At 72.6% G+C, this 57,671-nt stretch carries 42 protein-coding genes (1 of these 42 running past the window's edge); 9 read left to right on the forward strand and 33 right to left on the reverse strand.

The features are described from left to right. Positions 1-87 precede the first annotated feature (87 nt). The 6 genes from ACWEMJ_RS16540 to ACWEMJ_RS16565 all read right to left on the reverse strand — a co-directional run bounded on the left by ACWEMJ_RS16540 (position 88) and on the right by ACWEMJ_RS16565 (position 6,993). Positions 88-1,695 (reverse strand): solute symporter family protein, encoded by a 1,608-nt coding sequence (locus ACWEMJ_RS16540; RefSeq protein ID WP_452137749.1) that lies wholly within the window; start codon positions 1,693-1,695, stop codon positions 88-90. Further along, positions 1,692-2,117 carry a DUF485 domain-containing protein gene (locus tag ACWEMJ_RS16545; protein ID WP_452137750.1) on the reverse strand — a complete coding sequence of 142 codons (426 nt, stop codon included), beginning with the start codon at positions 2,115-2,117 and terminating at the stop codon, positions 1,692-1,694. The genes ACWEMJ_RS16540 and ACWEMJ_RS16545 overlap by 4 nt, the downstream gene beginning before the upstream one ends. A gap of 113 nt (positions 2,118-2,230) precedes the next feature. Next, complete coding sequence (locus ACWEMJ_RS16550; protein ID WP_452137791.1) at positions 2,231-2,911, reverse strand: response regulator; 681 nt, start codon at positions 2,909-2,911, stop codon at positions 2,231-2,233. A 77-nt stretch (positions 2,912-2,988) separates the two neighbouring features. Beyond that, complete coding sequence (locus tag ACWEMJ_RS16555) at positions 2,989-4,149, reverse strand: sensor histidine kinase (protein WP_452137751.1); 1,161 nt, start codon at positions 4,147-4,149, stop codon at positions 2,989-2,991. A 67-nt stretch (positions 4,150-4,216) separates the two neighbouring features. Further along, a complete protein-coding gene (locus tag ACWEMJ_RS16560) occupies positions 4,217-4,702 on the reverse strand; it encodes a DUF1453 domain-containing protein (protein ID WP_452137752.1) in 486 nt (161 codons plus the stop codon). A 140-nt stretch (positions 4,703-4,842) separates the two neighbouring features. Further along, positions 4,843-6,993, reverse strand: a complete 2,151-nt coding sequence (locus ACWEMJ_RS16565; RefSeq protein ID WP_452137792.1) for a DNA gyrase/topoisomerase IV subunit B — start codon at positions 6,991-6,993, stop codon at positions 4,843-4,845. A gap of 430 nt (positions 6,994-7,423) precedes the next feature. Between ACWEMJ_RS16565 and ACWEMJ_RS16570 the strand changes: the two genes are divergently transcribed. Then, on the forward strand, positions 7,424-7,654 hold the full coding sequence (locus ACWEMJ_RS16570) for a DUF7455 domain-containing protein (RefSeq protein WP_452137753.1): 231 nt from the start codon (positions 7,424-7,426) through the stop codon (positions 7,652-7,654). Positions 7,655-7,758: 104 nt separating this feature from the next. On the opposite strand, the gene ACWEMJ_RS16575 is transcribed toward ACWEMJ_RS16570, so the two are convergent. The 7 genes from ACWEMJ_RS16575 to ACWEMJ_RS16605 form a co-directional block, all read right to left on the reverse strand. Then, positions 7,759-8,610 (reverse strand): S1 family peptidase, encoded by an 852-nt coding sequence (locus tag ACWEMJ_RS16575; RefSeq protein ID WP_452137754.1) that lies wholly within the window; start codon positions 8,608-8,610, stop codon positions 7,759-7,761. A 196-nt stretch (positions 8,611-8,806) separates the two neighbouring features. Beyond that, a complete protein-coding gene (locus tag ACWEMJ_RS16580; protein WP_452137755.1) occupies positions 8,807-10,432 on the reverse strand; it encodes an RNA polymerase sigma factor in 1,626 nt (541 codons plus the stop codon). A gap of 466 nt (positions 10,433-10,898) precedes the next feature. Beyond that, positions 10,899-11,771 (reverse strand): FadR/GntR family transcriptional regulator, encoded by an 873-nt coding sequence (locus ACWEMJ_RS16585; protein ID WP_452137756.1) that lies wholly within the window; start codon positions 11,769-11,771, stop codon positions 10,899-10,901. A gap of 286 nt (positions 11,772-12,057) precedes the next feature. Continuing rightward, complete coding sequence (locus tag ACWEMJ_RS16590; protein WP_452137757.1) at positions 12,058-12,897, reverse strand: hypothetical protein; 840 nt, start codon at positions 12,895-12,897, stop codon at positions 12,058-12,060. Positions 12,898-12,910: 13 nt separating this feature from the next. Next, positions 12,911-14,659, reverse strand: coding sequence for an ATP-binding cassette domain-containing protein (locus ACWEMJ_RS16595; RefSeq protein WP_452137758.1), 1,749 nt, complete (start codon positions 14,657-14,659; stop codon positions 12,911-12,913). Positions 14,660-14,933: 274 nt separating this feature from the next. After that, on the reverse strand, positions 14,934-15,692 hold the full coding sequence (locus tag ACWEMJ_RS16600) for an NUDIX hydrolase (RefSeq protein WP_402506210.1): 759 nt from the start codon (positions 15,690-15,692) through the stop codon (positions 14,934-14,936). Between the two features lie 158 nt (positions 15,693-15,850). Then, positions 15,851-18,079 (reverse strand): glycogen debranching N-terminal domain-containing protein, encoded by a 2,229-nt coding sequence (locus ACWEMJ_RS16605; protein WP_452137759.1) that lies wholly within the window; start codon positions 18,077-18,079, stop codon positions 15,851-15,853. Between the two features lie 1,233 nt (positions 18,080-19,312). Between ACWEMJ_RS16605 and ACWEMJ_RS16610 the strand changes: the two genes are divergently transcribed. Further along, positions 19,313-20,623, forward strand: coding sequence for an alpha/beta fold hydrolase (locus ACWEMJ_RS16610; protein ID WP_452137760.1), 1,311 nt, complete (start codon positions 19,313-19,315; stop codon positions 20,621-20,623). Between the two features lie 37 nt (positions 20,624-20,660). Here ACWEMJ_RS16610 and ACWEMJ_RS16615 read toward each other — a convergent pair whose 3' ends face one another. Next, positions 20,661-22,160: a DUF4192 domain-containing protein gene (locus ACWEMJ_RS16615; protein WP_452137761.1), complete on the reverse strand. Its 1,500-nt coding sequence runs from the start codon at positions 22,158-22,160 to the stop codon at positions 20,661-20,663. Positions 22,161-22,367: 207 nt separating this feature from the next. Here ACWEMJ_RS16615 and ACWEMJ_RS16620 point away from each other — a divergent pair, with 207 nt between their 5' ends. Together ACWEMJ_RS16620 and ACWEMJ_RS16625 are read left to right on the forward strand one after the other, a co-directional pair. Further along, positions 22,368-24,563 (forward strand): RecQ family ATP-dependent DNA helicase, encoded by a 2,196-nt coding sequence (locus tag ACWEMJ_RS16620; RefSeq protein ID WP_452137762.1) that lies wholly within the window; start codon positions 22,368-22,370, stop codon positions 24,561-24,563. Between the two features lie 301 nt (positions 24,564-24,864). Beyond that, positions 24,865-25,566: a hypothetical protein gene (locus ACWEMJ_RS16625; protein ID WP_452137793.1), complete on the forward strand. Its 702-nt coding sequence runs from the start codon at positions 24,865-24,867 to the stop codon at positions 25,564-25,566. Positions 25,567-25,698: 132 nt separating this feature from the next. Here ACWEMJ_RS16625 and ACWEMJ_RS16630 read toward each other — a convergent pair whose 3' ends face one another. From ACWEMJ_RS16630 to ACWEMJ_RS16640, 3 genes are all read right to left on the reverse strand, one after another. Beyond that, the gene (locus tag ACWEMJ_RS16630) at positions 25,699-25,950 is read right to left on the reverse strand and encodes a hypothetical protein (protein ID WP_452137763.1); all 252 of its coding nucleotides are present in this window, start codon (positions 25,948-25,950) and stop codon (positions 25,699-25,701) included. A 617-nt stretch (positions 25,951-26,567) separates the two neighbouring features. Then, entirely contained in the window at positions 26,568-27,251 is a 684-nt protein-coding gene (locus ACWEMJ_RS16635) for a ribonuclease HII (protein ID WP_452137764.1), read from the reverse strand. 208 nt (positions 27,252-27,459) lie between these two features. Continuing rightward, on the reverse strand, positions 27,460-28,083 hold the full coding sequence (locus tag ACWEMJ_RS16640; RefSeq protein ID WP_452137765.1) for a TetR/AcrR family transcriptional regulator: 624 nt from the start codon (positions 28,081-28,083) through the stop codon (positions 27,460-27,462). Positions 28,084-28,226: 143 nt separating this feature from the next. Between ACWEMJ_RS16640 and ACWEMJ_RS16645 the strand changes: the two genes are divergently transcribed. Further along, positions 28,227-29,780, forward strand: coding sequence for an MFS transporter (locus ACWEMJ_RS16645; protein WP_452137766.1), 1,554 nt, complete (start codon positions 28,227-28,229; stop codon positions 29,778-29,780). 113 nt (positions 29,781-29,893) lie between these two features. On the opposite strand, the gene ACWEMJ_RS16650 is transcribed toward ACWEMJ_RS16645, so the two are convergent. The 9 genes from ACWEMJ_RS16650 to ACWEMJ_RS16690 all read right to left on the reverse strand — a co-directional run bounded on the left by ACWEMJ_RS16650 (position 29,894) and on the right by ACWEMJ_RS16690 (position 41,431). Next, entirely contained in the window at positions 29,894-31,555 is a 1,662-nt protein-coding gene (locus ACWEMJ_RS16650; protein WP_452137767.1) for a DUF4153 domain-containing protein, read from the reverse strand. A gap of 520 nt (positions 31,556-32,075) precedes the next feature. Beyond that, the gene (locus ACWEMJ_RS16655; RefSeq protein ID WP_452137768.1) at positions 32,076-35,186 is read right to left on the reverse strand and encodes an Ig-like domain-containing protein; all 3,111 of its coding nucleotides are present in this window, start codon (positions 35,184-35,186) and stop codon (positions 32,076-32,078) included. 201 nt (positions 35,187-35,387) lie between these two features. Continuing rightward, complete coding sequence (locus ACWEMJ_RS16660; RefSeq protein ID WP_452137769.1) at positions 35,388-36,344, reverse strand: carbohydrate ABC transporter permease; 957 nt, start codon at positions 36,342-36,344, stop codon at positions 35,388-35,390. Continuing rightward, positions 36,341-37,366: a carbohydrate ABC transporter permease gene (locus tag ACWEMJ_RS16665; RefSeq protein ID WP_452137770.1), complete on the reverse strand. Its 1,026-nt coding sequence runs from the start codon at positions 37,364-37,366 to the stop codon at positions 36,341-36,343. The genes ACWEMJ_RS16660 and ACWEMJ_RS16665 overlap by 4 nt, the downstream gene beginning before the upstream one ends. Before the next feature lie 94 nt (positions 37,367-37,460). After that, complete coding sequence (locus ACWEMJ_RS16670) at positions 37,461-38,828, reverse strand: ABC transporter substrate-binding protein (protein ID WP_452137771.1); 1,368 nt, start codon at positions 38,826-38,828, stop codon at positions 37,461-37,463. 184 nt (positions 38,829-39,012) lie between these two features. Further along, positions 39,013-39,564: a Clp protease N-terminal domain-containing protein gene (locus ACWEMJ_RS16675; protein ID WP_452137772.1), complete on the reverse strand. Its 552-nt coding sequence runs from the start codon at positions 39,562-39,564 to the stop codon at positions 39,013-39,015. A 1-nt stretch (position 39,565) separates the two neighbouring features. Continuing rightward, positions 39,566-39,796 (reverse strand): RNA polymerase subunit sigma-70, encoded by a 231-nt coding sequence (locus ACWEMJ_RS16680; RefSeq protein ID WP_452137773.1) that lies wholly within the window; start codon positions 39,794-39,796, stop codon positions 39,566-39,568. A 55-nt stretch (positions 39,797-39,851) separates the two neighbouring features. Then, on the reverse strand, positions 39,852-40,604 hold the full coding sequence (locus ACWEMJ_RS16685; protein ID WP_452137794.1) for an SDR family oxidoreductase: 753 nt from the start codon (positions 40,602-40,604) through the stop codon (positions 39,852-39,854). Between the two features lie 92 nt (positions 40,605-40,696). Next, positions 40,697-41,431 (reverse strand): hypothetical protein, encoded by a 735-nt coding sequence (locus ACWEMJ_RS16690; protein ID WP_452137774.1) that lies wholly within the window; start codon positions 41,429-41,431, stop codon positions 40,697-40,699. Between the two features lie 120 nt (positions 41,432-41,551). On the opposite strand from ACWEMJ_RS16690, the gene ACWEMJ_RS16695 reads away from it, so the two are divergent. Continuing rightward, positions 41,552-42,568, forward strand: coding sequence for a hypothetical protein (locus ACWEMJ_RS16695; protein ID WP_452137775.1), 1,017 nt, complete (start codon positions 41,552-41,554; stop codon positions 42,566-42,568). Between the two features lie 94 nt (positions 42,569-42,662). Here ACWEMJ_RS16695 and ACWEMJ_RS16700 read toward each other — a convergent pair whose 3' ends face one another. Both ACWEMJ_RS16700 and nrdR read right to left on the reverse strand, forming a co-directional pair. Further along, complete coding sequence (locus ACWEMJ_RS16700) at positions 42,663-45,542, reverse strand: vitamin B12-dependent ribonucleotide reductase (RefSeq protein WP_452137776.1); 2,880 nt, start codon at positions 45,540-45,542, stop codon at positions 42,663-42,665. A gap of 155 nt (positions 45,543-45,697) precedes the next feature. Then, the gene (gene nrdR, locus ACWEMJ_RS16705; RefSeq protein WP_452137777.1) at positions 45,698-46,174 is read right to left on the reverse strand and encodes a transcriptional regulator NrdR; all 477 of its coding nucleotides are present in this window, start codon (positions 46,172-46,174) and stop codon (positions 45,698-45,700) included. A 447-nt stretch (positions 46,175-46,621) separates the two neighbouring features. On the opposite strand from nrdR, the gene lexA reads away from it, so the two are divergent. Further along, positions 46,622-47,347, forward strand: a complete 726-nt coding sequence (gene lexA / locus ACWEMJ_RS16710) for a transcriptional repressor LexA (protein WP_452137795.1) — start codon at positions 46,622-46,624, stop codon at positions 47,345-47,347. A gap of 126 nt (positions 47,348-47,473) precedes the next feature. Here the strand turns inward: lexA and ACWEMJ_RS16715 are convergent, their stop codons facing one another. Genes ACWEMJ_RS16715 through ACWEMJ_RS16730 form a run of 4 tightly spaced genes read right to left on the reverse strand, consistent with a single transcriptional unit; the run spans position 47,474 to position 54,991 of the window. Then, the gene (locus ACWEMJ_RS16715) at positions 47,474-49,555 is read right to left on the reverse strand and encodes an ATP-dependent DNA helicase (protein ID WP_452137778.1); all 2,082 of its coding nucleotides are present in this window, start codon (positions 49,553-49,555) and stop codon (positions 47,474-47,476) included. 12 nt (positions 49,556-49,567) lie between these two features. Next, on the reverse strand, positions 49,568-51,343 hold the full coding sequence (locus tag ACWEMJ_RS16720) for an IucA/IucC family protein (RefSeq protein WP_452137779.1): 1,776 nt from the start codon (positions 51,341-51,343) through the stop codon (positions 49,568-49,570). Continuing rightward, on the reverse strand, positions 51,324-53,237 hold the full coding sequence (locus ACWEMJ_RS16725; protein ID WP_452137780.1) for a GNAT family N-acetyltransferase: 1,914 nt from the start codon (positions 53,235-53,237) through the stop codon (positions 51,324-51,326). The genes ACWEMJ_RS16720 and ACWEMJ_RS16725 overlap by 20 nt, the downstream gene beginning before the upstream one ends. Continuing rightward, positions 53,234-54,991, reverse strand: a complete 1,758-nt coding sequence (locus ACWEMJ_RS16730; RefSeq protein WP_452137781.1) for an IucA/IucC family protein — start codon at positions 54,989-54,991, stop codon at positions 53,234-53,236. The genes ACWEMJ_RS16725 and ACWEMJ_RS16730 overlap by 4 nt, the downstream gene beginning before the upstream one ends. Positions 54,992-55,246: 255 nt before the next feature. On the opposite strand from ACWEMJ_RS16730, the gene ACWEMJ_RS16735 reads away from it, so the two are divergent. Both ACWEMJ_RS16735 and ACWEMJ_RS16740 read left to right on the forward strand, forming a co-directional pair. Continuing rightward, positions 55,247-56,347 (forward strand): trypsin-like serine peptidase, encoded by a 1,101-nt coding sequence (locus ACWEMJ_RS16735; RefSeq protein WP_452137782.1) that lies wholly within the window; start codon positions 55,247-55,249, stop codon positions 56,345-56,347. A 58-nt stretch (positions 56,348-56,405) separates the two neighbouring features. Next, positions 56,406-57,557, forward strand: a complete 1,152-nt coding sequence (locus ACWEMJ_RS16740; RefSeq protein WP_452137783.1) for a trypsin-like serine peptidase — start codon at positions 56,406-56,408, stop codon at positions 57,555-57,557. A gap of 62 nt (positions 57,558-57,619) precedes the next feature. Here the strand turns inward: ACWEMJ_RS16740 and hflX are convergent, their stop codons facing one another. Next, positions 57,620-57,671, reverse strand: partial view of a GTPase HflX gene (hflX, locus tag ACWEMJ_RS16745; RefSeq protein ID WP_452137784.1) — the 3' portion only. 1,448 nt of this gene lie beyond the right edge of the window; the window shows 52 of its 1,500 coding nt (coding positions 1,449-1,500); the start codon falls outside the window, past its right edge — the gene reads right to left on this strand; its stop codon occupies positions 57,620-57,622.

The following is a 57,671-nucleotide window of genomic DNA, read 5'->3' on the forward strand; positions in this document are numbered from 1 at the left end:
ACTCCCCCCCGTACCTGGAGCGCGTGCTGCGCGACGTGTGGGGCGCCGACCTGACCGTGGTCCGCCGCGAGCTCCCCCTGGCCGCCGTCAGGCGGCGCCGGCGCCGGTCAGGGCGCGGACCTCCAGCTCGGCGTAGCCGTCCTCGTCGGCCGGCTCGCGGTCCAGCAGGGTGCCCAGCCAGCCGGCCAGGAAGCCCAGCGGAATGGAGACCAGCCCCGGGTTCTCCAGCGGGAACCAGTGGAAGTCCATGGTGGGCAGCACCGAGGTCTTCGTCCCGGAGACGACCGGCGAGAACAGCACCAGCACCACCGCCGGCACCAGGCCGCCGTACACCGACCAGACCGCGCCCCTGGTGGAGAAGCGCTTCCAGAACAGCGAGTACAGCAGCGTCGGCAGGTTCGCCGAGGCGGCCACCGCGAACGCCAGGCCGACCAGGAAGGCCACGTTCAGGCGCTGCGCGAACAGGCTGAGCACGATCGCCAGTCCGCCGATCACCACGGCGGAGACCCGGGCCGCGACCACCTCCTCGCGCTCGGACACCGGCCGGCTGCCCTCCCGCCGCCACGCCCGGGCGTACAGGTCGTGGGCGAAGGCCGCGGAGGAGGCCAGCGTCAGCCCGGCGACCACCGCCAGGATGGTGGCGAACGCGATCGCCGAGATCACCGCGAACAGCAGCAGGCCCCAGGTCGAGCCGTCACCGCCGCCGAGGTCCAGCGCGAGCAGCGGAACGGCCGTGTTGCCGGCCGCGTTGGACGCCCGCAGGTCGTGCCCGCCGACCACCGCGCCGGCCCCGAGGCCCAGCACGATCGCCATCAGGTAGAAGGAGCCGATCAGTCCGATCGCCCACATCGTGGAGCGCCGGGCGGCCCGCGCGGTGGGCACCGTGTAGAACCGGCTGAGGATGTGCGGCAGGCCGCCGGTGCCCAGCACCAGCGCCAGGCCGAGGCTGACGAAGTCCAGCCGGTTGATGGTGCCGGAGCCGTAGTTGAGCCCGGGCCGCAGGTACTTCTCGCCCGCGCCGCTGCGCCGCGCGGCGGTCTCCATCAGCGCGCCCAGGTCGCCGTGGAACCGGGCCACCACCAGCACCGTGAGCAGCACCGAGCCGCCCACCAGCAGGAACGCCTTGACGATCTGGATCCAGGTGGTGGCGCGCATCCCGCCGACCGTCACGTAGACGATCATCAGTGCGCCGACCCCGATGATGGTCCACGCCTTGGCGGCCCCGCTGTCGGTGCCCAGCAGCAGCGCGACCAGGCTGCCCGCACCGACCATCTGCGCGATCAGGTACATCAGCGTGACGACCATGGACGACAGGCCGGCCGCGGCCCGCACCGGCCGCTGCCGCATCCGCAGCGCCAGCACGTCGGCCAGCGTGTACCGGCCGGCGTTGCGGACCAGCTCGGAGACCAGCATCAGCACGACCAGCCAGGCGACCAGGAAGCCGATGCTGTACAGCACGCCGTCGTACCCGTACAGCGCGATCAGCCCGGTCACGCCCAGGAAGGAGGCGGCCGACAGGTAGTCGCCGGACAGCGCGAAGCCGTTCTGCAGCGGGGAGAAGTCCCGGCCGCCGGCGAAGAAGTCCTCGGCGGCGTGGCCGCGGCGGCCGACCCAGACCGTGATGGTCAGCGTCACCGCGACGACGACGGCGAACAGGGCCACGGCCATGCCGTGGTTGGGGTGGTGAGCGGTCATCGCAGCTGGTCCTGGGTGTCCCAGCGCAGTTCGAGGGCGGCTCGATCGCGCTTGGTGCGGGCATTACGGGCGTAGAGCCAGGTGAGCAGGAAGGTCGAGGCGAACTGGCCGAGGCCGAGCGCCCAGGCCACGTTCAGCGGCCCGGCGATCCGGCGGCCCAGCAGGTCGGGCATGATCGCCTCGGCCGTCACGAACAGCAGGTACCAGGCCAGGAACCCGGCGCAGGCCGGGAACACGAAGGCGCGGTAGCCCCGCCGGATCTCCTGGAAGGCCTCGCTGTCCTGAACACTCCGGTAGACCGCTCCCCCCACCCGGTCCTCCGGTGGTTCCTCGTCCGCCTCCACGCTGCGCCGCGGCGCCACCACCCGTGGTTGGGGGGCGGCGGCCCCGGCCCACCAGTCGACTCTCTCCTGCTGCGCCACTGCCGACACCTCATCATTCCGGCCACTACGACCGAACCATGATGGAGCGTCACAAACCACACAAGGAAACCCGTGAAGATACGTTCAACCAAGCCCAGGAAAGGGCGGTACGTTCACCAACCGTCCGAAATTCCATGCTTGAAGGCGTATGCGACGGCTTGCGCGCGGTCCCGGACCGCCGTCTTCGCGAAAAGGTTGTTGATATGGGTTTTCACCGTTGCGGGGCTGACGAACAACCTCTCGGCGATCTCCGCGTTGGACAGTCCGGACGCGATCAACGACAGCACCTCGGCCTCCCGCTGGGTCAACCCGTCGGGCAGCGCCGCACGGCCGGGCCGGCCCGCCTCGGGCTTCGGGGCCGCCTCGGGCTTCGGGGCCGCCGCGGGCCGCGGTGCCGCTCCGGGCTGCGCCGGCCCGGTGCCGCCCGGTGCGCCCGACAGCCGCTCCAGCAGCCGCAGTTGGACCTGCGGGGAGAGCCCGGCCGCGCCCGAGCGGACGTCCGCCACCGCGCGGGCGATCTCCTCCGCGCCGGCGTCCTTGGTCAGGAAGCCGCGCGCCCCGGCCTGCAGCGCCGAGAACAGCGAGTCGTCGTCGGCGTACGTGGTGAGCACCACCACCTCGGTGCCGGGGTGCTCGGCGCGGACCCGCCGGGTGGCCTCCACCCCGTCGCAGCGCGGCATCCGCAGGTCCATCAGCACCACGTCGGGGGCGTGTTCGGCGACCAGCCGCAGCGCCTCCTCGCCGTCCGCCGCCGACCCGACCACCGTGATGCCCGGCAGCAGGCCGAGCAGCATCACGATGCCCTCGCGGACCACGGTCTGGTCGTCGGCGACCACCACCCGGATCGGCCCGCCCGTCGTCTCCGCACCCGTCACGCCGGCACCCGCAGCAGCACGCGCCACCCTCCGTCCTCGGGGCCCGCCAGCAGTTCGCCGCCGAGCAACTCAGCGCGTTCGCGCATCCCGAGCAGACCGTACCCGCTCCCGCTGTCGCCCAGCAGCGGGTCCGCACCGCGCGGCGCACCGGAGTTGCGCACCGTCAGCTCCACCGCGCCGTCCAGGTAGCCGAGCCGGACGTCCACCCGGCCGCCCGGCGCGTGCTTGCGGGCGTTGGTCAGCGCCTCCTGCGCGGTGCGGCGCACCGCCAGCCCGGCCTCCGCGGGCACCGGCCTGGGCACCCCGTCCACCGTCAGCTCCGCCCCGGACTGGGCGGCCAGCTCGGCCACGAACTCGGCGACCGGCGCGAACTCGCCGCGCAGCGCGGACAGCGCCTGCCGGGTCTCGGCCAGCCCGTCCTGCGCCATCCGCCGGGCGGCGACCACCCGTTCGCGCACCTCGGCCCGCTCGGCGCCGGCGTCCAGCATCAGCCGGGCCGCCTCCAGGTGCACCAGCTGCGCGGACAGGCTGTGCGCCAGCACGTCGTGGATCTCCCGGGCGATCCTGGCCCGTTCGGCCAGCGCCGCCGACTCCGCCCGCGCCACCTGCGCGGCCCGCTCCTGGGCCAGCAGCGCACGCTGCGCCGAGCGGGCCTGGCCGTCCAGCCGCAGCAGGTAGCCGAGCAGCCCGAGACCACCCGCGACGGCCAGCATCACCAGCACCGAGTCGCCCGAGCCCAGGCTGTAACCGCCCAGCGCCGCAGCGGCGGTGAACAGCCCGAAGGCCAGCGGCAGCCGGATCACCGCGAGCACCGCGAGGCCGCACCAGATCACCGACGCCAGGGTCTTCGCCCCGCCCTCCTGGGCCAGCGCGCCGACCGTCACCAGGCCGGCGGCGCAGGCCAGCGCGGGCCACAGCCGCTGCGCCCGGCAGGCGAAGTACCAGCCGGTGAACAGCGCGGCGGCGGCGACGATCCAGCCGACCGGGGGCAGCACCCGCCAGCCCGTGTAGTGCTGCTCGGTGAAGGTGCCGAACACCACGGCGGTCAGACCCGCGAACCGGCCGAAGAACGACAGCACCGTCCTGGCCCGTGAGTGGCGCTCCCGGATCGGGACGTCTCCGGCCGGCCAGCGGGTCCAGCGTTCCAGGGTGCTCACCGGATGATCCTCTCTCAATGCCGGTGCCGCCGACACCCGTTGGGGGGTCGGCGGCACGGGGGGTTTGTCAGGCGGCCAGGGTGTGCTTGTGCTGGTCGTCCAGGTGGCGGGCCCGCCAGGCGACGGTCACCGAGCGGACCAGCAGCAGCAGGCCGAGCGACAGCATCAGCACGCTGGTGGACTGGTGGACGTGCAGCGCGGCGCCGACGCCGTACCAGCCGATCCGGATCAGGATCGCGCCGACCCAGGCGAACACGGTGGCGGTGGAGCCCTTGGTCCACAGCCCGCCCTCCTGGTCGCGCCAGATCCGCATGGTCCAGCCCCAGGCACAGCCCATGCCCAGCGTGGTGACCAGCGAGCCGCCCACGATCAGCGCGGCGGCGAGCTTGTGGTCCGGGTCGATCAGCACCGGGTCGCGCAGCGCCACGGCGGCGAGGATCAGCGGCAGCAGCCAGAACCGGCGCTCGGTGTCCAGCCGGCGGGCCTGCAGTTGCCGGCCCACCACCAGGACGATCACGGCGACGGCGATCAGGACGTTGGACAGGGCGGTCATTTCCGGTGCCTCCTGGGCGGGTTCTTCTCGACACCGCAAACGCTACGGAGAACGGCCCGCCGGATCCTCGGAGCCGGGGTGGAACCGCAGACGGAAAGGGCTCTCCACCCGTGGGTGGAGAGCCCTTGCGCGCGGCTTGCTCAGGCGTCGATGCGCGAGCGGTCCAGGGTGGCCGCCGAGTCCACGATGAACTCCCGCCGCGGCGCGACGTCGTTGCCCATCAGCAGGTCGAAGGTCTTCTCCGCGGACTCCAGGTCGCCCAGGTTGATCCGGCGCAGGATCCGGTGCCGCGGGTCCATGGTGGTCTCCGCCAGCTGGTCGGCGTCCATCTCGCCGAGGCCCTTGTAGCGCTGGATCGGGTCCTTCCAGCGCAGCCCCTTGCCCTGGAACTGCAGCAGGGTGCGCCGCAGTTCGGCGTCCGAGTAGGTGTAGTGGTACTTCTCCTGGCCGCGCTTGGGGTTGGTCAGCTCGATCCGGTGCAGCGGCGGCACCGCGGCGAACACCCGGCCCTGCTCGACCATCGGCCGCATGTAGCGGTGGAACAGCGTGAGCAGCAGGGTGCGGATGTGCGAGCCGTCGACGTCGGCGTCGGCCATGAAGATGACCTTGCCGTAGCGGGCCTGGTCGATGTCGAAGGTGCGGCCGGAGCCTGCTCCTATGACCTGGATGATCGCCGCGCACTCGGCGTTCTTGAGCATGTCGCTCACCGAGGCCTTCTGGACGTTCAGGATCTTGCCGCGGATCGGCAGCAGCGCCTGGAACTCGGAGTTGCGGGCCAGCTTGGCGGTGCCCAGCGCCGAGTCGCCCTCGACGATGAACAGTTCGCTGCGGTCCACGTCGTCGCTGCGGCAGTCGGCCAGCTTGGCGGGCAGCGAGGAGGTCTCCAGCGCGGTCTTCCGGCGCTGGGTCTCCTTGTGCTGCCGGGCCGCGACCCGGGTGCGGGCGGCGGCCGCGACCTTCTCCAGCACGGCCCGCGCCTGGAGCTTCTCGTCCTTCTTGGCGGAGGTGAGGAAGGCCTTCAACTCCTTGGCCACCACGGCCGCCACGATCCGGTTGGCCGCCGAGGTGCCCAGCACCTCCTTGGTCTGCCCCTCGAACTGCGGCTCGGCGAGCCGGACGGTGACCACCGCGGTCAGGCCCTCCAGCGCGTCGTCCTTGGTGATGTCGTCCTCGGCGACCCGCAGCAACTTGGCGGCCCGCAGCGCCTCGTTGACGGTCTTGGCGAGCTGCCGCTCGAAGCCGTTGACGTGGGTGCCGCCCTTGGGGGTGGAGATGATGTTGACGAAGGAGCGCAGCGTGGTGTCGTAACCGGCGCCCCAGCGCAGCGCGATGTCCACCCCGAGCTCGCGGGTGACCTCGGTGGGGGTCATGTGCCCGAGCTCGTCGAGCACCGGGACGGTCTCCTTGAAGGTGCCCTCGCCGCGCAGCCGCAGCACGTCGGAGACCGGGCGGTCGGGGGCGAGGAACTCGCAGAACTCGCTGATGCCGCCGTCGAATCGGAAGGTCTCCTCCTGGACCTGCTCGCTCTCCGTCAGCCGCTCGTCACGCACCACGATGGTCAGGCCGGGCACCAGGAAGGCGGTCTGCCGGGCCCGGGCGTGCAGCAGCTCCAGCGAGAGCTTGGCGTCCTTGAGGAAGATCTGCCGGTCCGCCCAGAAGCGCGTCCGGGTGCCGGTGCGGGTCTTGGCGAACCTGCCCTTCTTGGCCATGCCGCTGCCGGGCGTGAACGCCGCGTCCGGGCCGTCCCCGTCGAAGCTGCCGGGGGTGCCGCGCCGGAAGCTGATCGAGTGGGTGGCGCCGTCGCGGTCCACCTCCATGTCGAGCCGGGCGGACAGCGCGTTCACCACCGAGGCGCCGACGCCGTGCAGACCGCCGGAGGCCGCGTACGAGCCGCCGCCGAACTTGCCGCCCGCGTGCAGCTTGGTCATCACCACCTCGACGCCGGACAGGCCGGTCTTGGGCTCCACGTCCACCGGAATGCCGCGGCCGTTGTCCCGCACCTCGACCGAGCCGTCCTGGCGCAGCAGCACGTCGATCCGGTCGCAGAACCCGCCGAGGGCCTCGTCCACCGAGTTGTCGATGATCTCCCACAGGCAGTGCATCAGGCCGCGACTGTCCGTCGACCCGATGTACATGCCCGGCCGCTTCCGGACCGCCTCAAGACCTTCGAGGACGAGCAGATGCCGCGCGGTGTAGTCGGACCCGCCCTCACCGGTCACCAGAGAGGACGGGACGGTCTTTTCTCCACTCACGCTCTGCACTCCTCCATGATGTTGACGGACACCCCGCATGCTCTCAGCAACTGAGACTTCGGCCGCCGAGGCCCGCACGCCTTGTACGCGCTGCGCGAACACGACTCCCACCGCGGACGCGGCCCTCACCCTGCCATCTCCTGCCGACACCACAGGTCCTGGCGGACCGGGGCGGCCGGAGAGGGCGGCGGAGCTGCTGTGATGCGGTCAAACGGGGTCCGGGACGGGGCTTATGCTCCAACCCAGCGGAGGATTATGCTACGCGGACCTCGCACCCCGGCCCGATCGGGCGTTCGAGGTGATTGGCGGACCATCGGAATCGGTACGCATGAACCACCGGTGCCCGGGGCACGCCCTTCATCAACGAGACAGCAGAATCCTCAAAGAGAAAAGCCACGAGCGGGAACGAATTCGACCTGGTTGGATGTTGATCCTGGTACACAGCTCGTCGAGCTAGAGAAGAGGCGACGTGACTACTGTTCTGACCCCTGCGAGCCCGCTCACCGCGGCAGACCGCTGCGACCGTTGCGGCGCTCAGGCCTACCTGCGCGTCGTCCTTTCCAGCGGCGGAGAGCTGCTGTTCTGCGCCCACCACGGGCGTAAGTTCGAGCCCGAGCTCAAGAAGATCGCCGTGGAGATACACGACGAGAGCGAGCGCCTCTCCGGCACCTCGGCGACGGCGTCCGAGGGCGAGCGCTGACGCTCCCGCTCTCCCGAGCTGCCTGAACGGCCGGGCGGCCTCCCTCCGGGGCAGGCCGCCCGGCCGTGGCGTTCGCCCGGCCGCCACAGCTCGTGCCGGGCATGTCACAGCGCGTTCTGGACGGACTCCGCGACCGCCGAGATCCGGGTGTACACCCCCGGGTGCTCGGCCTCCGCGCAGCCGGCCCCCCAGGACACCAGGCCGGCCAGCCGCCCGCCCACCACCAGCGGCCCGCCGCTGTCGCCCTGGCAGGCGTCCTTGCCGCCGCGCTGCTCCCCCGCGCACACCATGCTGCGCGCGTCGTAGGCGCTGTCCCGCCCGCCCGGGTAGGCGTCGGCGCAGACCGCGTCCGGGACGATCGGCACCGTCACCTGCCGCAGCGTGTTCGAGTAGCTGCCGTTGCCCCGGGTGTCCCCCCAGCCGAACACCGTCGCCGGGGTGCCCGCCGCGTACGGCCGGCTCTCACCCGGGCCCACCAGCTCCAGCAGCTGCCGGTCGTTCTGCGGCTCGGCCAGCGTGAGCACCGCCACGTCCCGCGAGTTCGCGGCGAAGTTGTAGGCGGGCTCGATCCACACCCGGTCGACCGCCACCTCCCGCCCCGCGGTGCCCCGCAGGTCGTCCCGCCCGACGATCACCCGCAGCCCCGGCCGCTGGGTCGGCCGGCCGGTGGTCTCGTCGTAGAAGCAGTGCGCGGCCGTCACCACCTTGGTCGGCGTCACCAGCGCGCCGCCGCAGAACTGCCCGGAGCGGGCCGAGCCGAACTGCGAACGGCTGGCCAGCGCCACCATCCACGGATGGTCGCCGGTGCTGGCGCTCGTCCCCCCGACGATCCGCCGCTGCGCGGAGGCCGGGGCGGCCGCAGTCAGCGCGACCAGCGGAACGGGCAGGGCCGCCGCGGCGACGAGCGCGACCGCCCGGCGGCGGCGCCGGGGCGCGGGCGGTTCCAGGACGGGCACCGGTCCTCCAGGGGTTCGGCATGCAGACGGGATGCACGGGGCGAAGAGCGACAACCTGCCCAGCGTAGTCACGCACTCACCCAGCGTTCGATGTCCGCACGCCCAAACCACCCCATCGGGGGACCCCCGGACATGCGAACGGGCCCCTCCGCCGGTGGCGGAGGGGCCCGTCCAGATGGCTCTGACCGACGGAGGATCAGTCCAGGTAGTCGCGCAGCACCTGGGAACGCGACGGGTGGCGCAGCTTCGACATGGTCTTCGACTCGATCTGGCGGATGCGCTCACGCGTCACGCCGTAGACCTTGCCGATCTCGTCCAGCGTCTTCGGCTGACCGTCGGTCAGACCGAAGCGCATCGAGACCACGCCCGCCTCGCGCTCGGAGAGGGTGTCCAGCACCGAGTGCAGCTGCTCCTGGAGCAGGGTGAAGGAGACCGCGTCGGCCGGGACGACCGCCTCGGAGTCCTCGATCAGGTCACCGAACTCGCTGTCGCCGTCCTCGCCGAGCGGGGTGTGCAGCGAGATCGGCTCGCGGCCGTACTTCTGGACCTCGATGACCTTCTCCGGGGTCATGTCGAGTTCCTTGGCCAGCTCCTCCGGGGTGGGCTCGCGGCCCAGGTCCTGGAGCATCTGGCGCTGCACGCGGGCGAGCTTGTTGATGACCTCGACCATGTGCACCGGAATGCGGATGGTGCGGGCCTGGTCGGCCATGGCGCGGGTGATCGCCTGCCGGATCCACCAGGTCGCGTAGGTGGAGAACTTGTAGCCCTTGGTGTAGTCGAACTTCTCGACCGCGCGGATCAGACCGAGGTTGCCCTCCTGGATCAGGTCCAGGAACAGCATGCCGCGGCCGGTGTAGCGCTTGGCCAGCGAGACCACCAGGCGGAGGTTGGCCTCCAGCAGGTGGTTCTTGGCGCGGCGGCCGTCCTCGGCGATGATCTCCAGCTCGCGCTTGAGCTTCGGGGCGAGCTTGTCGGCCTGGCTCAGCTTGTCCTCGGCGAACAGGCCGGCCTCGATCCGCTTGGCGAGCTCGACCTCCTGCTCGGCGTTGAGCAGCGGGACCTTGCCGATCTGCTTCAGGTAGTCCTTGACCGGGTCGGCGGTGGCGCCGGCCACGGCGACCTGCTGGGCCGGAGCGTCGTCCTCGTCGTCGTCGGAGAGCACGAAGCCCTGGTCCGACTCCTCCTCGGGACCCTCCTCCTTGCCGTCGCCGGGCAGGGCCACGTCCTCGAGGAGCTCCTCCTCGCCGATCATGTCCTCGTCGCCCTTGGCGCCGGCCTTGCCGGCCGCGGCGGTCTTCTTGGCGGCGGTCTTCTTCGCGGGAGCGGCGGCCTTCTTGGCCACCGCCTTCTTCGCCGGGGCAGCCTTCTTGGCGACCGAGCGGGCCTCGGCGAGACCGATGGTCTCGACGACGGTGACCTCACTGGTCGTCACGGCGGCGGCCACGGCCACCGACGGGGACACGGTCGCGTTGGGGGCGATCCGCACCGGGGGCTTGGTCTGGGCGACCGGCGTGCGGGTGGTGACCGCCTTGGTCGCGGTGCGCTTGGTGGCGCTCTTGGCCGCAACGCTCTTGCGCTTGGCGCCGGCCGGCTCGGCCGCGCTGACCATGAGCTCCACCCCCTCCTCAATCAGCACCTGGTTGAGGCTGCGCATGACGTTCTTCCACTTGGTGACCGGGATCTGGTCCGCCTCGAACGCGTGGCGCACGTCGTCACCGGCGATCTGCCCCTGGGCCTTGCCCCGCTCGATGAGCGCCAGCAGTGCCGCGGACTCGGCGATCTCGGGGGGAAGCGAACGGGATGTGCTGGCCGACACGAACAACCTCTCGGACGATGAGTGGACGATCCCGCCACCGACCGCCCGAGTTGCTCGGGTGGGTGGACGGTGACCGGGGTCTGCAGGACGGCAGCAGCGCCGCGCACCAACACAGCCATCTGGCTTGTGGTGGTATTCCGGAGCTGCTTCCGCTCCGTACACATCGCTGCCGCCACTCAAGTGTTACGCATGCCCGTCGTGGCGCCCGTCACACCACCCGGCGGCCGGTACGGGCTGCCCCGGGCGGCCTATCGGCGAGCGCCCCGCCGAGGCCCTCCCTCCCCGCCCCGGCCCGTTCGCGCCACGGCCTGCGGCTCTGCGGCGGCGATGCGGTGGGGTGCGGTGCGGTGTGGCGCGGACAACGGTGTGGGACGCGACACGCCGATGGCCCCCCGGCTGCGGGTGGAGCAGCAGAAGGGCCATCCGTTCCGGGACGGGCGGGGCCGGAATCGACCGGACTCGACCGGACCGCTCAGTGCTCGCGCGGGGCCGGCACGGCGTGCTCGACGTCCGGGTGGACGGTCAGCAGCGCGCGGACGGCGGCCTCGGCGGCGGTGCCGTCGCCGGCACCGAGCGCGTCGACCAGCCGGGTGTGCAGGCCGACCGCCGACTCCGACGGGCGCTCGCAGGTGGTGCCGGCGCCGCCGGACACCTGGAGCGCGCCGGCCACGATCCCGGACAGGTGCTCCAGCATCCGGTTCCCCGCCATCTGCAGCACCAGGCCGTGCAGCTCGGCGTCGGCCCGGGCGTAGCTGACCAGGTCGCCCTGGCCGCCGGCCTGGTTCATGATCTCGGTCAGCTCGACCAGCCGGTGCTGGACGTCCTCCCGGCCGTGGCCGGCGGCGAGACGGGCGGCCAGCGGCTCGATCGCCCAGCGCAGCTCGAACAGCTCCCGGCGCTGCTCGTCGCGCTGCGGCCCGAACGCGCGCCACTCGATGATGTCGGGGTCCAGCAGGTTCCAGTCGCTGACCGGGCGGACCCGGGTGCCGACGTTCGGCCGGGCGGAGACCAGGCCCTTGGCCTCCAGCACCCGGAGCGACTCCCGCACCACGGTGCGGGAGACCTCGAAGCGCTGGCCGATCTCCTCCGGCACCAGCGGGCGGTCGGCGCCCAGGTCGCCGGAGACGATCATCTGGCCGAGCTGCTGGACCAGCTGGCCGTGCAGTCCGCGGCCGCGGCTGCTGGTGGTCTTCCGACCGGCCCGGGCGAGTTCGTGCTCGGCCCCCTCCCAGCGGGGAGCGGGCGGCATCGGGCGGTCGGCGTACGGGAAACGGTCCAGCTCGGAGGCGGAGATCGACTCGGCCTGGCGAGCGGCGGTCACGGTGGGGTGCGCAAGGGTACTCACGCCATCCTTTGTCGGCGATCGGCGGGACCGTCTTGAGCATTCTCCTGAAAAGCACACGAAAGGGTGATCGACCGTGTCTGGATAATTGACTTCTTATCAGGAGGAAATGCCCATATCGGTCATCCGGGCTCGAATTCGGCTGACGCTCCGTCCTGCGTTTCCGCCCTCCGTTTCGGAGGGCGTTCCGGAACCGCGTCTCGCCGTACCGTCCGCGGGCCCGCTCTCCCGACCGGCCGTCAGTTCCGCTCTGGCGGGCGGGCCCCGGACGGTACAGCGGAGGGCGTCATTACAGGGTCCGGCGGCGGAGCTGGACCAGCAGCACGGCCAGCACCAGCACGGCGGCCGGGGCGAGCAGGGCCGCGACCACCACTCCGTCCAGCGCCGCCGCCGCCCGGTCGGCCGTGTCGCGCACCAGGTTCAGGGCGTACTGGAAGGGCAGCAACTCCCTTACCCAGAGCGGCCAGTCACGGCCGAAGCGGTGCAGCAGCAGACCGGCGGTGGGCTCCAGCAGGGCGGGGGTCGCACAGGTCAGCAGCACGCCCACGACGGCGCTGCGCACCAGCGCCGCCAGCAGCAGACCGGCCCAGCCGCCGGCCGCCGTCAGCGCCAGGTACGCGGGAAGCACCCGGCCGATCCCGCCCGCCGCGAACGGCCCCGCCGCCGGGGCGGGCGCCAGGCCCGGAAGCGCCGTCAGCTCCGCCGCGCGCGGAGCGGCGAACACCGTCGAGGCGTCCACCGAGGCGGGCAGTGCGAACCGGAGCACCGCGGCGTTCACCGCGAGCGTCAGCACCGCCAGCAGGACCGCCACCGCGCCGACCGCCACCGACTTCGCGGTCAACGCGCCGTACCGGCGGACCAGGTTGACCCGGGACGCGGCCAGGCCCGGCCAGCGCATCTCGTTGCTGTACACCAGCGCGCCGAGCACCGCCGCCGCCAGCGCGGTCAGCGGGAGCGGCAGCCACGGGACCACCCCCGTCATCGCACGCACCGCGCCCGGCACCGCCAACTCCCCTGCCGGGAACCGCCGGGCCGACACCGCCGCCAGCGCCGCGTTCACCAGCAGCGCCGCCGCGACCACCACCCACGTGGAGCGCACCCCGCGCAGCCGACGCACCTCACAAGCCACCAACCGCACGGTCTCACTCACTCCCGTTCTCGTCGCCGACAGCGCGCCTGCGCACCGCACTCGCCCCGCTCTCCCGCGCCTGCGCCCGCTCCGCCGAACGCAACTCCGTTGCGTGGACGGGCCGGAGACGCACCTGCGCGTGGCCCTGCTCCCGGGCGTGCTCCGGGTCTTGCCCCGGGGCCTGCGCCGGTCCGGGGGGCGGGGCGGGCGAGTGGCCGACTCCCGTGATCCGGGCGGGAGTCAGCAGCTCCGCGTCGGTCGGATTGGCCGCCAGCTGCTCGGCGTCGAGCGCCATCGGACCGGCGGCGACGGGGGTTGGCGCGGGCGCGGTGAGTTCGAGCGCGGTGGGCTCCGCCGCGGCGGACGCGGGTACGGGCTCGCCGTGGTGAACCGGGTGGCCGGCGGCGAAGTCCCGCTCGACGTACGACCGGCGGAGCGCGGAGGAACCGCGGGCCGTCCGCCGGGTGAGGTCGACGGCGGGTGCCTCGACCGCGGACGCCGGGACCGCCGGAACGGGGAGGGTCGGCGGAGCGGGCGGGGCCGCCGGAACGGGGTGGGGCGACGGGTCGGGCCGGGCCGACGGGTCGGGTGCGAGGGCGGCGGCGGCCCAGCGGCCGGCCTGGAGGCCACGGTGGTCGAGGGCGCGGCGCTCCGGGGCCCGCTGCTCGGGGGCGCGGTGCTCGGGGGCCTGCTCGACTGTCTGCCCGGCGGTGTGCTCGTCGTCGGGGCCGGTGGCCGGGCGGCCGACGAGGGCGGGCCTCGGGGCAGCGGGGGCGACCGCGGGGGTGGCCTGGGGCTGCGCGCCGACGGCCCGGCTGCCGGTCTTCTGGCGGGCTGTCCGGATCACCACCTGGCCGGAGTGGCCCGATCCGCCGGGCAGTGCGGCCGGGAACGAGATCGGGCGCTGCACCACCCGGTCGGCCAGCTCGTGCAGCAGGACGCCGTGGCGGTAGGCGAGTTCACCGATCTCGGTGCGGCCGATGCCGCTCACCGCGAGACCGACGCCGCTCTCCCGTCGGACCTGCGCGCCCTGGGCGACCAACAGGTCGGCCAGGCGGGCCATCTGCGGGCCCCGGACCAGGACTTCGGGGTGCAGCCGGGTGCGGTGGAACTCCACCACCGGCTGGTCGGCGGCCAGCCGGCCCGCGTCCAGGGTGACCACCCGGTCGGCGAGCCCGGCGGCCTCCTCCGGGCTGCGGGTGGACATCAGCACGGTGCCGCCCGTCAGCGCGAACGACCGCAGGAAGCCGTGCAGCCACTCCTCGCTGCGTGGGGACAGGCCCTCGGCCGGGGCGTCCAGCAGCAGCGTCGCCGGGTCGCCGAGCAGCGCGGCGGCCAGTGCGAGTCGGCGGTGCATCCCCGGCGAGAAGGTGCCGATCCGGTGCCCGGCGACGGGGGCGAGGCGGACCTGCTCCAGCAGGTCGTCGGCCCGCCGCGCCGGGACGCCGACCGCCCGCGCCAGCATCCGCAGGTGCGACCGGGCCCGCTGACCGGGGTGCCCGGCCTCCGGCCTGCCGACGGGGAGCAGCACGCCGATCTCGCGCTCCGGACGCCGGATCCGCCGGTAGGTCCGACCGTCGAACAGGGCGATCCCGTGGCCGCGTTCGAGCCCCACCATCAACCGGAACGCGGTGGACTTGCCCGCCCCCTCGTCCCCCAGCAGCGCGGTGATCATCCCTGGACGGGCATCGAAGGTCAGGTCCAGCACCGCCGGGGGCCGGCCCCTCCGATACGTCTTGGTCAGTCCGGTGATCTGGATCATCGCCGCCCGCTCCCTCGCCCGCCGACAGACCGGCGTTCGTCCGCCAGGCCTGAGCCTGCACAGTAGGACGCGGAAGCGTTGAAACCAGGCATTCCGGATCGATCGTGGACGGTGTTAGGGCCGAGCTCACCCGAACAGGGGACAGCGCTCGCACGTCACTGACGCGTTCCTCACGAACCGTCACCCTCCTGATGCCACAAGGGAACCGGCCCGTCGCACCCGCCCGACGCCAGCGCCTCGCCGGCCGCGGGCACCGCCCGCCCGGGTTGCGGACTCAGGCCTCGGGGCGCAGCATCGGCGGGTTGAGCACCGTCGCACCGCCGGCGGTGAACAGCTGGGCGGGACGGCCGCCCTGGCGGGTCGTCGTGCCGCCGGAGGGCAGCAGGAAGCCGGGGGTGCCGGTGACCTTGCGGTGAAAGTTCCGCGGGTCCAGCACCACGCCCCACACTGCCTCGTACACCCGGCGCAGCTCGCCGACGGTGAACTCCGGCGGGCAGAAGGCGGTCGCCAGCGAGGAGTACTCGATCTTCGACCTGGCCCGCTCCACGCCGTCCGCGAGGATCTGCCCGTGGTCGAAGGCCAGCAGCTCGCCGTCGTTCCGGTCCGCACCGAACAGTTCGCTGACCGGCGCCCACCGGGCGCTGCTCGCGTCACCACCGGCACGCGGCGAGGGCAGGTCGGGGGCGAGCACCAGGTACGCGACGCTCACCACGCGCATCCGCGGGTCGCGCTGCGGGTGCCCGTAGGTGGCCAGCTGCTCCAGGTGTGCCCCGAACGGGTTCTGCCCCGCCAGCACCTGCCCCGGCGCGGACTGTGCCCGCAGCCCGGTCTCCTCCGCCAACTCCCGCGACGCCGCCTCGGCCAGCCCTTCGTCCGGCCGCACGAACCCGCCGGGCAGCGCCCAGTAGCCCTGGAACGGCGCCTCGCCGCGCTTCACCAGCAGGGCGCACAGCTCATGGTCGCGCACCGTCAGCACCACCAGGTCAACCGTGACTGCGAACGGGGGGAAGGCCGACGGGTCATAGCGCGACATGCCGCCGATCTTAGTCGTCTCTCTGACGATAATCACAGACCACGTCTCTGTTCCCGCCTCCTTCTCTCCCCTCGGGGAGCCCGCTTTCTGCCATCCGGACTGCCTGCTTCCCGTCTCGCTGACCGCCCGCCGACGGTCAGCCTGCGGTCAGCCGGCGGTCAGCTGGCGGCCAGTTGCAGGAACGACGGCGCCTCCTCCACCACCGCGACACCGATCCGGCTGACCCGGACGGAGAACGGTTCCCCTGCCACCCGCAGGCCGGTCAGCTCCAGTGCTCCCAGGGGCGCGGTGCTCGCGGGCCGGGTGGCCACTCGCCCTGACGGGACGTCGGGCCGGACGCCCGCCAGCGAGAGCACCAGGTGGACGGCGGCGGCGGCCGACACGGCGGCCGGGCGGCAGGCCGCCTGGTGCGGCACCGGTGGGCAGTCGGCGACCTTCTGCTCGCCCGCGTACATCTCCGGCAGCCGGTACTCGAAGTGTGCGGATGCCTCCAGCAGGCCTTCCAGCAGGATCTCGGCCTCCCGCTCGAAACCGGCGTCCACCAGGCCGCTCACCGCGAGCGCGGTCTCCTGCACCCGCACCACGCCGCTGCGGTGGCCCAGCGGGTTGAACCGCGGAGACTTCGCGCTCAACGTCCGCAGGCCCCACCCGCAGTCGAGTTCGGGAGCCACCAGCCGATGGGCGAGCAGCCTTGCCTGTTCCCGGTCGAGTAGGCCCTCGTGCAACTCGCCCTCGGCGGCCAGGCCGACGTCGAAGAGGTGGACCACGGTGGAGGCGAGAGCCGGCACCGGCCGGTCGGACGCCAGCAGGGCCGCCGCCGGGCGGCCGCCGGACAGGTCGTCGATCCAGAACTGCTCGCGGAACCGTTCCCTCAACTCGGCTGCCCAGGCCCGCCATTCCGTCGCTCCGGGACGGTCGAACGCCTCCAGCAGGTCCGCCCCCTGGAGCGCCGCCCGGTGCGCCTGCGCCTGGACTTCGCACCTGGCCGGCCCCGGTCGCACGGCGCGCTCCTCCGCCGAGCGGCCGAGGTCGGTGACGAACCCGACCGGCCCGTCCGGTCCGTCCGCCACCGCGGCACGCAGCGCGCCCAGGGCGCGCTCCGCGGCCGGCAACAGCTCGGCGACCTCCGCCCGGGGCATGCCCCAACGCCAGGCCTCCGCCAGCACGGTGACGAACAGCAGGGTCGCCTCCGTGGCCGTGCAGCTCGCGGGCAGCTCGGGACCACCGTGCCGCAGCGGCCCCGGGACCACGCCGTCCAGCGCCTGCGCCGCCGACCCTCCCTCGACACCGGCGGCGGGCGGGGTGGCCGTGCCGTGGGCCGGGGTGGTCTGCGCCGCCGGAGTGCCGCCGGCGGCACCTGCCCCCGATGGACTTCCGGCCGCTGCCGGGCCGGCCGCCGCCGGACTCGACGTGCCGTCGGCGGTGCCGCTCTCGGACGGCCGCGCGGCACCGGCCGGTTGCTGGGGTGCGAGGTGCTGGCGGCGGGCCGTCGCGCGGAGCGTTCCGGCCGCGAGCCGGGTACCGAGCGGCAGCGTCATCCGGGCCGCCCAGAGCGCGTCCGCGGCGGTGAGTCCGAACCGCCAGGGCGCGCCGGAGGCGGTGTAGAGGTCGGTCGGCCGGTCCGCGTCCGCGAGCAGCAGCCCGCTCAACGTGTCCAGAGCGCGGCCGACCAGGCGGGCGGCGCGACGGTCGTCGGCCCGGACCTCCGGCTCGGACCACGGCAGCGGCACACCCGGACCGCGCCCCGTCGGCGGACGACCGGTCGACGGAGCCTCCAGTTCGACGCGCAGGTCCACGGACCAGCGGGCCCCGGGCTGAATCTCCAAGTCCCACCGGAGGACGCCCGCGCCGGCCAGCACCGCGTGCGGCGAGGGACGGGCGCTGACGGTGGCCGCGCGGCCCTGCCCGACCCAGCGGAGCCCCGCGGACTGGACCTGGCCCGGCAGGTCGGCCGAGCGCCGACCCGCCGCGATGTCGTTGAGCTGCCCCAGGTCGGTGCCCAGGGCGATCTCCAGCGGGAGGCGGGCCGGTCGGGCTCCGGTGTTCCGGACAGTCACCGTCTCCGCGCCGTCCGCGTGCCGCAGCCGTTCGACTGTCAGCGCCGGATCCGGGTCGAGATCGCCCGGCACCCGAACCGACCCCAGGAAGCGTGCCGCCGCCGCCGACGTCAGGATGCCCTGGAGCGGCAGCGGCTCCATGCCGCCGAGGCGCAGCTCCATCCTGGCCAGGGCCCGCACTCCGTGGCGGAAGAAGCCGTGCAGGTTCTGCCCCCGGAGCTGGCCGTCCGGGCCGGAGACCGCCATGCCCGGGGCGTTGACGCACAGGACGTCGTGCACCGCCGAGGGCTGCGGCCGCGGCACCGCCGCCGGGCCCGGCTGGCGCCCCACTGCCGGAGCGGCCGCACCGGCCACCTGCTCCGACCGTGCGTTCACCCCACCGGGCGGCGCCCCGAGCGGAGCCGATCCGTAGTCGGCGCGCGGCGCCCCGCCGCGCCCCGCAGCCGTCGTCCCTGGGCCCGTCACACCCGGGGCCGGCACGCCGGGCCCCGGCCGGGTCGCGGTGCCGTAGGGCGGGGTCGCGGTGCCATAGGGCGGAGTGGCCGTGCCGTACGACGGGGTCGCTCCTGGCGCGTACGGCGTGGGCGTGGTGAGCGTGCCGTAGGGCGGGGTGGTGCCCGGCGCGGGCGCGACCGGTGTCCCGTACGGCGGGGTGGCACCCGGCAGGGGCGCGACGGGCGTCCCGTACGGCGGGGTGGTGAGCGGGGCCCCGGGCTGCTGGGCGGTGCCGACGAGCGGCGTGCCGTAGGCGGGCGGTGCGGGTGTCTGGGGCCCGGCGGCTCGGGTGTCGGGACCTGCCGGGGCTGCCCCTGGCGTGCCGGTGGGCGGCGGGGCGCCGATGGGTGTGCCGAACGGGGGCGTGGTCTGACGGGGGTTCGGTGGGCCGACCAGGTGAGTAGGGCCGGGGGGAGCCGGTGTGCCGGCCGGTGCCGGTGTGCCGGCCGGCGCGGGCGGGTTGATGGGTGGCAGCGGTTGGGCCGCTGCTTGGGTTGGCCTTGACTCGGTCACCAGGCTCTCCTCCCCTCGACCGGCCGACGGCTGCGGGACCGGTCGGCCGCGAGCGTGCTCGATCGCGGACTGTGCTGCTCTGCCGCCGGGACGCGCGGCTCTGACCTGGGCGGAACCGGATCGCTGGTACTCCGCCCCGGCCGGGATGGTGTCCCGGCCCGGGCGCCCGGAACACCCGAGGCCCGGTCGCACCGGGTCGAGCGACACGTGGCCGGTGCCCGACACGGTCGCCCTGGCCACCACTGGCCCGGCAGTGCCGGTTCGGGTAGCGGCGTTCCGCAGGTTGAACGCCGTACACCTGCCCCAGGTCACGCCTGTCCGGCGGACCTCCGGTCGAACGCGGCCCCGCGCCGTCGCTCGTTCGGCGGTCTGCGGCCGGCACTCGGGGTGCCCGCTGTGTCGTGGCGCCGTTCGGGGTTCTCCGCAGGTGGCGGACGCCCCCCGGCGGCTCCTGTCCGCCGTCAGGATACGGTGCGAGCACGACGACGGAACCATTGGTGATCTTGGTGACCGGCGCCGCGACCAGCCTGTGACCAGCTCACTCCTAGGAGTTGCATGTCCTCCTTCCGCATCCCCGGGATCGTCGCCAAGGACCACGTCTTCCGGGTGCCGCTGGACCACGGCGCTCCGAACGGCGAGGCGATCAAGGTCTACGCCCGCGAGGTGGTGGCCGCCGGACGCGAGCACGACGACCTTCCGTGGCTGCTGTTCCTGCAGGGCGGACCGGGCGGCAAGGCCAACCGGCCGCTGGGCCGGGACGGCTGGCTGGACCGGGCGCTCGACGACCACCGGGTGCTGCTGCTCGACCAGCGCGGCACCGGCCGATCCACCCCTGCCAATCGGCAGACCCTGGCCCGCCGTGGCGACGCCCGCCGGCAGGCCGACTACCTGGCGCACTTCCGTGCCGACTCGATCGTCCGGGACGCCGAACTGATCCGCCGCCAGCTGCTGGGCGAGGACGGCCGGTGGAGCCTGCTCGGGCAGAGCTTCGGCGGCTTCTGCACCCTCACCTACCTCTCGGTGGCCCCGGAGGGCCTGCGCGAGGCGTTCGTCACCGGCGGGCTGGCGGGTCTTCGCCGCTCGGCGGACGAGGTCTACCGTGCGGCGTACCCGCGCGTGGCCCGCAAGAACGCCGGGCACTACGCGCGCTTCCCCCAGGACGTGGCGGCAGTACGGCGAATCGCGGCGCACCTGATCGAACAGCCCGCGACCCTGCCGGACGGCGGCCTGCTCACCGTCCAGGCCTTCCAGGCGCTGGGCATGATGCTGGGCAGTGGCAACGGCTCCTTCGTTCTGCACTACCTGTTGGAAGAGGCCTGGGTGGAGGGGCCGGACGGACCGGAACTCTCCGACGCGTTCCTGGCCGGGGCACAGACGCACCTGTCCTTCGCCCACGGGCCGCTGTACGCCGTGCTGCACGAGTCGATCTACGGACAGCGCTCGGTCGATGCCGGGGCCACCGACTGGTCGGCGGAGCGGGTGCGCAAGGAGTTTCCCGAGTTCGACGCCGCCGCGGCGCTGGCCGGGGACGGGCCGGTGCTGCTCACCGGCGAGATGATCTACCCCTGGATGTTCGAGACCGACCCGTCGCTGCGCCCGCTGCGCGAGACGGCGCAGCTGCTGGCGGAGCGCGCCGACTGGCCCGACCTGTACGACCCGCAGCGCCTGGCTACGAACCAGGTACCGGTGTACGCGGCGGTGTACCACGACGACATGTACGTGGACACGGCGCACTCCTTGGAGACCGCGGACGCGGTGGCCGGAGTGCGGACGTGGGTCACCAACGAGTGGGAGCACGACGGGGTCCGGGTGAGCGGCCGCCGGGTGCTGGACCGCCTGATGGGGATGGCTCGCGGCGAGATCTAGGCGCTCGGCGCTCGGGCGGGGGATGGACGCACGCATGTCAGCCTCCGAGGGACTGCTGGTGTCGGGACGCCCTGATGCGGAGCCCGGGAATGCGCGCCGACGCCCCCGACTGGCACGAGCGGCGCTCACGGACGCGGCGACGGGCGGCGGCTGACGCGGCGTCGGAACAGGCGGCCGGGCGGCCGCCGGCTGGGCTGCCGTCCTCGCCGGGCTCGGATCCGCCCGGCGAGGATTCGGAGCACACCCGACCGGGCCCGGGCTCGCGCTTCGCGTCTTCGGGGGCGGGCAGCGGTTCGCCGCATGCCCGTGCCTGGGCTCCGGACGGGGCGGCGGGCGTCCGCGAGGGGCTGCCGGGCCGTTCGGACCCCGTCGGGGCGTCGGACGGCGGGAGTTCGGGACGCTGGTCGCGACCTGCCGCGCGCAGGCGGGTGGAGCGTTCGCTCCGGACCACCCGGAGCAGCGCCTCGGGGGCGATGCCGGCGTTCAGCGATTCGTAGAGGAGCTGGGCCAAGGTGTAACCCGGATCGAGCTCCAGAGCCCTGGCCAGCACGATCCGTGCGGTGGCGGGGTCGCCGGCCAGCCAGGACGTCCAGGCGAGCAGCGTCATCGGCGGGGCGGCGAGGTGTTCGAATGGGTCGACGCAGCGCTGGATGAGGTAGCGCCACAGCTTCTGGGCGGTGGCGAGTTCGTGCGGTTCGGCGTACTCGGCGGCGCGATCGCGGCCGAGTTTGTCCTGCAGGCCGATCAGGAGTCGGGCCGTCCGCCTGGTGTCGAGCTCCCCGGCACCGGTGCGGAACTCGGCCATCGCGCTGGCCAGCAGCTCCTCGGTGCGATCGACCGACGCATGGCGGCCGTCGGGGCCGGCCAGCTCCCGGATGAAGGGCGGCCCGGCGTCCTCCAGCGCGCGGCGCTGCACCTCGCAGAGCGGCGGGCCCACCGGGGCCAGGCCAGCCACGATCGCCTTGCGGCTGCCCCGTGGGGCGAGGCCCGCGAAGGTGGCCGCGGCGGCGAGTGGACTGGGCTGGTGAGCGGCGCGGACCGGCGTGCCGTCCGGCGGACAGCAGTCGACTCCGGAGCACAGGAAGGACCACCAGTGGCCGTCGGAAACACACAGCGACTCCTTGACGATCACGTGCTGGTCCTGGAAGGCCTGGGCGAGTGCGGCCGCCAGCGGGCGCAACTGCGCCAGTACGGCCCGCCCGCCCTCGGACACGGGCGTGCCGTCGGCGGGATCCCGGCACAGGTACAGCAGGACCTGGACGGGACGGCGGTCGCGCTGCTCGGACAGCTCGATCAGCAGCCGGGCGGATTCTTCGGCGGTGCGCTCCCAGTGATCCGGATCCGCCGGAATGTCGATTCGGATCACCCCGCCCTGATCGAGCGCGGGGCCCTGCAGGCCCACCGCGACGATGCTGTCGTCGGGGAAGAAGCCCAGCAGGTACGGGAGCATCTCCGCCATGTCGGCGGGGCCGCGCAGCCGGACCGGGAGGTGGCCGGGGCGCGGAGAGGGCTTGGTGGTGCGGTCGTCTGCGGTCATGGCGCAAAGCGTGGACCCGATTCGGCCGCCGCTGCGGATATTTCGCTCAGCCTGTGGATAAACCGGGGGGTTCAGCATCAGCTCCCCCTAATGGCGGACAATTCCGGGCCGAACAGTGGCCTCTGGCGTCATATCGCCTGATAAAAGCCAGGTTGTCCACAGGGAGCCATTCGCGGTCCGTCCGTGAAGCACGGTATCCATGACCTCATGCAGACGCGCGATCTCCATCCGACCACCCCAGCCGACCGCGAAGCCGTCCGGGCCGCCGCGGAAGCCGTGCTGCACAACCTCGCCGGCCCGACCGCGAAGCTGCGCGAGGACCAGTGGAAGGCCATCGAGGCGCTGGTGGTGGACAGTCGCCGTGCCCTGGTGGTGCAGCGCACCGGGTGGGGCAAGTCCGCCGTCTACTTCATCGCCACGGCGCTGCTCCGCCAACGCGGCGCCGGCCCGACGGTGATCGTCTCGCCCCTGCTGGCGCTGATGCGCAATCAGGTCGAGTCGGCCGCCCGGGCGGGCATCCACGCCCGGACGATCAACTCGGCCAACCCGGAGGAGTGGGAGGAGATCCAGCAGGAGGTCGCCGACAGCCGGGTCGATGTCCTGCTGGTCAGCCCGGAGCGGCTCAACAACCCCGACTTCCGTGATCACGTGCTGCCCAAGCTCGCCGCCTCCACCGGCCTGCTGGTGGTGGACGAGGCGCACTGCATCTCCGACTGGGGCCACGACTTCCGGCCCGACTACCGACGGCTGCGCACCATGCTCGCCGAGCTCTCCCCCGGCGTCCCGGTGCTGGCCACCACGGCGACCGCGAACGCCCGGGTGACCGCGGACGTCGCGGAACAGCTCGGCACCGGCGTCGGTGACGCGCAGGCGCTGGTGCTGCGCGGCCCGCTGGACCGGGAGAGTCTCAGCCTCTCGGTGCTCTCGCTGCCCGACCCGGCGCACCGCCTGGCCTGGCTCGCCGACCACCTGGCCGACCTCCCCGGCTCCGGCATCATCTACACCCTGACGGTCGCCGCCACCGAGGAGGTCACCGAGTTCCTGCGCGAGCGCGGCTACCCCGTCGCCTCCTACTCCGGCCGCACGGAGGACGCCGAGCGCCGCGAAGCCGAGGCGGCGCTGCTGGCCAACCGGGTCAAGGCCCTGGTCGCCACCTCCGCACTCGGCATGGGCTTCGACAAGCCGGATCTCGGTTTCGTGGTCCACCTCGGCTCGCCGAGCTCCCCGATCGCCTACTACCAGCAGGTCGGCCGCGCCGGCCGCGGCGTCGACCGCGCCGAGGTGCTGCTGCTCCCGGGCCGGGAGGACGAGGCGATCTGGCGCTACTTCGCCTCGATCGGCTTCCCCGCCGAGGAGCAGGTCCGCCGCACCCTGTCCGCGCTGGCCGAGGCCGGTCGACCGCTGTCCACCGCGGCACTGGAGACCTCCGTCGACCTCCGCCGCTCCCGACTGGAAATCATGCTCAAGGTGCTCGACGTGGACGGCGCGGTCCGCCGGGTGCGTGGCGGCTGGGAGTCCACCGGCCAGCCGTGGCGGTACGACGGCGAGCGGTACGCCAAGGTCGCCCGGGCCCGCGCCGCCGAGCAGCAAGCGATGCGCGAGTACGTCGCGACCGAGGGCTGCCGGATGGAGTTCCTGCGCCGCCAGCTCGACGACCCGGAGGCGACCCCGTGCGGGCGCTGTGACCGCTGCACCCACGCCCGGCGCTCCACCGAGGTGTCCGCCGAAGCCACCGGCGCGGCCCGCGCCGCCCTCGGCCGCCCCGGAGTCTCCTTCGAGACCAGGCGGATGTGGCCGACCGGCATGGAGTCCCTGGGCATCCCACTGCGCGGGCGCATCCCGGCCACCCAGCAGGCCGAGCCGGGGCGCGCCCTGGGTCGGCTGTCCGACATCGGCTGGGGCACCCGGCTGCGCACCCTGCTCGACGAGCGCGCCCCGGACGGCCCACTGCCGCGCGAGGTACTGGACGCCGTGGTCGGCGTGGTCGCGGACTGGGCGCGCGGTCCGGGCGGCTGGGCCGGGCCGGAAGGGCCGGACGGCACCCGGTTGGAGCGCCCGATCGGCGTGGTCGCCCTGGAGTCCTCCACCCGACCGCAGTTGGTGTCCGACCTCGCCGGCGGCCTCGCCTCGATCGGCCGGATGCCGCTGCTCGGTCGCGTCTCGTACGCCACCGGCGAGCCCCCGCACGGGCCGCGCAGCAACAGCGCCCAGCGGCTGCGCTCGGTGTTCGGAGCCCTCACGCTCTCCCCGGGTCTGGCCGACACACTGGCCGCGACTCCCGGGCCGGTCCTGCTGGTCGACGACCTGGTGGACTCCGGCTGGACGCTGACCGTCGCGACCCACCTGCTCCGCCAGGCCGGCGCCACGGCAGTGCTGCCACTCGTGCTGGCCGTCCGGGGGTGAGGGCGATTCCGTCGAGCTCATTAGCAGGCCTGGCGGACGGGCGCACCCTGGCGCCAGGCCCCGTTCACCCGACGGTTTCCAGCCGTCCGCACCACGCTCACCGGGCAGTCAGCCGAATGGCCCTGTCGAGAGTCGAGGACATGTCTGGCAAATAGGACGAACCCGGGCGGCGCTCGTCATTTCATCATTGCCGCTTGGCTGCTCTCGCCCGAGAATTGGAGGGCATCCAGAGCCCGGTCCGTCGGACCCGGCCTTCGGCGTACGCCCGCGCACCTTCGGGAGCGCGGGCACGGGAAGGAGGATCGTGATCAACGGTATCGACCGAGGTCCTTCCCACTACGACGGCCGTCGGACCATCACCCTGCAGGAGTGGGAGCGCCTCGATGTGCCGCTCCTTCACGCGCCGCGCGAGTTCGTCACCGAACTTCACCGGCGGCACCTGCCGCAGCCCGGCACCACCGTGGTCGCGGTGCTCGGCGCGGAGCACCGGGTGGTGGCCTCCGCCTCCTTCGGCGTCCGCCCGCAGTTCAGCGACGGTTGGGAGCATCGCAACGCCCTGCTCGGCCACCTCCGCCGGGTCACCCCGCACGACCTGAGGCGAATATCCCCGAGCCGCACCGCCGTCCTGCTGCACTGCCGCGAAGGCGGGTCGGACTGGACCGAGCAGGACGGGGCCTGGATGTGGGCGCTGCGCGCCGCCGCCGAACTGCACGGGCTGCGCTGCGGCTCGTACGTGACGCTCACCTCGGCCGGCTGGCAGTCGCTCGGTGACGGTCGGCGCGGGCGCAACCCGCACTCGGGGTCGTGGGCGCGAGGCCCGATCCACACCGTCACCGAGTTGCCGCCGCGCCTCATGTCCGGCGCTGCGGCCGTGCGGTCCGCGCCGCCGCTCCCGTCCGCAGCGTCCGAGCCGGTGGTCGCCCAGGTCACTTCGCTGGACGCGGTCCGCGCCCTGGAGGCCGACCGCGACAGTCGGACGATTCGCCGAACTGCCGCTCGCTGAAGGGTCGTTCAGTGACGATTCGAACCACGCCGGCCGACCCGCACGTCATGGCGCCGACCCGACGCCGCGAGGGTACGGCGATGCCCCGGCTCCGCCCGAGGGCGGAGCCGGACCGGCACGACGGGCGGACGGTCAGGCGAACAGCGGGGCGACGGTGTCCGTCTCTCCGCAGACCACCAGCAGCTTCGCCGCCCGCTCCAGCGCGTTGCGCGCCGCAGTGGCGGCCCGCTCCGCGTGGTTCTCGTTGACGACCAGCACCACCACGTCGCGGCGCAGCGTCCGGGTCGTGGCGGCGTCGGCGTAGAACACGTCGCCGCCGTCGGTGAGTTGGGCCCAGTAGCGGTCCTCGCCGAAGGTCAGCTCGTGCTCCTGCCAGGGGTGCACGGCACCGACCGTCAGGACCAGCACGTCGCCGGGGCGACGGCCGGACTCCAGCAGGGCGTCGACCGCTTCGTCGGCGCGGTCGAGTGCCTCGGCCGCAGCGACGGGCAGGAGTTGGACGGTAGGCCGACCCGGGCGCGGCGCGGGGCCGGGCTTGGGGCCGGGAGCGGGCCGCGGACCGGGAATCGGGCGGTCCGCACGGGGCGGAGTCGGGCGCGGCGGGCCGGGGCGAGGACCCGGGACCGGAGCGGCGACAGCGGTGGAAGAAGGCATACGGGGGGCAGGTGCGTCCGACTTGTGGGAAAGGGGAACGCCGGGGCCCGGGTTCGTCTCGCGAATCTCCGGCTCCTCGGGGAAGACAGGCATACCCGGATTCCTATCAAACGCCGGTCGGATGCGCACGGGCACCCCACCACTTGACAGTCCGGCCGTCCGCACGCGGAGCCACCACAACCTTCGAGTGACGGGTGGATCAATGTTGACGAATCGTCAGAAACGGCGGAATTCTGCCACCCCCGGGTTCCCGGGAGGTCCTCGAAAGTCGCGGCGGACCATCCGATTGTTCGACCGCTCGGGGGTGTGTTCGCGGCGTCGAGAGCGCGCTGCGACGCCGAGGGCGCTCAGAAACCGAGCGAGAGCTGTTCGCCGGCGTCGACCGGGTCCCGCTGCCGCTTGAGGTGGCTCCACTTCGGCAGGGCGTCCATGAAGGCCCAGGAAAGGCGGTGGTGCTCGGTCGGGCCGAGCTCCTCCAGGGCGGCGCGGTGGGTCGGCGACGGGTAGCCGGCGTTCTCCTCGAACGCGAACGCCGGGTGGTCCACTCCGAGTTCGGCCATCAGCGCATCCCGGCGGACCTTGGCCAGCACGGAGGCGGCGGAGACGCAGACGCACGACTGGTCGCCCTTGATCACCGTGCGGACCCGCCAGGGCCCGCCCAGGTAGTCGTGCTTGCCGTCCAGGATCACCGCGTCGGGCTGCACCGGCAGCGCCTCCAGGGCGCGGACGGCGGCCAGCCGCAGCGCGGCCGTCATGCCGAGGTCGTCGCACTCCTGGGAGGTGGCCGCGCCGATCGCGTAGGCGGTCACCCAGTTCTCCAGGATCGGGACGAGCGCTTCCCTGCGCCGCTCGGTGAGCAGCTTGGAGTCGGTGAGGCCCCCCGGAGGACGGCGCAGCCCGGTGACGGCGGCCCCGACCATGACCGGGCCGGCCCAGGCGCCACGGCCCACCTCGTCCAGCCCGACCACCGTGCGGGCTCCGGCCCGGCGCAGCGAGCGCTCGACCGAGTGGGTCGGGGGGTCGTACGGCATCGAGGGTTCCTTCACTGGGCGGGGCGACGGTCGGGTCCGCGCAGGAGACGCTCCCGACTGCTTTCAGCCTACGCCGCCGCCAGGACAGCCCGGCCGGCCGAGCGCTCCGGCCTCCCACCCCGCCCCGGGCCGACCCGCGCCGGCCCCCGCGCCCGGGCCTGCCCAGGCCTGCCCGGGCCCACCGTCGGCGCCAACGCCGTCGTCCGCGCTACGGCCGGACCATCGGCAGCAGGACCTGTCCGAGCAGGTCCTCGCAGAACTCCTCGTCGAACACGCCGACGCGGAGCTTGGCCCGGTACAGCAGCATGGCCGGCAGCACGTCGGCGACCATCGACACCGCGGCGCCCTTGCGGACGTCGCCGCGGGCCTCGCCCCGGCGCAGGATGCCGAGGATGCCCGCGGCGGTCGGCTCGACCACCCGTTCGTGTAGGAAATCCTTGAAGAACTCGGCCCGCTCGTGGTCGAGTTCGCCCATCAGGCTGCGGACGGCCGCGCCGGTCCGGGAGTTCAGCACGGCGGCGTAACTCTGGACGACGTGCCGCAACTCGGCCTCCGCGGAGCCGAGGTCGGGGATGTCGGCGGGGGGCGGCATGGCGGAGGCCAGGGCGTCCATCACCAGGTCCGCCTTGGAGGCCCAGCGGCGGTAGAGCGCGGCCTTGCCGGTCTGCGCGGCCCCGGCCACCCCTTCCATCGTCATGCGGGCGAACCCGCCGGACGTGAGCTGGTCGAGTGTCGCCTCGAAGATCGCGGCCTCCAGCGCCTTGCCGCGCCTGCGCAGCGGGGCTCCTTCGGCAGCGCTGTCGGCCGGTCGTCGCAGGTCCGGCTGATTCATCGTCATCCACCCTAAAAAACGGTTGCGTTCACTATCGGCGCCGCCTATTGTCCCCCGCAGTGAACGACACCGTTCACTATTCGCACCGCCGAGCACCTTACCGAAGCAGCAACCGATACCAGTAGCCAGCAGGGGGCACAACAGTGGCCATCTCCGACACGCTCGACACATCGGCTCCGCCGGGGGCCGGTCGCGACCGGCGCAAGGGCGTCACGCTCACGGTCATCGCGGCCACTCAGCTCATGGTCGTCCTCGACGCGACCATCGTGAACATCGCGCTGCCGCACATCCAGGACGCGCTGAAGTTCTCCACCACCAACCTGTCGTGGGTGATCAACGCCTACACGCTGACGTTCGGGGGCCTGCTGCTGCTCGGCGGCCGGGCGGGAGACATCCTCGGTCGCCGCCGGGTGTTCGTCGTGGGCGTGCTGCTCTTCGGCCTGGCCTCGCTGCTGGGCGGGTTCGCGCAGAACGGCGGCATGTTGCTCGCCGCCCGCGCGCTGCAGGGCATCGGCGGTGCGATCTGCTCACCGACGGCGTTCGCGTTGATCGCCACCAACTTCAAGGAGGGGCCGGAACGGAATCGGGCCTTCGGGGTCTTCTCCGCGGTGGCCGGGTCGGGTGCCGCGATAGGACTGCTGGCCGGCGGCGTGCTCACGGAGTACATGAACTGGCGCTGGGTGTTCTTCGTGAACGTGCCGATCGCCGTGCTGATCGCCGTCGCCGCGCCGCGCTACATCAAGGAGTCCGAGCGGCGCGCGGGCGCCTTCGACGTGCCCGGTGCCCTCACCTCCACCCTCGGCCTGGTCAGCCTGGTGTACGGGTTCATCCACGCCGCCGATCCACAGGCCGGCTGGGGCGACGGGGTGACGATCGCCTCGTTCGCCGTCGGCGCCGCCCTCCTGGCCGCGTTCGTGGCGATCGAGCGGCGCACCGCCCAACCGATCACCCCGCTGCGGCTGTTGCGCGATCGCAACCGCACCGGCGGCCTGATCATGATGCTCTGCCTGGCGGCGGCCATGTTCGGCATCTTCTTCTACGTCACGCTCTTCGTTCAGCGCGTGCTCGGCTACAGCGCGCTCAAGGCCGGCGTGGCCTTCCTGCCGATCAGCGCCGCGATCATCGTCGCCGCGCAGCTCGCCTCCGCGTTCCAGGCCAGGCTCGGGCCAAAGCCGTTCCTGGCCGCGGGCAGCCTGCTGGTGACGGCCGGACTGAGCTGGCTGACCCAGACGGACGTGGGCAGCGGCTACGCACTCGGCGTGCTCGGCCCGACGGTGACGTTCGGGTTCGGCATGGGCCTGATATTCGTCCCGGTGATGCTGATGGCGGTCTCCGGGGTGGCGGCGCACGAGACGGGCGCGGCCTCGGGCCTGCTCAACTCGGTGCAGCAGATCGGCGGTTCGGTGGGCCTGTCGATACTCACCACGGTCTTCGCCAAGGCCGCCACGGCCGAGGCCGACCGCCAGCAGCCCGGCTTCCTCGCCGACGCCGGCGCGGCCGACCTGCAGTACGCCCAGCAGCACCAGACCTTCCCGCCGGGCAGCAGGTGGGCCGACGAGGTACTGGCCTACGCCGTCTCGCACGCTTTCGTGGCGGGCGTGGCGCTCGCGGCGGTCGCGCTGCTGTCCGCACTGTTCGTGGTCAAGGCGCGGGCCTCCGAGCTGCCCAGCGAAGTCCCACCCGGAGCGGCGATATGACGCCGTGCCGACCAGGCCGCTGACGCACCCGGGGGTGGCGGCGGAGCTCAGCCCCTCCCCCACCCCCAACGGCGACCGGCGGCCGGCACCCAGCGCCCGCCGTCCGTCGTCCGTCAGCGGTAGTCGCTCCGCGTGGTGGACATCCCGACCCGGCGGCAGGCCTCGCCACCGTCCCAGGTCACGGGGTGCGCCGCGAGGATCTCGCGGGCGCGGGCCTCGGCCCGGCTGATGGCATACCAGGAGGGAGCGGGCTCGTTCGCCAGCTCGGCGGCGATGGGCTGGAGGGCGCAGGTGCGCAGGTCGTCGGGCAGTCGGTCCAGGGACGGGACGGCGTCGACGGAGAGGCCGCGCAGGTAGTTGAGGTCGAGGTGGGACGAGGAGGTGCGGTAGCGGTCGATGTTCTGGTCGGCGATCAGGCCGTCGGTGCGCAGCAGGCCGAAGAGCGCCACCGCCAGGGCGGCGCTGAGCACCACCGCGCGAGGGAGCCAGCGGCGGGAGGAGAGAACCGAACCGAACAGCACCATCAGGAAGACCAGACCGAGCCAGATCTCCACGGCGGCGACGTTGACGCGGAGGCGGGTGAGGCCGAAGGCGTCCATGTACAGGCTCATGCGGACCAGTGCGGTACCGACTACGACGAGGGTGAGTGTGCAGAGGAGTCCGAGCATCACTTTGACCAGCCGCCGGTCACTGGCGGTGCTGCGCGGTGCCCAGTACTTGGCGAGTGCGACGACCAGGAGGGTGAGCAGAGTGATCCAGAGAAGCTGCCAGAAGCCCTGGCGGGCGTATTCGGCGGGAGTCATTCCGGTGCTACGCATGATCGAGCCGTGGCCGCCGATCAGGACCACCAGCTGCACTGCCACGAAGGTGCCGAACAGCAGGTTCAGCACCGCCAGCGGCATCGCCCACTCCAGGCGTCCGCGTTCCTTGCCGGCGGAGGTCCTGGTGCGGTCCCAGCGGCGCGGGGCGGCGGCGGTGTGCGCGGCACCCAGGGCCAGTGCCACTCCGCCGACGAAGAACACGAAGCGCAGCGGGCTCTCCCCGGGCTCCACCGAGGGGACGAGGTGCGCCAGCAGGTCGGCGACGGTGGAGTCGGCTCCGGCGAACAGGGTGCCGAAGACGATCAGCAGCACCAGGGAGACGCCGACGGCCTTGACCAGTTGTCCGACACGGGCCTTGGCCGGAAAGCGACGTTCCTTCAGCGCCCGGAAGCCCCACCCAAGTCCGGGGAGGAAGTGCGCCCAGAGGCCGATCGACCCCATGGCGACGCCGACCCAGCGGGTGCCGCCGTGCAGGGTCAGCGAGCCGACGCACATCGCGGCGATCAGGGCGAGCGTCACCGCCCCGCTCGCCCCGCTGACGGCCGGCACCAGGCAGAGCAGCAGTGCGGAGATCGCGAACGCCACGTGCCAGGGCCTGATCCGACGGCCGCTGCCCAGCGCCGTCATGGCGGCGCCGACCGCACCCGCGACGGCGCAGAGCAGCAGGTTGGCGCCGAGTCCGTCACCGAGCACCACCGCACTGATCAGCCCGGACACGCCCGCCGCCGCCAGCACGCCCAGTCGGGCGGGCTCGGCGGTCCGGGCCGCACTGGGCCGCAGCCACTCGACCTCGGGCAGCGGGGCCTGCGGCCGGTACTGGTACGGGTTGCCACCCGCCGCCGCCCCGGGCCACGGCGCCTGCCCGGAAGGCCCCGCAGACCCCGCAGACCCCGCAGGCCGTGCAGACCCCGCAGCCCCTGCCGCGCCGCCCGGACGCCCCGACGGAGCACCCACCGGCACCCCCTTCCCGAGCGCACCGGCCCTCGGCGCCGCCGTCGGAGCCGCACCCGCTCCCGAGGGCGGCGCGAACGGATTGCTCGGCTGCGGTGCCTCGCCCGCACCCCGGCCGCCCACCGACCGTTCGCCGGCCCCACCGCCCCCGCCGCCCGCACCGGAGCCGGACGTCGCACCGGAGACGGACGTCGCGCCGGAGCCGGCCGCCCCGCCAGGCCCGGAAGCACCACCGGAACCGGACGCACCGCCGGAGCCGCCGGCCCCACCAGAGCCGGAGCCGGCGCCACCGATGCCGCCGGATTCGGACGCGCCGCTGGAGTCGGACGACTGCGACATGAAACCCCCTCAGAGTGCGGGCGCGCGACGATTTTCGGCCAGTCGCACGCCTGGTCGTGCCGGCGACTCTAGGGCCGGAACGTCACTTCTGAACAGGTTCAAAAAGCCGCCGGGGCGGCTTGGTCACAGACTTGTGACACAAACCGCCCCGGCAGTGGGAGTGCTACCAGGATCCGGAGACCGGTCAGTAGGTCCCGTACAGCGAGTACACGAGGTTGTCCTTCACGGCGGTGCCGAAGCTCGCCGGGAAGGTGCCGAACGGGACGCTGGCGCTGCTGTAGACGCCCGAGCCCGCGGGGCCGGAGCTGTAGTGCATGTTGTTGACGGTGGAGCTGGTGCCGTTGGAGTTGTAGACCAGCCAGTAGGTGGTGTTGGGGGCCAGGGTGTAGCTGATGGTGGCGGTGTTCCAGGCGTTGGCGCTCAGCGTGCCGACCGAGCTGGTGGCCAGCAGGGCGTCCGGCGAGCCGCCGTTGTCGCTGTAGACGGCGAGCTGGAACTGGTTGTTGGGCGAGGCGCTGGTCTGGCCGATGTGCACGTTCAGCGAGGTGAGCGCGATCGACGTGGCCCCGGTGGTGATCTTCGAGCCGTTGAGGTGGTTGGAGTTGGTGTCGTCGAGCTGGGTGCCGACGGCGTTGTTGCCGATGGTCTGCGGCGGCGCGCCGGCGGTGGTGAAGGCCGCGGTGTAGGCGGCGGCCTGGGTGTTGCCCGCCAGGTCCTTCACGTTGGCGACGCTCAGCGTGTAGCCGGTGTTGAGCGCGAGCGCCGCGCTGGGCGTGAAGGTGACGGTGTTGGTCGCGGCGTCCAGGGCGACGGTGCCGGCCACCGCGGTGCCGCCGGTGGTGGTCTTCAGGGTGACGTTGGCACCGGTGACGGTGGCGGCCTGGACCGGCTCGCTGAAGGAGGCCTTCACCGGGGCGGTGGCGGCGACGCCGGTCGCGCCGTTGGCGGGGACGGAGCCGGTGACGGTCGGCGCCACGGTGTCGGTGCCGTAGGTGGCGGTGTACGAGCCCACGTTGCCGTCGAAGAAGGCGTAGGTGACGCCGTGGATGGTCTCGATCCGGTAGTTGACCGCGGTGGCGCCCTGCTTGATGCCGGTGAGGGTGCCGCCCGCGGAGTTGACCGGGACCATGGCGCGCAGGCCGTTGGCTCCGCCGGTGATGTTGAAGCTCAGCGTGTTCGCGTTCCACGCCATGCCGGAGAACGCGGAGCCGTTGCGGAAGTCCAGCCAGGTCAGCAGCTGGCGTCCGGAGACCACGGGGGTGCCGTGCGCCTTGGCCGAGGCGATGACCTGGTCGGAGGCGGTGGAGGCGGCGTAGTCGGTGTGGATGTTGGCGGTCAGGACGGTGTAGTAGCCCTTGGCGTTGTAGGCGTTGTCCAGCAGCGTGTTGACGGTGCCCGGCATGGACTGCCCGGACTCGTCGGTGAGTTGGGTGGTGGCCTGGTACTCGTTGATGACGGCGCCGTTGGTGTCGGCGAACTTCATGGGCAGGCCGGTGCCGTTGAAGTAGCCGGGCCGGTCCTGCACGAAGCTGCCCGGGTAGTAGTAGTAATCGGTGTCCAGCCGGATGCCGTTGGCGAGCTTGGTCTTGGCCTGGGTGGCCCAGTCGTCCCACTCGACGCAGTGGGTGCGGGTGCTGTCCGAGTTCGGCAGCGACGGGTACTTGGCCTTCCAGGCGGCGATCTGCGTGGAGTACACGTTCGCCAGGTCGGCGGGGGTGCCCCACGGGGTGCAGTTGGTGGTGATGTGGGTGCCGATCTCGAAGCCCTGGTCGGAGTAGGCCTTGGCCTGGGCGTCGGTCATCGGTCCGCTGGCGTAGACGTACGACGAGGCGCGCACGCACTCCCAGTTGGCGACGTTGCAGCCGGTGGGGCTCTGCGCGATGTAGCCGTCGAAGCGTCCGGTGGTGCCGCCGATGCCGTGGTCGTCACCGGTCATCACCACGACGGCCTTGACGTCGCGGGGGAAGTACCAGAACTTCGGCAGCGGCTTCTTGGCGGCGTCCATGGTGGTGATCAGGTTGCCGAGCAGGCGCTGCTGCTCGTCGGCGATCGGGATCTGCGCCTTGTCGAGGTTGTTCCAGTTGAGCTGTCCGCCGGTGCCGAAGAACATCTCGCTGGCTTCGATGCCGTCCACGTTGTCGCGCTGCTGGCCGCCCCAGGCGCTGTTGCCCTGGCGGGTCTGCACGACGGACTTGGCGAGGTCGAAGGTGAACGCGGCGGCCTGGCCGGTGCCGGCGGTGCGCAGGGTGACGGCGGGGTTGGTGGTGGCCACGGCGGTGTCGCTGTACAGGGTGGCGACGGCGGTGGCGCCGTTCAGCGTGTACTTGTCGGCGGTGCCGTGGAAGCCCATGGTGTCGGAGGTCAGTCCGAGGCCGGGCGCGGCAGTGGTGTCGATCTTCAGGTAGGCGTCGGCCAGCGTGTCGGTGCTGGCGGTGAGGCCGAGCAGCCCGGCGAGCTGCTTGTCGGGCCGCATCGCGACCAGGCGTCCGCCGCCGTTCACCCAGGTGGTGAACATGGTGGTCTGGGCCGCCGTCAGCTGGTTCTCGGCGAGCAGCACCACGTCGTACGAGGCGAGCGTGGTGGCGGTGACGGTGCCGAGGTCGGCGGTCTTGTAGTAGTTCAGGCCCTCGGCCTTGAGGATCTCCCCGTAGTACGAGGTGTAGGGGTTGGCCGGGTCGGTGACCAGCAGGATCGGGCCTTCGTTGCCGGGGCCGTTGCCGGGGGTGCTGCTGCCGCCGCCGGACGTGGTGTAGGTGGCGTAGATGGAGTAGTTGAGGTTGCCGGTGGAGACGGCGCCGAAGCTGCTGGGCCAGGTGCCGAAGACCGCGCCGCCGGTGGAGTAGCCGCTCTGACCGCCGGTGGAGTAGTTGAGGTTGTTGACGGCGGCGGAGACGCCGTTGGAGTTGTACGCCAGCCAGTAGGGCGTGTTGGGCGCCAGGGTCGCGGTGACCGGCAGGGTGTTCCAGGTGTGCGCGGTGAGCGTTCCGGAGGTCGAGGAGCCGAGCAGCGGCCCGGGCTTGCCGGCGATGTCGCCGTACACCGCGACCTGGTACTGGTCGTTGGGCGTGGAGCCGACGGCCCCGACGTACACACTGACGCTGTTGACCGTGCCGCCGCTGGAGCCGGTCACGAAGCGCGAGGTGTTGATGTAGTTGGAGTCGCCGGAGTCGGTGGCGGTGCCGATGGTGTTGTTGCCGAGGACGGCGGTCGCCGCGTGTGCCGCGGGCGCCGCCATCAGTCCGGTGGATGCGAGCAGGGCCACGAGCAGCCCGGCGAGCCGTTTTCTGAACCTCACGCCAACCCCCCAAGGTCGGATGACCGGATGAACGGCAGAAGTGCCGCCCTCCGTCCTACCGGCTCCGACCCCGGCGCGTCCGCAGAACCCTCACATCACAGCCACGACTTCCGGCCAACTCGAACGCAAACGCTCCGCATCCGACCAGTATGTCTGCACATCATCAACACACCTCGTCGCGTTCAACACTTGAACGAGTGCTCAGCCCTTCACCGACCCGGCGAGCAGCCCGCGGACGAAGTAGCGCTGGAGTGCGAAGAACACCGCCAGCGGTACGACCATCGACAGGAAGGCGCCCGCGGAGAGCAGCTCCCACCGGCTGCCGTTGGAGCCGGACAGCTGGGCAAGTCGGGAGGTCATCGGCGCGACCGTCGGGTTGCCGCCGGCGAAGGTGAGGGCGACCAGCAGGTCGTTCCACACCCACAGGAACTGGAAGATGGCGAACGAGGCCAGCGCGGGGGCGCTCAGCGGCAGCACGATCGAGCGGAAGATCTTGAAGTGCGAGGCCCCGTCCACCACCGCGGCCTCCATCAGGTCGCGGGGCAGCTGGGCGATGAAGTTGTGCAGCAGGAAGATCGCCAGCGGCAGGGCGAACATCGTGTGGGTGAGCCACACCGGCAGATAGGTGTCCTTCAGGTTGAGCGCCGGGACGATGGTCGTCGAGCCCAGGTGCGCGCCGCCCGAGAACAGCCGCAGCAGCGGGATCAGCGCCATCTGCAGCGGCACGATCTGCAGCGCGAAGATCACGAAGAACAGCGTGTCGCTGCCCCTGAACCGCACCCAGGCCAGCGCATAGGCCGCCATCGCGGCCAGCACCAGCGGAAAGACGGTGGCGGGGACGCTGATCGCCACCGAGTTGACCAGGTACGGCATCAGGCCGCCGGAGGTGCCGAAGGAGTTGTCGAACAGCACCGCCCGGTAGTTCTCCAACCCGAGGTCGGGGTGGACGAACGCCTCCCACCAGCCGGTGGAGGCGACGTCGCCCTTCGGGCGCAGCGAGGTGACCAGCAGGCCGACGGTCGGAATGGTCCACAGCGCGGTGACGGCGACCACCAGGATGCTCGCCAGCGGGCTGCTGAACGAGCGCCGGACGGCCTTCACGGGCGGCAGTTCGGGCTCGGCGGGCTTGGCCGGGGCCAGGGTGGGCTGGGCGCTCATCGGGTCGCACGCTCCTTGCGCAGCAGGGCGATGTTGTAGACCACCAGGGGGGCCACCGCGAGGAAGAGGATCACCGCGAGGGCGCTGCCGCGGCCGTAGTTGTACTGCTCGAAGCTCTGCGAGTACATCTCGTTGGCGAGCACCTGGGTGCCGAAGTTGCCGCCGGTCATGGTGCGGACGATGTCGAAGGCCTTCAGCGTGATGATCATGATGGTGGTGAGCACCACCACCACCGTGGTGCGGATCATCGGCACGGTGACGTGCAGGAACAGCCGCACGCCGGTGGCCCCGTCCAGCCGGGCGGCCTCGGTGATCTCGTCCGGGATGGCCTTGATGGCGGCGGACAGCACCACCATGGCGAAGCCGGTCTGCACCCAGACCAGGACGGCCATCAGCAGGAAGTTGTTCAGCGGCTGGGACAGGATCCAGTTCGGCGGATCGTCCCAGCCGACCGCGACGGCAAGTTGGCTGAGCAGGCCGACCTGGCTCTGGCCGGCGCCGCGCGACTCGTAGACCAGCTTGAAGACGATCGAGGCGGCGACCAGCGAGACGGCCATCGGCATGAAGATCAGCGACTTGAAGACCGCCTGCCCGCGCATCCGGTCCACCAGCAGGGCCAGTGCGAGGCCGAGTCCGGTGGCCGCGAGGGGGGCGACGACCAGCCACAGCAGGGTGTTCAGCAGCACCCCGTGGATGGGTGAACTGGTCAGCGCCCAGCCGTAGTTGCGCCCGCCGACGAACTTGGCGCCGTCTGCGTCCAGGAAGCTCAGCACGACGGTGCGCAGCAGCGGCACCACCAGGCCGGTGAGCAGCAGGACGATCGCCGGGCCGAGCATCAGCACGATCGCCAGCGGGCGGGAGAAGCGTCCGGTGGCGCGGCCGGCCGCGAAGAAGACGGCCAGCAGGACGCCGACGAATCCCAGCACGGCGCCCGCGGTGTTGCCGAACTTGAGTGCCGCGTCCTGCCAGATCGAGTCCGCGAGCTGGAGCGCCGGCCCGGCGAGCCGGGTGTCGGTGGGCATGCGCAGGGTCCTTCCTCAAGACCTCGTGATCTTCAGGGCATGGGAAGGGCAGCGCGGGCGGACGGTTCGGCTGCCCGCGCTGCCCGGGCCCGGCCTACTGCGGCCAGGCGGCGTCGATGTCGCCCGCCGTCTTCTGGATCGACTGGCCCTCGGCGAACCAGGCGGTGAGCGCCTTCCATTCGGCGCCGGAGCCGACGGCGGCGGGCATCAGGTCGGACCCGTCGAAGCGGAAGGTGGCCGCCGGGTCGGTCAGCGCCTCCGCGGACAGCTTGTCGATCGGGTCGGTGTACAGGCTCTTGTCGACGCCCTTGTTGGCGGAGACCCAGCCGGGCGAGACCGAGACCCGGCTGGTCGCCCACTCGGGGCTGGACAGGTAGTTCTGCACGGCCTGCACCTCGGGCCGGTCGGAGAACGCGGCGAGGAACTCGCCGCCGCCCTCGACCGGGCTGGTGACCTGCGGGTTCACCGCCGGCAGCTGGAAGGCGAAGACGTCGCCGTCGGGGCCGATACTGGTGCCCTTGGGCCACTGCGCCCGGTAGAAGGACGCCTGCTGGAGCATCGCGCACTTGTTGCTGAGGATCGGCGTGCCGGCGTCCTGGAAGGTGGTGGTGGCGATCGACTTGACGTCGCCGAAGCCGCCGTTGACCCAGGCCGGGTTCTGCATCCAGTCGGCGACGGTCTTCATCGCGGTGGTGATCTTCTCGTCGGAGAACTTCACCTTGTGGCTGACCCACTGGTCGTAGACGTCGCCGCCGTAGGAGCCGAGGACGATCTCCTCCAGCCAGTCGGTGGCGGGCCAGCCGGTGGCGGTGCCGGAGCCGATGCCGCCGCACCAGGGCTTGGTCGTCCCGGCCTTGGCGATCTTGTCGCTGAGCGCCATCAAGTCCGCCCAGGTCTTGGGGACTTCGTACCCGGCGGCCTTGAACGCCTTCGGGGAGTACCAGACCAGGGACTTCATGTTGGCGCTCATCGGCGCCGCGTAGAAGGTGCCGTTGACCGACCCGTAGGTCTTCCAGATCGGCGACCAGTTGTTCTCGTGCTCGACGGTCTGCTGCGGGGGCTTGACCACCTTGCCGGTCTTCACCATCTGGGCGAGCAGGCCGGGCTGCGGGACGACCGCCAGGTCGGGTGCGTTGCCGCCGGTCACCCGGACCGGCAGCTGCGACTCGAAGTCGTTGGAGCCCTCGTAGACGATCTTGATGCCGGTGCAGGAGCTGAAGGTCGCCCAGGACTTCTCCAGCGAGTCCGACTCGGGCGCCAGGATCGAGGCGTACATCGTCACCTTGGTCCCCGAATGGCCCGCGTACGACTGGTACTTGGCGCAGTCACCGGCGAGCGTGGCCGGCGCCGAACCGCCGCCGCCGGACGAGGCGCTGTTGGAGCAGGCGGCTGTCAACGCCAGTGCCAGAACAGCCGGTACGGCCAGCAGCCTCCGGCGTCCAGTGGTCACGGGGGTGGTCAATGCGGTCCTCCTTGCCAGGGCATGGGCATGCCAGCCGTAAGACGAACAACACTGCGCTGTACCGGAGATGGGGAGGGTGTACCCAGCTGATCGCTGGCTCAAAGACGTTAACCCACCGACTACCCCACGCCAAGGAGCGCGTTCGACCTTCATCGGCCGGCAGCCCAGTTGTGACCGCGCCGTGCTACGAGGCCGCCGCCCGGCCGTGCGCCAGCGCCGCCTCCGCCTCCCGTTCGAGGCCCGCCAGGTCCGCGCCCCGCTCGCGCAGCACCCGGGCCGCCGCGCCGCCCTCCCGGATCAGCCCGAGCAGCAGGTGGCCGGTCTCGATCCGCCGCCCCCGCTGCCCGACGGCCGCGCGCAGCGACAGCACCAGCGTCCGCCGGGCCGACTCGGCGACCCGCGGACCGCCCCGGCGCGGGCGCCGGTCGGGCGGCGGGGCGTCCAGCGCGCCCGGGCCGAAGGCGGACTCGACGGCCTCGCGGACCGCGTCCAGGTCGATGCCGATCGACGCCAGCGCCGCCCCGTCCCGCACCGGGTCGGGGCTGCCCGCCGCGCGCCGGGCGCCGTCCAGGTCGACGCCGAAGCGGCCGAGCAGCACGGCCGTCGGATCCTGCGGCTGGGCCAGCAGGCCGAGCAGCAGGTGCTCGGCGCCCATCCGGTCGTGGCCGAGCCGGCCCGCCTCCTCGGCGGCGAGCGTCACCGTGCGGCGGGCCTGCGCCGTGAACCGTTCGAACATCTCAGTCCCCTCCCCGTTCCGTCGCGCGCCGGGCGTACTTCTTGTGCACCGCCTGCCTGGTGACGCCCAGGCAGACCGCGATCTCGTGCCAGGACCAGCCCCGGTCGCGGGCGTTGCCGACCTGGAGTCCCTCCAGCCGGTCGGCCAGGTCGCGCAGTGCCCGGACGGCGCGCAGGCCGATCGCCGGGTCGCCGCTGCTCGCGTCGGCCGCGAGCTGCCTCGTCTCGCTCATGACGTCAACTTAGGTTGACATCGACGGGCGCGTCAACCCTGGTTGACGAAATCGCTCAGTACCGCTCCGCCAGGAACTCCGCGAAGGTGATCCGACCGTCCGCGTGCCCCGGCGCCAGGTTCCCGCCCGCCCGCAGCGCCTTCACCGCCCCGCCCGGCGTCGGCACCCGCAGCACCGGCCGCCGCCGGCCGCTCGCCGCCAGGAACTCCGCCGCCAGCGCCTCCACCGGACGCACCTGCGGGCCGCCGAAGTCCGCCACCCGCCCGGCCGGCCCGGCCTCCGCGAGGTCCGCCAGCCGCTCGGCGACGTCCCGCACGTCCACCGGCTGGAAGGCCACGCCGCGCGGCAGCAGCAGCACCGGCGCCTTCGACAGGCCGTCCAGCAGCCGCAGCAGCAGGTCGTGGAACTGGGTGGCCCGCAGCACCGTCCAGCCGATGCCGGAGCCGGCGATCAACCGCTCGCACTCGGCCTTCGCCCGGTAGTAGCCGAGCGGCACCCGGTCGATCCCGACGATCGACACGTACAGCAGGTGCGGGACGCCGACCTCCCGGGCCGCCGCGAGCAGCCGGCGGGTGGCGTCCACGTCGCGCTTCCCGTTGGTGGTCGCGCAGTGCACCACCGTGCCGGCCCCCGCCAGCGCCTGTTCCAGCCCGCGCCCGGTCACCAGGTCCGCGACCGCCCAGCCGTGCTCGTCCGGCGTGTGCGCCTGCCGGCTCACCACCCGCACCGGGCAACCCCGCGCCAGCAGCCGACGCACCACGACCCGCCCCAGCGTCCCCGTCCCGCCCGTCACCACCAGCTGCCGCATCGCGCTCACCCCATCTCCACCCCCAGCCTGCCCGCGCCGCCCGCCCTCGGCAGCCCGGCCCACGCACCCGGGGGAACGGGGTCACGCAGCGGTCACAGATCCTCCGGCCACGGGTGGCCGAGCTGCTGCGCGTACTCGGGGCTGCCGCCGCAGACGGTCGCCCGGGCGCGCGGGTCGGTCGAGGTGAGGCGGTCGAGGAGCTCCGCGGCCACCGCGACCGGGTCGCCCTCGGGGACGGCCAGCTCGGCCAGGAACTGCAGGTAGGGCTCGTCGACGCCGCGCTTCGGCGCGACCGGGTGCCAGAAGGCCAGCTCGATCCGGTCGGGCTCCGAGGGCCAGGTCCACACCGCGTAGAACTCGCACTCCCAGGCGCCCAACAGCTCGGGCCGGCGGGTGAGTTCGGCCTTCAGCAGGCGACCGACACCGCGCGCCGGCCAGTCCGCGACGCCGGCGCCGGCCCGGTCGAGCTCCGCCAGGTACCGGCCGGCGTCGAACCGGTAGGCGGGCAGGTCCAGGCCCTCGATCCGGGGGTTGCGCCACCCGTCCCACACCACCGAGCCGCCGTCCCGCCGGACCGTCGCGTACAGGGCGCCGCAGCAGTCCTCGCCGCAGCCAGCGATGTGGAGCTGGACCTCGTGGGGCTCCGGCCCGGGCAGCAGCGGGCTGTACGGCCCGAGCAGCGCGGCGGGGTGCGGGCCGAGGTGGCCCTCGGCGAACCCGCTCTCCAGCACGTCCCGCCCGTCGACCAGGAAGCGGAGTTCGACCCGATCCCCGCCGGACGCGTCGTCGATGCGCAGTTCCAGCCGGTTTTCCGATATCCCGTTCATCCGGGCATTGTGTCCCGGAACGGCCCGGGGCACCGACCGAATATCGGTCCACGACCCGGGCGCGCAGCGGCACTTGACGGCGGCTCTGCCGATCTCGGCCGCCCGGACGAAGGAGTACCGATGGCGAGAACCACCCCACCCCGGCCCGTCGACATCGCGTCCGTGTTCCCGGAGCTGGCTCCGCTGGCGCGGCAGGCGGTCCGCCTGCACCCCCGCCCCGGGCGGCCGACCGTTCACGAGAGCTCCGTCGGCGGACCACTGCTGTGGCCCGCCGACGAGGAGTGGCCGGTGTGCACGCAGGAGCACCACCACTGGCAGCCGCCCGTCTCCCTCGACGACGTCCGCCGACGCCGGGCCCTGCTCGAAGCGGCCTGGCTCCGGCCCCGCTCTCCCCGCGAGAACCTCCTCGACCCCGAACAGCAGGCGTACCTCGACACGCTCCAGGCAGGGCATCCCGCCCACACCGGGCCGAACAGTCTGCTCCCGGTCGCCCAGCTCCACCTCCGCGACATACCGGGGCTGGCCGGCCCCGAGGGAGCGGACCTGCTGCAGGTGCTGTGGTGCCCCCTCGACCACGAGCAGGGGCTTCCGGCGGCCCGCCTCGTCTGGCGGGACTCCCGGACGGTCGGCCAGTTGCTCACCGATCCGCCGCAGCCGGCCGACGTGGAGCGCTACGGGCACTACGTTCCCGAGCCGTGCGTCCTGCACCCCGAGGTCGTGACCGAGTACCCGGCGCCGCACGAACTGCCGAAGGAACTCGCCGCACGCCTCCACGCCTGGGGGCGCGAGGCGCGGGCCGCGGACGGCCCGGAGGGCGACGCCCACTACCAGTACGAGCACGCGGTCGCCCCCGGATGGAAGGTCGGCGGCTGGGCCCCCTGGAGCTTCTGCGACCCCTCGCCCATGCGCTGCGAGAGCTGCGACGCCGAGTGCCGGCCGCTGCTCACCGTCGGCTCCGGGGAGTGGGACGGCGGGAGCGGCAGCTGGATCCCGCTCGAGGACCGCGACGCCCCTCCGGCCGCCGGACTGCGGCAACCGTCGAATCCGCCGATGGTGCAGATCGGCCGCGGAGACAGCATGCAGATCTACCTCTGCCCCGCGTCCTTCGACCACCCGCACCTCGAAAACCTGCAGTGAGGCCGTCCGGCAGGGCCCCTGCCGGCGCTCCCGCGAACGGGCGCGTCCCCCCGGAGAACAGGCCTCCGGGGGGACGCGCCGAGAACGGCCGTGCTCAGCTGCAGCCGCTGGTGGAGCCGCAGCCCTCGCAGAGGTAGCAGCTGCCGGCGCGGCGCATCTTGGTGCCGCAGGAGAAGCAGAGCGGGGCGTCGGCGTTCAGGCCGAGGCGGATCTCGGCGAGCTCCGTGGAGTTGTGCGCGGCGGCCGCGGGCTTCGGCTGCTCGACGACCGGGAGGGCGACGTGCGGCTTCTCGGCGGCGAGCGGCGCGGACTGGGCGAGCGACTCGACGTCGAGCTCCTCCTCGATCGGCTCGTAGGAACCGGTCTCCAGGTGCCGGGTGCGCTCCTCGACGGAGTGGATGCCCAGCGCGGAGCGGGTCTCGAACGGCAGGAAGTCGAGGGCCAGGCGGCGGAAGATGTAGTCCACGATGGACTGCGCCATCCGCACGTCCGGGTCGTCGGTCAGACCGGCCGGCTCGAAGCGCATGTTGGTGAACTTGGCGACGTACGTCTCCAGCGGGACGCCGTACTGCAGGCCGACCGAGACGGCGATGGAGAAGGCGTCCATCATGCCCGCGAGGGTCGAGCCCTGCTTGGACATCTTCAGGAAGACCTCGCCGAGGCCGTCGTCCGGGTAGGAGTTGGCCGTCATGTAGCCCTCGGCGCCGCCGACCGTGAAGGAGGTGGTGATGCCGGGGCGGCCCTTGGGCAGGCGCTTGCGGGTCGGACGGTACTCGACGACCTTCTCGACGGCGGGGGCCGCGGCCGGGGCGGGGGCCGAAGTGGCCGCCGGGGCCTTGGTCTTGGCCGACAGCGGCTGGCCGACCTTGCAGTTGTCGCGGTAGATGGCGAGCGCCTTGACGCCGAGCTTCCAGGCCTGGAAGTAGATCTCCTCGACGTCCTCGACGGTGGCGTTCTCCGGCATGTTGACGGTCTTGGAGATCGCGCCGGAGATCCACGGCTGGATCGCGGCCATCATCCGCACGTGGCCCATCGGGGAGATCGACCGCTCGCCCATGGCGCAGTCGAACACCTCGTAGTGGGCGGCCTTCAGGCCGGGCGCGTCGATGACGTTCCCGGTCTCGGCGATGTGCGCGACGATCGCCTCGATCTGCTCGTCCTGGTAGCCGAGGCGGCGCAGGGCGCGCGGCACGGTGCCGTTGACGATCTGCATCGAGCCGCCGCCGACCAGCTTCTTGAACTTGACCAGGGCGAGGTCGGGCTCGACACCGGTGGTGTCGCAGTCCATCATCAGGCCGATGGTGCCGGTCGGGGCGAGCACCGAGGCCTGCGCGTTGCGGAAGCCGTGCTGCGCGCCCAGCCGGACCACGTCGGACCAGGTGCTGTTGGCGACGGCCCACACCGGGGAGTCCAGGTCGTCCAGCGGGGCGACGGCGGCGGAGGCGTCCGCGTGCTGCTTCATGACGCGCTGGTGCGGGGCCGCGTTGCGGGCGTAGCCGTCGTACGGGCCGACCACGCCGGCGAGTTCGGCGGAGCGGCGGTAGGCGGTGCCGGTCATCAGCGAGGTGATCGCACCCGCCAGGGCGCGGCCGCCCTCGGAGTCGTAGGCGTGGCCGGTGGCCATCAGCAGCGCGCCGAGGTTGGCGTAGCCGATGCCCAGCTGGCGGTAGGCGCGGGTGGTCTCGCCGATCTTCTCGGTCGGGAAGTCGGCGAAGCAGATGGAGATGTCCATCGCGGTGATGACCAGCTCGACGACCTTGGCGAAGGTCTGCGCGTCGAAGCTGTCGTCGTCCCGGAGGAACTTCATCAGGTTCAGCGAGGCCAGGTTGCAGCTGGAGTTGTCCAGGTGCATGTACTCGGAGCACGGGTTGGAGGCGTTGATCCGGCCCGACTCGGGGCAGGTGTGCCAGTGGTTGATCACCGAGTCGTACTGGATGCCCGGGTCGGCGCAGGCCCACGCGGCCTCGGCCATCTTGCGGAACAGGCCCTTGGCGTCGACGGTCTCGATGACCTCGCCGGTCATCCGGCCGCGCAGGCCGAACTCGGTGCCGTTCTCGACCGCCGTCATGAACTCGTCGTTCACCCGGACCGAGTTGTTGGCGTTCTGGTACTGGACGGAGGTGATGTCGTCGCCGCCGAGGTCCATGTCGAACCCGGCGTCGCGCAGCGCGCGGATCTTCTCCTCCTCCTTCACCTTGGTCTCGATGAAGGCCTCGACGTCCGGGTGGTCGACGTCCAGCACGACCATCTTGGCCGCCCGGCGGGTCGCGCCGCCGGACTTGATGGTGCCGGCCGAGGCGTCGGCGCCGCGCATGAAGGAGACCGGGCCGGAGGCGTTGCCGCCGGAGGACAGCAGCTCCTTGGAGGAGCGGATCCGGGACAGGTTCAGGCCGGCGCCCGAACCGCCCTTGAAGATCATGCCCTCTTCCTTGTACCAGTCGAGGATCGAGTCCATGGAGTCGTCGACGGACAGGATGAAGCAGGCGGAGACCTGCTGCGGCTGCTGGGTGCCGACGTTGAACCAGACCGGCGAGTTGAAGCTGAACACCTGGTGGAGGAGGGCGTGCGTCAGCTCGTGCTCGAAGATCTCGGCGTCGTCCGGGGAGGCGAAGTAGCCGTGCTTCTCACCGGCGGCGCGGTAGGTCAGCACCACGCGGTCGATGATCTGCTTCAGGCTCCACTCCCGCTGCGGGGTGCCGACCGCGCCGCGGAAGTACTTGCTGGTGACGATGTTCACGGCGTTCACCGACCAGAAGTCGGGGAACTCGACGCCGCGCTGCTCGAAGTTGATGGACCCGTCGCGCCAGTTGGTCATCACGACGTCGCGGCGCTCCCAGGTGACCGCGTCGTACGGGTGGACCCCAGGGGTGGTGTAGATCCGCTCCAGCCGCAGGCCGTTCTTGGCGGCCTTCGCGCCCTTCGCGGCCTTCTCCGACTTCGACCCGCGTGCGGAACCGCTCGTGGTGTCTGTCATGCCTTGCTCCTCCTCCTGGGCAAACGCCCGAAGTGCCCTGAAAAGTCCGGGCACGACTGGTTCGTTCTCCTGGTGCGCGGGCAGGCGGAAGCCCGGCCACGGCACACGGGTACTGCGGTGACTTGAATGAAAAAAACGTAAAGAGGGGCCCGGCCTTACGGCACGGGCACCGGGGCGGGGGCCGCGGGCCGCTCGGAGCGCAGCTCCGCGATCGCGGCCTCGAAGTCCTCCAGGTTGTCGAACGCCCGGTAGACGGAGGCGAACCGCAGGTACGCCACCACGTCCAGCTCCTTCAGCGGGCCGAGTATCGCCAGGCCCACATCGTGCGTGGAGAGCTCGGCGCTGCCGCTGGCCCGCACGCACTCCTCGACCCGCTGGCCGAGCTGGGCCAGCGCGTCCTCGGTGACCGGGCGGCCCTGGCAGGCCTTGCGGACGCCCGAGATCACCTTCTCGCGGGAGAAGGGCTCGGTGACGCCGCTGCGCTTGATCACCATCAGCGTGGCGGTCTCGACGGTGGTGAACCGGCGACTGCAGTCCGGGCACTGCCGGCGGCGTCGGATCGAGCAACCGTCGTCGCTGGCCCGGCTGTCCACTACACGGCTGTCCGGATGCCGGCAGAAGGGGCAGTGCACCTGGAACTCCCTCCCTGCGACCGAACGGCGAACGACTCGCACCACTCTACCCGAACACAACACCTGTGCCCGATCGAGGACACTAGCCACTAGATCTAGTAGCCGACCGTGCGCCACGCCGGGCGAACGGGTGAACACTCGGGGCAAGCCGGGGACACCGCCCGCCCGGACCCCATAGACTGTTCGAGTCGAACATGCAATCGACTTACACCCGGAGGCTTGATCAAGTCAGGCAACCTCGAATAAATTCACTCGAACGTGTGTTTGGCGCAACCTTTCGATAGTGGCGCCAGTTGAGCTGGGCAGTTGGAGCACCAGTCGAGAGGGTCGCCCGCGATGTCCACCCCCAGCGCCGCCAGCGTCATGCACACCGTCGAAGCCAAGACCGCCATCCCGGTGCAGGAGCGTTCCGCGCGCACCACTGACCAGGAGAGCATGGATCAGACCATGAGCCGTAGTCAGCCGATCGAGGAGTCCCCGCTCGGTGTGCCCACCCCCGTCGTCCGCGCCCTCCCCGGCCGGCCGCCAGGCATCCGCACCGACGAAGCGGGCCTGACGGAGCGGCAGCGCCGCGTCATCGAGGTCATCCGGGATTCCGTCCAGCGGCGCGGCTACCCGCCATCCATGCGCGAGATCGGCCAGGCCGTCGGCCTCTCCTCCACCTCCTCGGTCGCCCACCAGCTGATGGCCCTCGAACGCAAGGGCTTCCTGCGCCGCGACCCGCACCGCCCGCGCGCCTACGAGGTCCGCGGCGTCGAGGTGGCCCGCCCCGCCGCGGCCGAGACCTCCGGCCGGCCCTCCACCTCCTACGTCCCGCTGGTCGGCCGGATCGCCGCCGGCGGCCCGATCCTGGCCGAACAGACCGTCGAGGACGTCTTCCCGCTTCCCCGCCAACTGGTCGGCGAGGGCGAGCTGTTCGCGCTGACGGTCAAGGGCGACTCGATGATCGACGCCGCGATCTGCGACGGCGACTGGGTGACGGTCCGGCGCCAGCCGGTCGCGGAGAACGGCGACATCGTCGCGGCGATGATCGACGGCGAGGCAACGGTGAAGCGGCTCAAGCGCGAGGACGGCAAGATCTGGCTGATGCCGCACAACATGGCGTACGAGCCGATTCCGGGTGACAACGCGACGATCCTCGGCAAGGTCGTGGCGGTCCTCCGCCGGCTGTAGACACAGCGGGACGAGCCCCGTCAGGGGCGCGGGGAACTGCGCGAGCAACCGACAACGCAGAGCAAGGTCCGGTCGAAGACGGGAGTACCGTCCTCGGCCGGACCTTGCTGTTGGGTGCCCCCGGGATCAGCGCGCCCGCACTGGCGGGGCCGAGGCGTCGATCGCCGCGAGGGACCTGCGGACCTGGTTGCGGTCCGTGGTGTACCAGAAGTCCGGCATGGAGGAGCGGAAGAAGCTGCCGTAGCGCGCCGTCGCCAGCCGGGGGTCGAGGACGGCGACGACGCCGCGGTCGTCCGCCGCGCGGACCAGGCGGCCGGCGCCCTGCGCCATGAGCAGCGCGGCGTGCGTCGCGGCGACCGCCATGAAGCCGTTGCCGCCGCGGGACTCGACGTCCTTCTGCCGGGCGCTCATCAGCGGGTCGTCGGGGCGCGGGAACGGAATCCGGTCCATCACGACGAGCTGGCAGGCCGAGCCGGGCACGTCGACGCCCTGCCAGAGCGAAAGGGTGCCGAACAGGCAGGTCCGCGCGTCCGACGCGAAGGTGCGGATGAGTTCGCCGAGGGTGTCCTCGCCCTGGAGCAGGATCGGCACGTCCAGCCGTTCGCGCAGCGCCTCCGCCGCGGCCTGCGCGGCCCGCATCGAGGAGAACAGGCCGAGGGTGCGGCCGCCCGCGGCGCCGATCAGCTCGGTGAGCTCGTCGAGCATCTCGGGCCGGTCGGGCTCCCGGCCGGGCGGCGGCAGGTGCTTGGCGACGTAGAGGATGCCCTGCTTGGGGTAGGTGAACGGGGAGCCGACGTCCAGTCCGCGCCAGTACGGCGGGGCGTCCTCGCCGGTCTCGGCAGTGGGCCCGTCGGGGGTGCGGTGGTCGGGCAGCCTGGTCTCGGACGGCAGGCCGAGCGACGCGGCGACACCGTTGAAGTCGCCGCCGAGCTTGAGCGTGGCGGAGGTGAGGACCACCGAGCGGTCCTTGTACAGGTTCTCCCTCAGCAACCCGGAGACGGACAGCGGGGCGACCCGCAGCGAGGCGGTGCCGAGGCCGAAGCGGTCGCTGCGCTCGATCCAGATGACGTCGTACTCGGAGCCGGTGAGCAGTCGGTCCGCCGTCTCGTGCAGCGTCTCGGCGGAGGCCATCGCCTGCTTGCGGACGGCGTCCTCGTCGCTGAGGCCCTTGTCGCGGGTCTCGCCGAGCGAGGTGATCACCTGGCGGCAGGCGTCCCGGATGCCGGCCACGGCGTAGCCGAGGTACTCGGGGAGTTCCTCGACCTGGCCGGGCTGGGCGGTCTCCATCAGTCCGTGGAAGTTCTCCGCGGCGGCCTGCAGCGCGTCCACGGACTTCTCGTTGGCGAGTTTCGCCGCCCGCTTCACGGCCCGGTTGACCGCGCCGACGGTGAGCTCGGCGGTGGCGGCGCCGGTGACCCGGTTCACCAGTTCGTGGGCCTCGTCGATGATCAGCAGGCCGTGCTCGGGGAGGACGGGCGCGCCCTCGATGGCGTCGATCGCCAGCATCGCGTGGTTGGTGACCACGACGTCCGCCAACTTGGCGCGCTCGCGGGCCTGTTCGGCGAAGCACTCCTGGCCGTAGGCGCACCGGGAGGCGCCCAGGCACTCCTTGGAGGTGACGGAGAGCTGTGCCCAGGCCTTGTCGGAGACGCCCGGGGTGAGGTCGTCGCGGTCGCCGGTGTCGGTCTCGTCGGCCCAGTCGCGCAGCCGCAGCACGTCCTGGCCGAGCTTGCCGGTGGGGCCGCCGAGCGCGTCGACCGGGTCGAACAGGCCCTCGCCCTCGTCGCTCGGGGTGCCCTCGTTGGCGCGGTGCAGGCACAGGTAGTTGGAGCGGCCCTTGAGCATCGCGTACAGCGGGCGGCGGCGCAGCTCCGGGTGCAGGGCGTCGACGGTGCGCGGCAGGTCGCGTTCGACGAGCTGGCGCTGGAGGGCGAGCGTCGCGGTGGCGATCACCACGTTGTCGCCGTGCGCGAGGGCGGGCACCAGGTAGGCGAGGGACTTGCCGGTGCCGGTGCCGGCCTGGACGAGGAGGTGCTCGCCGTCGTCGACGGCGGCGGCGACCGCCTCGGCCATCCTGACCTGCCCGGGCCGCTCCACGCCGCCGACGGCGGTGACGGCGGCGTGCAGCAGTTCCGGGATACGGGAGGCGGGGACGGCAGGCGCCGATGCGTCCGGGCCGCCGGGCAGGGGTGCGGTGTCGTTCGTCATGACCTTCCCAGCCTACGGGGCCGGGGTGACAATCCGCTGCCGTCGGGCGGGAAGGTGCGCGGTGCTGTGCAGCGGGTTGTCGACCTGGCCGTGGACGGCGGCGTGCGGACGGTCGGGGCGGTCCCGGTAGCCGTCGAGCAGCAGCCGGTTGCGGTTGAGGCAGAGCCGGTCGATCCGGGGCGCGAACAGGTCGAACAGCTGGTGCCGTTCGGCGAGTTCCGGGAAGCGGCGCTGGCAGTCGAGCACCCGCTCCCGCAGCAGCTCCCAGAACTCGGCCTCGGGAAGCCCGAGTTGCTCCTCCAGCAGCGGCGCGAGGTAGCGGTAGACGCCGATGAACAGCCCGGAGTGCAGGAACTGGCACAGGTAGTCGGGGTTCTCCCGCAGCAGCACCTCGCCGATGCCGTCGGGCAGGTCGGCGAGTTCCGGCAGCGGCCGGTCGCTGATGTTGACGTCGTCGACGAAGTCCTTGACGGCGAGCCGCACCGGGACGTCCTGCCGGTCGAAGACGATGATCGCGTTCTCGCCGTGCGGGGAGAACACCAGGCCGTAGCGGTACAGGAAGTGCAGCAGCGGCGGCAGCATCGCGGTGAACAGCCGGTCCACCCAGGCGCGGACGTCCAGGCCGGAGCGGGCTACGAGCTCGGCGGTGAGCGCGCGCCCGTCGGAGCCGGTCTGCAGCAGCGCGGCCAGCGTGCGGCCGCGTTCGCCCTCGTCGAGGTGGCGGCCGAGGGGTTCGCGCCAGATCGCGCCGAGCAGTTCCTTGTACTGGTAGGGCGCGTCGGGCAGGTCCCGGTACAGCGGGTGTTCGACGGCGACGGAGGCGATCTCGCCGAGCAGGATCACCCGGCACTCGTCGCGCAGGTACGGGTCCTGGTCGCGCAGCCGCCGGATCCAGGCGGTGACGGCGGGCGCGGCGAGGGCGCGTTCGGTGGGCAGGCCGCGCCAGACCAGGGTGTTGAGGATGGCGAGCGGCAGTTTGACGGTGCACCGGTCGGGGCGGCTGAGGTTGAAGAAGGAGCGGATGGACTGCTGGGGCAGCCGCAGGTCGCCGTCGGTGGGCAGCGGGACGATCTCGCCGCTGGCGATCCACGGCGCGAACAGGCCGACCACGGTCTCGTCCCACTGCCAGGGGTGCACCGGCAGCAGCCAGAACTCGTCGGCGCGGTCGCCCAGTTGGGCGCGGAACGCGGGGTCGAGCTCGGTGTCGTAGATGGTCTCGTCGCCGCGGAAGGCGGCCAGGTTCTTGTGCACGGCGAGCCAGGGCAGGGTGCGCGGCAGCCGGGCCTCGGGGGCCCAGCCGGCCGCGTCGGCGGCGGAGAAGCCGAGCCGGCCCTTGTTGGCGACGATCCACGGGTGCCCGGTCTGCCGGCCCTCCAGGGCGACGTGGTCGAGGTCGGCGAGTTCGGCGGCGGTGAGCGCGGTGGCCCGCAGGTGGGCGTCGGCGATCAGCGTGGCGGTGAGTTCGCGGACCAGGTGGCCGGTGGTGTCTCCGCTCAACTTCAGGGTGTGCCGGGCCTGTTGCAGGAAGCGCAGCGGATCGTCCCCACCGACTATCGACCGCGCGTCCACCCGCCAACTGCCGTAGGCGCCCCGGCGGGCGGTGAACCGGTAGGCGGCGTCGGGGAGTTCGAGCAGGTAGTGGTCGCCCTCGGGCCGGGGGTGGAGCAGTTCCTCGTAGGCGAACTCGCCGAGCAGCTTGGCCAGCATGGCGCGCGCGGCGGCCTGCCAGTGCCCGCCGGTGAGTTGCGGCGGCAGGTGGAGTGCGGTGTCAACGGCCGGCTGCGGCACGCTCGTTCCCTTCCTGGGGTCGCGGGAGCTCCGGGGCCGGGTCGGGCCCGGGTGCGAAGGTGGTCCAGGCGGTGCGGTGGGGCAGCGGGTGCAGGGTCTTGCCCGCGACGGCGTTCAGGATCACGGCGGCGCGGTGGGCGCCGAGTCCGAGGTCCGGGGTGCCGACTCCGTGAGTGTGCAGCTCGGCGTTCTGGACGTACAGCCCCCCGGTGAGTTCGGGCCGGGTGGCCACCCGGTGGTCGAGGTCGACCCGGTAGCGGCCCTGCTCGTCCCAGTCGATCAGTTCGGCGATCGGGTCGAGCAGCGCGGGCCGCCGGGCCCGGTAGCCGGTGGCGAGCACCACGGCGCCGGTGCGGATCAGTCGGCGCTGCCCGGAGTCGGTGTGCCGGCAGTGCAGTTCGAGCCCGCCGTCGGGGCCGGGCGCGGTGTCGGTGACGGCGGTGCCGGGGAGGATCTCGACCGGTTCGGCGTCGATCGGGCGGCCCACGGTTCGCTCGTACAGGTGATCGTGGATCTCGGCGAGGGTCTCCGTGCTGGCCGCCTTGTGCAGCTGCCACTGGGCGGGCACCAGGGCGTCCCGGACGGGCTCGGGCAGGCTGTGGAAGTAGCGGGTGTAGTCGGGGGTGAACTGTTCCAGGCCGAGCTTGGAGTACTCCATCGGCGCGAGTGCCCGGGTGCGGGTGAGCCAGCGCACCCGGGTGCCGTCCCCGGCGTGCCGGCGCAGCAGGTCGAGGAACACCTCGGCGCCGGACTGTCCGGAGCCGACCACGGTGATGTCCCGCGCGCCGTCGAGCCGCTCCCGCCCGGTCAGGTAGTCGGCGGAGTGCAGCACCGCGGGGTGGCCGCGCAGCGCCGCGAACGCCTCGGGCCGGACGGGTTCGGTGCCCACGCCCAGCACCACGTTGCGGGCCCGGTGCTCCCGGCCGGCCGCGCGCACCAGGTAGTGCTGCTCGTCGGCGTCCCAGTGGACGGCGTCGACGGGGCTGTCGAAGCGGCAGTTGGGCAGCCGGTCGGCGGCCCAGCGGCAGTAGTGCTCGTACTCGCGGCGCGGCAGTTGGAAGCGTTCGCTGAAGTAGAACGGGAACAGCCGTTGCTGTTCGCGCAGGTAGTTGAGGAACGACCAGGGGTTGGTGGGGTCGACCAGGGAGACCAGGTCGGCGAGGAACGGGACCTGCATCCGGGCGCCGTCCACGAGCATGCCGGGGTGCCAGCGGAACTCGGGTCGGGCGTCGAGGAACAGCGCGCTGACGGTGTCGGCCCGGTCGGCGAGCGCGGCCAGCGAGAGGTTGAACGGGCCGATGCCGACGCCGATCAGGTCGTACGGCTCGGGCTGATGAGTGCTCATGTCGTCCTGGGGCTCGGGCCGCGGTCGGATCATCAGGGCGGCGCGCTTGTCGGGGAGGTCGAGTTCGGCGGCGCGGGTGAATCCGGCGGCGGTGAACGCCCGGACGGAGGGCGTGTTGCGGACGTCGGGTTCGGCGAGCACCCGGGTGCAGCGGGGTTCGTCCCGCAGCAGCCGGGTGGCGATCGCGTCGAGCAGCAGGGTGCCGAGCCCCCGGCCGCGGGCGGCGGGGGCGAGCAGCAGGTGCACGCCCAGGTCGTACGGGCGGGCGGGGTAGTGCGCGGCCAGCGGGTCGAGGTCGGCGCGGTACAGCTCGAAGTAGCCGGTGGGTTCGCCGTCGAGCAGGGCGAGGACGGGCCGGCTGCGGCCGTCGCCGTCGAGCTGCGCGGCGAGGTGGGCGGCGGTGGTCCCGGGCGGCCCGGCCAGCGCCCACCAGCGGTCGGTCTCCGGGTCGTTCATCCAGGCCGTGAGCAGTTCCAGGTCGGTGGCGGGCCGCACGGTGCGCAGCAGGAGTTCGCCGGCGGAGGTGGTGATGCGGAGCTCGGCCGTCACGCCCGGGCCACCGGGTTGGCGATGTCCACGTACACCGACTGGGTCTCCACCGGGCCGACGAGTTCGTCCAGGCCGTGCAGCCTGGTGAGCAGGTTGGCCTTGCACCGCAGGGTGGGGCTGTCGAGCAGGTGGGCGGGCAGGGTGGAGCCGGTGGCGGTGGCGGCGGGGCCGGCCAGGAAGCGGCGCAGCGCGGCCAGCAGCAGGTGTTCGTCGGCGAGCTGCTGGGAGCCGAAGGCGCCGATCAGGCCGAGCACGTGGTTGATGCCGAGGTAGTAGGCGAAGCGTTCGTCGGCGACGGCGTCGGGGACGAAGGTGTCGCTGTGCGTGCCGAGTCCGGGCAGCTGCCGGTGCAGCCGTTCGGCGTGCGAGGTGCGGAAGTAGTAGCCCTGGTTGTCGCGGTAGCGGCCGCCGGTGGGCCAGCCCTGCGCGTCGAGCAGGACCAGGCTGTTCTGCTGGTGGGCCTCCAGGGCGATGCCGGCCTGTCCGTCCAGCCAGAGGACCGGCAGCACCACGGCGTCCAGGTAGCGCAGGAACCACTCGGTGGCGACGGTCTGCACGGGGCGGCCGCTGCGGGCGGCGAGTTCGCCGAGCACCTGGGCGAGTTGCGAGCCGGCCGGGTCGACGGGCTGTTCGGCGATCAGGCCGGCCACGCACAGCGCCCGGTCGGCGGGGCCGAACGGCAGCTGCCGGAGCACGGTGTCCAGGCCGTTGGGGTCGTCGAGCGCGGGGTGGTCGACGCCGATCCAGGCCGGGTCGCGGACGATGTCGAAGCCGGGGTGGGCGGCCTGCCAGCGCCGGGCCAGGCCGGCTTCCAGCAGCCGGTGCACCTCGACGCCGCGGTGCAGTTCCTTGCGCAGGTTCTCCCGGCGGGAGTTGGTGATCCGCAGGCCCAGCGACAGTTTCAGCATCCACGGGGTGCCGGGCCGGCAGACGGTGCGCACCGAGCTGGTGGGGTGCCAGGGTTCGCCGTGCTGGCCGAGGTCGGTGAGCAGGCCGCGCTCCAGCAGGTCCGCCACGGCCGGCCGGAGCGTCAACTCCCTTGCCTGCCAAGGGTGCAGCGGCAGCGCGGCGGCTCCGTCGGGCAGCGGGCGGCCGTACAGCTCGGCGGTGATCCGGCCGGCGGGGGCGCCGGCGGCGGAGTCCTGGGCGAGCAGGGCGCGGTCGACGGCCCACCAGTGCAGCCGGAACGAGCCGTGCAGTTCGGGCGAGTAGGCGGCGGACTGGGCGGGGCCGAGGCCGTCGCGGCTCTTCGGGGTCGGGTGCATCGGGTGGCCGAGCAGCAGCGACTGCTCGGCGCGCAGGAACGGGTCGACGGGGCCGGCGGGGGCCCGTCGGCGGTGGTCGAGGATCTCGGCGGTGCGGCCCACCGAGTCGGCCACCCGGGAGGTGAGGTCGGCGAGTTGGCCGGGTTCGGGGCGGCCGGTGGCGCCGGCCACCAGGGCGGCGACGGTGACGGCGTCCACGGGGTGCTCGGCGGCGCCGGTGGAGACGGTGGCGGGGCCGAAGCGGTGCCAGCCGCAGGCCGACCAGTGCCGTACCGGCGCGGACAGTTGGGCGGCCCCGCCGAGCACCGGGATGCGCAGCAGGTCGCCGTCGGGGCGTTCGGCGGCGGTCTCCCGGGCCCAGCAGCGCAGCAGGCTCTCGGTGGCGGCGTGTTCGGCGGCCACGGCCGGGTCGGGGTGGAGCAGCAGGTCCGTGGGGTGTCCGGCCGACGGCCGGGCGACCGGGAGGACGTCGGTGAGGATGGTGGCCAAATCCGCTCCTTGAGCCGCGCGATTGCCTTCGGGTAAGGGTTACCTATCCCGAGGGGGCGGGCACAAGATCGGCTCACTCGTTCCGGTGAGATAGCACCGATCGTCCGCGGATCGGCCGGTGCGCTGGGATCCTGACGGACCGTCATCATCACGGTTCGATGTCCGGACGCCAACAAGGCCGCACCGCCCGCCGGTGTCCGGTGGCCGGATGAAAGACTGTCCCCGGGGGAACGGACCGTTTCAGGGGGGTTGAGGGTGAGGGCACGGGGGGTGCTGGCCGCGCTGACGGCGGCCGTGCTGCTGGCCGGGGCGACTGCCTGCGGCTCGGACGGCGGGGGCGGCGGGGACGGGAATCCGCGCAGCTTCGCCGAGTTGAAGCACTGGGGGTTCGCCGACTGGGACCGCTGGGCGCAGCGGCACGGCTTCCGCAATCCGCCGGTGGCGGGGGTGTGGAACGCCGAGACGATGGACCAGGCGCCGCCGCAGCAGCCCGCGCCGGCCCCGGAGTCCCCGTCGCCCGAGCCGTCCTCGTCCGGGGCGTCGCCGTCCGCGCCGTCGCCGTCCGCGGGCGCCGGGCCGGTGGCGGCGGTCGCCGCGCAGCCGGTGCCGCGGCCGTACACCAGCTATCCGGCGTCCGGGAAGGTCTTCCTGACGGCCCCGAACGGCGGTACCGGCCAGTGCTCGGCCACCGTGGTCGCCGATCCGGCGCACCCGGGCCGCAGCAACCTGGTGTGGACGGCGGCGCACTGCGTCCATCCGGGCAAGGGCGGCGACTGGTACAAGAACCTGGTCTTCGTGCCCGCGTACAACAGCTCGGGCGCGGCCAGCGACCACCGCCGGGCGCCGCTGGCCGAGGTGGCGCCGCTCGGGCAGTGGTGGGCGGACCAGGTGATCACCTCGCCGCTGTGGACCACCGAGGGCACCCGGGGCGGGGACGCCGCCAACCAGTACGACTTCGCGGTGATCAAGGTGCGCGGCCCGGAGGGGGAGAGCCGCTCGCTGGAGGAGGTCATCGGCGCGGCGGTGCCGGTGTGGTTCGACGCGCCGCGCGAGCAGTTGGCGATCCAGGCGTGGGGCTATCCGGCCGTCGCGCCGTTCGACGGGCAGGAGTTGGAGCGCTGCGACTCCGGCCGCCCGGGCTCGCGCAGCTTCGACGCGGCCCGCCCGGCGATGCTGGTGATCGGCTGCACCATGACGGCCGGCGCCTCCGGCGGCGGCTGGTTCGCGGACGGCCCGGACGGCCGTCAGCGGCTGGTCAGCAACACCTCCATCGGCACCTCGGCGCACACCGCCCTGCACGGGCCGTACCTGGAGGGCGTGGCCCGCCAGGCCCTCGACTACATCTCGCGGAAGTGACCGTCCGTCACCCGCGACCACCTTTTCGACCGACCGACGACCACGGGGGGAACTGCCCATGACCATCAAGCACCGATCCGCCGCGCGCCGGGTGCGCACCGCCGCCGCGGCCGCCCTGGTGACGGTACTCGCCGTCACCACCGCCGCCTGCCAGAGCCAGAGCCCGAAGAGCAGCCCGCCGCCGGTCGGCAGCAGCGCCTCGAAGCCGGGCGTGGACGTGAAGGACATTCAGAACACGCTCGCCAAGGTCTCCAGCTGGACCGCCGACGACTGGTCCGACTGGGCGTCCAAGAACGGCTTCAAGCCGGAGGACCTGGAGGCGATCAAGCAGTTCTGGGACGGGAAGAAGCTCTCCGGCGCGCAGGGCGTCAAGGTCGACAAGCCGGACAGCAAGCAGTTCCCGTCGATCGCGGACGTGGTCTTCCCGAAGACCATCCCGGCGAAGGCGCAGCCGCACCCGTACAGCGCGGACTCCGCGGTGGTCGGCAAGATCTTCTTCGAGAGCCCGGAGGGCACCATGGTGTGCTCGGGCACGGTGGTGTCCGACCCGAGCCACCCCGGCAAGAGCAACCTGGTGTGGACGGCCGCGCACTGCGTGCACGGGGGCAAGAACGGCGAGTACTACAAGAAGCTGATGTTCGTCCCCGCGTACAACAAGTCGGGCGCGAGCAGCAACGGCAAGGTCAAGACCGCCACCCGCGAGCAGCGGGCCCCGCTGGGCATCTGGGCCGCCCGCTCGCTGTACGTGATGCCGCAGTGGACGACCCAGAAGGAGGGCCACACCGGCAGCGCGATCAGCCAGTTCGACTTCGCGGTGGTCCGGGTGGCCTCGGAGGACGGCTCCAGCCGTTCGCTGGAGGAGACCGTCGGCGGCTCGGTGCCGATCTGGTTCGGCGCCCAGCCGAGCGAGATCGCCACGGCGTCGTCCTGGGGCTACCCGGCCGGGCCGCCCTTCGACGGCGAGGAGCTGGAGCACTGCGACTCCTCGGTGAAGCCGACCCCGTTCGTCTTCGACTCCTCGCGGCCGCCGATGCTCGCCATCGGCTGCGACATGACCGGCGGCTCCTCCGGCGGCGGCTGGTTCACCAAGCACGACGGCAAGACGGTGCTGTTCTCCGACAACTCCTTCGGTGACGACACCTGGATGGCCGGCCCCAACCTGGGCTCCGACGCCAAGAAGATGTTCGACGCGTTCCTCCAGGCCAAGTAACCCGAAGACGCGAAGCGGCCCGGGGAAGGCGCTCCTTCCCCGGGCCGCTTCGCGTGCACGGACTACGCGGTGACGACCGCGTACCGCTCCAGCTCGCTCGCGAGCACCGCCGCC

It is taken from the genome of Kitasatospora sp. NPDC004531 (assembly GCF_053602195.1).

Coding starts and splice junctions, on each gene's coding strand:
- ACWEMJ_RS16690 (WP_452137774.1), bottom strand. CDS start 41,431: ATGAACGGGATATCGGAAAACCGGCTGGAACTGCGCATCGACGACGCG.
- ACWEMJ_RS16700 (WP_452137776.1), bottom strand. CDS start 45,542: ATGACAGACACCACGAGCGGTTCCGCACGCGGGTCGAAGTCGGAGAAG.
- ACWEMJ_RS16550 (WP_452137791.1), bottom strand. CDS start 2,911: ATGCTGCTCGGCCTGCTGCCGGGCATCACGGTGGTCGGGTCGGCGGCG.
- ACWEMJ_RS16680 (WP_452137773.1), bottom strand. CDS start 39,796: ATGAGCGAGACGAGGCAGCTCGCGGCCGACGCGAGCAGCGGCGACCCG.
- ACWEMJ_RS16715 (WP_452137778.1), bottom strand. CDS start 49,555: ATGACGAACGACACCGCACCCCTGCCCGGCGGCCCGGACGCATCGGCG.
- ACWEMJ_RS16660 (WP_452137769.1), bottom strand. CDS start 36,344: ATGAGCGCCCAGCCCACCCTGGCCCCGGCCAAGCCCGCCGAGCCCGAA.
- lexA (WP_452137795.1), top strand. CDS start 46,622: ATGAGCCGTAGTCAGCCGATCGAGGAGTCCCCGCTCGGTGTGCCCACC.
- ACWEMJ_RS16695 (WP_452137775.1), top strand. CDS start 41,552: ATGGCGAGAACCACCCCACCCCGGCCCGTCGACATCGCGTCCGTGTTC.
- ACWEMJ_RS16560 (WP_452137752.1), bottom strand. CDS start 4,702: ATGACCGCCCTGTCCAACGTCCTGATCGCCGTCGCCGTGATCGTCCTG.
- ACWEMJ_RS16665 (WP_452137770.1), bottom strand. CDS start 37,366: ATGCCCACCGACACCCGGCTCGCCGGGCCGGCGCTCCAGCTCGCGGAC.
- ACWEMJ_RS16685 (WP_452137794.1), bottom strand. CDS start 40,604: ATGCGGCAGCTGGTGGTGACGGGCGGGACGGGGACGCTGGGGCGGGTC.
- ACWEMJ_RS16600 (WP_402506210.1), bottom strand. CDS start 15,692: ATGTCGCGCTATGACCCGTCGGCCTTCCCCCCGTTCGCAGTCACGGTT.
- ACWEMJ_RS16610 (WP_452137760.1), top strand. CDS start 19,313: ATGTCCTCCTTCCGCATCCCCGGGATCGTCGCCAAGGACCACGTCTTC.
- ACWEMJ_RS16540 (WP_452137749.1), bottom strand. CDS start 1,695: ATGACCGCTCACCACCCCAACCACGGCATGGCCGTGGCCCTGTTCGCC.
- ACWEMJ_RS16675 (WP_452137772.1), bottom strand. CDS start 39,564: ATGTTCGAACGGTTCACGGCGCAGGCCCGCCGCACGGTGACGCTCGCC.
- ACWEMJ_RS16640 (WP_452137765.1), bottom strand. CDS start 28,083: ATGAATCAGCCGGACCTGCGACGACCGGCCGACAGCGCTGCCGAAGGA.
- ACWEMJ_RS16595 (WP_452137758.1), bottom strand. CDS start 14,659: ATGATCCAGATCACCGGACTGACCAAGACGTATCGGAGGGGCCGGCCC.
- ACWEMJ_RS16740 (WP_452137783.1), top strand. CDS start 56,406: ATGACCATCAAGCACCGATCCGCCGCGCGCCGGGTGCGCACCGCCGCC.
- ACWEMJ_RS16565 (WP_452137792.1), bottom strand. CDS start 6,993: ATGCGGGGTGTCCGTCAACATCATGGAGGAGTGCAGAGCGTGAGTGGA.
- ACWEMJ_RS16620 (WP_452137762.1), top strand. CDS start 22,368: ATGCAGACGCGCGATCTCCATCCGACCACCCCAGCCGACCGCGAAGCC.
- ACWEMJ_RS16635 (WP_452137764.1), bottom strand. CDS start 27,251: ATGCCGTACGACCCCCCGACCCACTCGGTCGAGCGCTCGCTGCGCCGG.
- ACWEMJ_RS16615 (WP_452137761.1), bottom strand. CDS start 22,160: ATGACCGCAGACGACCGCACCACCAAGCCCTCTCCGCGCCCCGGCCAC.